Annotated in this window: 55 protein-coding genes and 1 tRNA gene (1 of these 56 running past the window's edge); 19 read left to right on the top strand and 37 right to left on the bottom strand. The window is 48.8% G+C overall.

The genetic code is table 11. The features are described 5' to 3' along the window. The 13 genes from A7K91_RS08155 to A7K91_RS08215 form a co-directional block, all read right to left on the bottom strand. Nucleotides 1–1091, bottom strand: partial view of a two-component system activity regulator YycH gene (locus A7K91_RS08155; protein ID WP_068681519.1) — the 5' portion only. It extends 616 nt beyond the left edge of the window; the window shows 1091 of its 1707 coding nt (coding positions 1–1091); it begins with the start codon at nt 1089–1091; its stop codon lies off the left edge, out of view. Beyond that, the gene (gene walK, locus A7K91_RS08160) at nt 1088–2935 is read right to left on the bottom strand and encodes a cell wall metabolism sensor histidine kinase WalK (RefSeq protein ID WP_068681521.1); all 1848 of its coding nucleotides are present in this window, start codon (nt 2933–2935) and stop codon (nt 1088–1090) included. The genes A7K91_RS08155 and walK overlap by 4 nt, the downstream gene beginning before the upstream one ends. Beyond that, nucleotides 2932–3687 (bottom strand): response regulator YycF, encoded by a 756-nt coding sequence (gene yycF, locus A7K91_RS08165; RefSeq protein WP_068681523.1) that lies wholly within the window; start codon nt 3685–3687, stop codon nt 2932–2934. Before yycF ends, walK begins: the two co-directional genes overlap by 4 nt. A 650-nt stretch (nt 3688–4337) precedes the next feature. Next, complete coding sequence (locus tag A7K91_RS08170) at nt 4338–5921, bottom strand: M23 family metallopeptidase (RefSeq protein WP_068681525.1); 1584 nt, start codon at nt 5919–5921, stop codon at nt 4338–4340. 161 nt (nt 5922–6082) lie between these two features. Beyond that, nucleotides 6083–6745, bottom strand: a complete 663-nt coding sequence (locus tag A7K91_RS08175) for a hypothetical protein (RefSeq protein WP_068681527.1) — start codon at nt 6743–6745, stop codon at nt 6083–6085. A 61-nt stretch (nt 6746–6806) separates the two neighbouring features. Beyond that, complete coding sequence (locus A7K91_RS08180) at nt 6807–7139, bottom strand: RNA polymerase sigma factor (protein WP_068681529.1); 333 nt, start codon at nt 7137–7139, stop codon at nt 6807–6809. A gap of 344 nt (nt 7140–7483) precedes the next feature. Beyond that, nucleotides 7484–8770, bottom strand: a complete 1287-nt coding sequence (locus A7K91_RS08185) for an adenylosuccinate synthase (protein ID WP_068681531.1) — start codon at nt 8768–8770, stop codon at nt 7484–7486. A gap of 177 nt (nt 8771–8947) precedes the next feature. After that, on the bottom strand, nt 8948–10309 hold the full coding sequence (gene dnaB / locus A7K91_RS08190) for a replicative DNA helicase (protein WP_068681533.1): 1362 nt from the start codon (nt 10307–10309) through the stop codon (nt 8948–8950). A gap of 19 nt (nt 10310–10328) precedes the next feature. Beyond that, on the bottom strand, nt 10329–10772 hold the full coding sequence (gene rplI, locus A7K91_RS08195; RefSeq protein ID WP_068681535.1) for a 50S ribosomal protein L9: 444 nt from the start codon (nt 10770–10772) through the stop codon (nt 10329–10331). Continuing rightward, a complete protein-coding gene (locus A7K91_RS08200; protein ID WP_068681537.1) occupies nt 10769–12730 on the bottom strand; it encodes a DHH family phosphoesterase in 1962 nt (653 codons plus the stop codon). The genes rplI and A7K91_RS08200 overlap by 4 nt, the downstream gene beginning before the upstream one ends. Nucleotides 12731–12748: 18 nt before the next feature. Next, nucleotides 12749–13663 carry a DUF2232 domain-containing protein gene (locus A7K91_RS08205; RefSeq protein WP_082967304.1) on the bottom strand — a complete coding sequence of 305 codons (915 nt, stop codon included), beginning with the start codon at nt 13661–13663 and terminating at the stop codon, nt 12749–12751. A 169-nt stretch (nt 13664–13832) separates the two neighbouring features. Continuing rightward, complete coding sequence (locus A7K91_RS08210) at nt 13833–14243, bottom strand: CBS domain-containing protein (protein ID WP_068681541.1); 411 nt, start codon at nt 14241–14243, stop codon at nt 13833–13835. 21 nt (nt 14244–14264) lie between these two features. Continuing rightward, a complete protein-coding gene (locus A7K91_RS08215; protein WP_068681543.1) occupies nt 14265–15308 on the bottom strand; it encodes an LCP family protein in 1044 nt (347 codons plus the stop codon). 205 nt (nt 15309–15513) lie between these two features. Here A7K91_RS08215 and A7K91_RS08220 point away from each other — a divergent pair, with 205 nt between their 5' ends. From A7K91_RS08220 to A7K91_RS08235, 4 genes are all read left to right on the top strand, one after another. Beyond that, nucleotides 15514–15867, top strand: coding sequence for a DUF4870 domain-containing protein (locus A7K91_RS08220; RefSeq protein WP_068681545.1), 354 nt, complete (start codon nt 15514–15516; stop codon nt 15865–15867). A 140-nt stretch (nt 15868–16007) separates the two neighbouring features. Beyond that, nucleotides 16008–16319: a hypothetical protein gene (locus A7K91_RS08225; RefSeq protein ID WP_068681547.1), complete on the top strand. Its 312-nt coding sequence runs from the start codon at nt 16008–16010 to the stop codon at nt 16317–16319. Between the two features lie 75 nt (nt 16320–16394). After that, nucleotides 16395–17057: a potassium channel family protein gene (locus A7K91_RS08230; protein WP_068681549.1), complete on the top strand. Its 663-nt coding sequence runs from the start codon at nt 16395–16397 to the stop codon at nt 17055–17057. Continuing rightward, complete coding sequence (locus A7K91_RS08235) at nt 17044–18435, top strand: TrkH family potassium uptake protein (protein ID WP_082967305.1); 1392 nt, start codon at nt 17044–17046, stop codon at nt 18433–18435. Before A7K91_RS08230 ends, A7K91_RS08235 begins: the two co-directional genes overlap by 14 nt. A gap of 685 nt (nt 18436–19120) precedes the next feature. On the opposite strand, the gene A7K91_RS08240 is transcribed toward A7K91_RS08235, so the two are convergent. The 4 genes from A7K91_RS08240 to rpsF all read right to left on the bottom strand — a co-directional run bounded on the left by A7K91_RS08240 (nt 19121) and on the right by rpsF (nt 21820). Beyond that, nucleotides 19121–20377: an MFS transporter gene (locus A7K91_RS08240; protein WP_425415650.1), complete on the bottom strand. Its 1257-nt coding sequence runs from the start codon at nt 20375–20377 to the stop codon at nt 19121–19123. Between the two features lie 266 nt (nt 20378–20643). Further along, on the bottom strand, nt 20644–20928 hold the full coding sequence (gene rpsR, locus A7K91_RS08245) for a 30S ribosomal protein S18 (protein WP_068681551.1): 285 nt from the start codon (nt 20926–20928) through the stop codon (nt 20644–20646). A gap of 27 nt (nt 20929–20955) precedes the next feature. After that, the gene (gene ssb / locus A7K91_RS08250) at nt 20956–21495 is read right to left on the bottom strand and encodes a single-stranded DNA-binding protein (RefSeq protein WP_068681553.1); all 540 of its coding nucleotides are present in this window, start codon (nt 21493–21495) and stop codon (nt 20956–20958) included. 40 nt (nt 21496–21535) lie between these two features. Further along, complete coding sequence (gene rpsF / locus A7K91_RS08255) at nt 21536–21820, bottom strand: 30S ribosomal protein S6 (RefSeq protein WP_068681554.1); 285 nt, start codon at nt 21818–21820, stop codon at nt 21536–21538. 250 nt (nt 21821–22070) lie between these two features. Between rpsF and A7K91_RS08260 the strand changes: the two genes are divergently transcribed. The 3 genes from A7K91_RS08260 to A7K91_RS08270 all read left to right on the top strand — a co-directional run bounded on the left by A7K91_RS08260 (nt 22071) and on the right by A7K91_RS08270 (nt 24665). Beyond that, nucleotides 22071–22253: a YjzC family protein gene (locus A7K91_RS08260; RefSeq protein ID WP_068681556.1), complete on the top strand. Its 183-nt coding sequence runs from the start codon at nt 22071–22073 to the stop codon at nt 22251–22253. A gap of 396 nt (nt 22254–22649) precedes the next feature. Then, entirely contained in the window at nt 22650–24200 is a 1551-nt protein-coding gene (locus A7K91_RS08265; protein ID WP_068681558.1) for a hypothetical protein, read from the top strand. A gap of 84 nt (nt 24201–24284) precedes the next feature. Continuing rightward, entirely contained in the window at nt 24285–24665 is a 381-nt protein-coding gene (locus A7K91_RS08270) for a RidA family protein (protein ID WP_068681560.1), read from the top strand. 63 nt (nt 24666–24728) lie between these two features. On the opposite strand, the gene A7K91_RS08275 is transcribed toward A7K91_RS08270, so the two are convergent. The 4 genes from A7K91_RS08275 to A7K91_RS08290 all read right to left on the bottom strand — a co-directional run bounded on the left by A7K91_RS08275 (nt 24729) and on the right by A7K91_RS08290 (nt 26532). Continuing rightward, the gene (locus tag A7K91_RS08275) at nt 24729–25478 is read right to left on the bottom strand and encodes a zinc ribbon domain-containing protein (protein WP_068681562.1); all 750 of its coding nucleotides are present in this window, start codon (nt 25476–25478) and stop codon (nt 24729–24731) included. Then, the gene (locus tag A7K91_RS08280; protein WP_068681564.1) at nt 25469–25819 is read right to left on the bottom strand and encodes a hypothetical protein; all 351 of its coding nucleotides are present in this window, start codon (nt 25817–25819) and stop codon (nt 25469–25471) included. The genes A7K91_RS08275 and A7K91_RS08280 overlap by 10 nt, the downstream gene beginning before the upstream one ends. After that, nucleotides 25791–26336 carry an RNA polymerase sigma factor gene (locus A7K91_RS08285; RefSeq protein WP_082967306.1) on the bottom strand — a complete coding sequence of 182 codons (546 nt, stop codon included), beginning with the start codon at nt 26334–26336 and terminating at the stop codon, nt 25791–25793. The genes A7K91_RS08280 and A7K91_RS08285 overlap by 29 nt, the downstream gene beginning before the upstream one ends. A gap of 108 nt (nt 26337–26444) precedes the next feature. Further along, nucleotides 26445–26532, bottom strand: a tRNA-Ser gene (locus A7K91_RS08290). Between the two features lie 229 nt (nt 26533–26761). Here A7K91_RS08290 and A7K91_RS08295 point away from each other — a divergent pair. The 3 genes from A7K91_RS08295 to A7K91_RS08305 all read left to right on the top strand — a co-directional run bounded on the left by A7K91_RS08295 (nt 26762) and on the right by A7K91_RS08305 (nt 30102). Beyond that, on the top strand, nt 26762–28147 hold the full coding sequence (locus A7K91_RS08295) for an ABC transporter substrate-binding protein (protein ID WP_068681566.1): 1386 nt from the start codon (nt 26762–26764) through the stop codon (nt 28145–28147). 101 nt (nt 28148–28248) lie between these two features. Beyond that, a complete protein-coding gene (locus A7K91_RS08300) occupies nt 28249–28623 on the top strand; it encodes a BlaI/MecI/CopY family transcriptional regulator (protein WP_068681568.1) in 375 nt (124 codons plus the stop codon). Between the two features lie 9 nt (nt 28624–28632). Beyond that, complete coding sequence (locus A7K91_RS08305) at nt 28633–30102, top strand: M56 family metallopeptidase (RefSeq protein WP_068681570.1); 1470 nt, start codon at nt 28633–28635, stop codon at nt 30100–30102. A 184-nt stretch (nt 30103–30286) separates the two neighbouring features. On the opposite strand, the gene A7K91_RS08310 is transcribed toward A7K91_RS08305, so the two are convergent. From A7K91_RS08310 to A7K91_RS08320, 3 genes are read right to left on the bottom strand one after another with little or no spacing between them, the layout of a single operon-like run. Next, on the bottom strand, nt 30287–30499 hold the full coding sequence (locus A7K91_RS08310; protein WP_068681571.1) for a DUF951 domain-containing protein: 213 nt from the start codon (nt 30497–30499) through the stop codon (nt 30287–30289). Between the two features lie 3 nt (nt 30500–30502). Then, nucleotides 30503–31339 carry a mechanosensitive ion channel family protein gene (locus A7K91_RS08315; RefSeq protein WP_068681573.1) on the bottom strand — a complete coding sequence of 279 codons (837 nt, stop codon included), beginning with the start codon at nt 31337–31339 and terminating at the stop codon, nt 30503–30505. Nucleotides 31340–31379: 40 nt separating this feature from the next. Next, nucleotides 31380–31619 (bottom strand): putative Se/S carrier protein, encoded by a 240-nt coding sequence (locus A7K91_RS08320; RefSeq protein WP_068681575.1) that lies wholly within the window; start codon nt 31617–31619, stop codon nt 31380–31382. Between the two features lie 84 nt (nt 31620–31703). Between A7K91_RS08320 and yyaC the strand changes: the two genes are divergently transcribed. After that, nucleotides 31704–32312, top strand: a complete 609-nt coding sequence (gene yyaC / locus A7K91_RS08325; protein WP_068681577.1) for a spore protease YyaC — start codon at nt 31704–31706, stop codon at nt 32310–32312. Between the two features lie 39 nt (nt 32313–32351). Here yyaC and A7K91_RS08330 read toward each other — a convergent pair whose 3' ends face one another. From A7K91_RS08330 to rpmH, 12 genes are all read right to left on the bottom strand, one after another. Then, a complete protein-coding gene (locus A7K91_RS08330) occupies nt 32352–32834 on the bottom strand; it encodes a DUF4446 family protein (RefSeq protein WP_068681579.1) in 483 nt (160 codons plus the stop codon). Between the two features lie 93 nt (nt 32835–32927). Then, nucleotides 32928–34094 carry an aminotransferase class V-fold PLP-dependent enzyme gene (locus tag A7K91_RS08335; RefSeq protein WP_068681632.1) on the bottom strand — a complete coding sequence of 389 codons (1167 nt, stop codon included), beginning with the start codon at nt 34092–34094 and terminating at the stop codon, nt 32928–32930. A gap of 132 nt (nt 34095–34226) precedes the next feature. Then, nucleotides 34227–35078, bottom strand: a complete 852-nt coding sequence (locus A7K91_RS08340; protein WP_068681581.1) for a ParB/RepB/Spo0J family partition protein — start codon at nt 35076–35078, stop codon at nt 34227–34229. Next, nucleotides 35059–35832, bottom strand: a complete 774-nt coding sequence (locus A7K91_RS08345; protein WP_068681583.1) for a ParA family protein — start codon at nt 35830–35832, stop codon at nt 35059–35061. Before A7K91_RS08345 ends, A7K91_RS08340 begins: the two co-directional genes overlap by 20 nt. Before the next feature lie 130 nt (nt 35833–35962). After that, a complete protein-coding gene (noc, locus tag A7K91_RS08350) occupies nt 35963–36781 on the bottom strand; it encodes a nucleoid occlusion protein (protein ID WP_068681585.1) in 819 nt (272 codons plus the stop codon). A 583-nt stretch (nt 36782–37364) separates the two neighbouring features. Further along, nucleotides 37365–38093: a 16S rRNA (guanine(527)-N(7))-methyltransferase RsmG gene (gene rsmG / locus A7K91_RS08355; RefSeq protein ID WP_068681587.1), complete on the bottom strand. Its 729-nt coding sequence runs from the start codon at nt 38091–38093 to the stop codon at nt 37365–37367. Then, the gene (gene mnmG / locus A7K91_RS08360) at nt 38090–39982 is read right to left on the bottom strand and encodes a tRNA uridine-5-carboxymethylaminomethyl(34) synthesis enzyme MnmG (RefSeq protein WP_068681589.1); all 1893 of its coding nucleotides are present in this window, start codon (nt 39980–39982) and stop codon (nt 38090–38092) included. The genes rsmG and mnmG overlap by 4 nt, the downstream gene beginning before the upstream one ends. Before the next feature lie 12 nt (nt 39983–39994). After that, entirely contained in the window at nt 39995–41374 is a 1380-nt protein-coding gene (gene mnmE, locus A7K91_RS08365) for a tRNA uridine-5-carboxymethylaminomethyl(34) synthesis GTPase MnmE (protein WP_068681591.1), read from the bottom strand. A gap of 89 nt (nt 41375–41463) precedes the next feature. Continuing rightward, nucleotides 41464–42084, bottom strand: coding sequence for an RNA-binding cell elongation regulator Jag/EloR (jag, locus tag A7K91_RS08370; RefSeq protein ID WP_068681593.1), 621 nt, complete (start codon nt 42082–42084; stop codon nt 41464–41466). Beyond that, entirely contained in the window at nt 42081–42815 is a 735-nt protein-coding gene (locus A7K91_RS08375) for a YidC/Oxa1 family membrane protein insertase (RefSeq protein ID WP_068681634.1), read from the bottom strand. The genes jag and A7K91_RS08375 overlap by 4 nt, the downstream gene beginning before the upstream one ends. Nucleotides 42816–43022: 207 nt before the next feature. Then, nucleotides 43023–43361 (bottom strand): ribonuclease P protein component, encoded by a 339-nt coding sequence (gene rnpA / locus A7K91_RS08385; RefSeq protein ID WP_068681597.1) that lies wholly within the window; start codon nt 43359–43361, stop codon nt 43023–43025. A gap of 94 nt (nt 43362–43455) precedes the next feature. Then, a complete protein-coding gene (gene rpmH / locus A7K91_RS08390) occupies nt 43456–43590 on the bottom strand; it encodes a 50S ribosomal protein L34 (protein ID WP_068681599.1) in 135 nt (44 codons plus the stop codon). 577 nt (nt 43591–44167) lie between these two features. On the opposite strand from rpmH, the gene dnaA reads away from it, so the two are divergent. The 6 genes from dnaA to gyrB all read left to right on the top strand — a co-directional run bounded on the left by dnaA (nt 44168) and on the right by gyrB (nt 50474). Further along, nucleotides 44168–45520, top strand: coding sequence for a chromosomal replication initiator protein DnaA (gene dnaA, locus A7K91_RS08395; RefSeq protein ID WP_068681601.1), 1353 nt, complete (start codon nt 44168–44170; stop codon nt 45518–45520). 194 nt (nt 45521–45714) lie between these two features. Continuing rightward, nucleotides 45715–46857, top strand: a complete 1143-nt coding sequence (dnaN, locus tag A7K91_RS08400; protein WP_068681603.1) for a DNA polymerase III subunit beta — start codon at nt 45715–45717, stop codon at nt 46855–46857. A gap of 34 nt (nt 46858–46891) precedes the next feature. Continuing rightward, nucleotides 46892–47107, top strand: coding sequence for a S4 domain-containing protein YaaA (gene yaaA, locus A7K91_RS08405; protein WP_068681605.1), 216 nt, complete (start codon nt 46892–46894; stop codon nt 47105–47107). Between the two features lie 28 nt (nt 47108–47135). Next, nucleotides 47136–48245 (top strand): DNA replication/repair protein RecF, encoded by a 1110-nt coding sequence (gene recF, locus A7K91_RS08410; RefSeq protein ID WP_068681608.1) that lies wholly within the window; start codon nt 47136–47138, stop codon nt 48243–48245. Nucleotides 48246–48274: 29 nt separating this feature from the next. Next, nucleotides 48275–48526: an extracellular matrix regulator RemB gene (gene remB, locus A7K91_RS08415; RefSeq protein ID WP_068681609.1), complete on the top strand. Its 252-nt coding sequence runs from the start codon at nt 48275–48277 to the stop codon at nt 48524–48526. Between the two features lie 37 nt (nt 48527–48563). Continuing rightward, nucleotides 48564–50474 (top strand): DNA topoisomerase (ATP-hydrolyzing) subunit B, encoded by a 1911-nt coding sequence (gene gyrB / locus A7K91_RS08420; protein ID WP_068681611.1) that lies wholly within the window; start codon nt 48564–48566, stop codon nt 50472–50474. Nucleotides 50475–50595: 121 nt separating this feature from the next. On the opposite strand, the gene A7K91_RS08425 is transcribed toward gyrB, so the two are convergent. Continuing rightward, nucleotides 50596–51357, bottom strand: a complete 762-nt coding sequence (locus A7K91_RS08425) for a YheC/YheD family protein (protein WP_068681613.1) — start codon at nt 51355–51357, stop codon at nt 50596–50598. A gap of 266 nt (nt 51358–51623) precedes the next feature. Between A7K91_RS08425 and gyrA the strand changes: the two genes are divergently transcribed. After that, nucleotides 51624–54104: a DNA gyrase subunit A gene (gene gyrA, locus A7K91_RS08430; protein ID WP_068681615.1), complete on the top strand. Its 2481-nt coding sequence runs from the start codon at nt 51624–51626 to the stop codon at nt 54102–54104. A gap of 39 nt (nt 54105–54143) precedes the next feature. After that, the gene (locus A7K91_RS08435) at nt 54144–55217 is read left to right on the top strand and encodes an HD-GYP domain-containing protein (RefSeq protein WP_068681617.1); all 1074 of its coding nucleotides are present in this window, start codon (nt 54144–54146) and stop codon (nt 55215–55217) included. The last annotated feature ends 467 nt before the right edge of the window (nt 55218–55684 follow it).

Raw genomic sequence — 55684 nt, forward strand, 5'->3', positions numbered from 1 at the left:
CACTTAGGCTTCAGCGTCAGCAGAGAGCGGCTATACTCCGTCACCACGCCTTGCTGCAGCGTCAATCTCATATAGCCGTAACGGAACGGCGAATAGTCAATAATGGGATATTCCTCTACATATTTGCGGAAGCTGACGTATTTTTTCTCCTCCGCCGGCGTGGCGCTCATCAGCCGATGACTGCCGTCCCAGCCGCCGTGCTGGTTGATAAAATCAACCGACGCATATACATTTTCGCTAAACTGGAAGTCGCGGCTTTGTCCTGCGGCAGAGTTGGTATAGCTGATCCACATGCCATTTTGCTCCACCTTGAGGCCGCGTTTGCCATCCGTAAAAATCTCCGACCCGCTGCGATCCACAATCGCTTTGGTCGTGCTGGAATCAAAAAACAAGCTCCGCTGCATCTGCTCCGGCGAATACATCTCGTAGGGATACACCATCTCCGCCGCTTGAATTGGCTCGTCCGGTATATACAAGCCGTCGTCCGTCATCCGGTAAGGCGGCAAATGCTCGCCAAAGCCGACATAATCCTGCACGTCCCGAACGGTCAAGTCGGCGCGGACCGCTTCATATACGTTTTCGCCATCGCTGCTGAAGAAAAACGCGCGAACCTCCTCGGAATCGCTAAGCTTGAGAATCCAGATTTTCTGAATCCGCTCGTTCAGGAACAGCAGGTCGCCCTCCAGCTTCAGCATCTTCTGCAAAAGATCGACCGGCACGCCATTGCCGAAGCGCAGCTCGATGCCCATTTCGTTCTTGCGTATTTCCTCCCAGTCCATCAGCATCGCCACGCTGCGCTGCAGTCCCTTGAACTCACGCCCCGCGATCCGCTGCTTCAGAATCATGTCGTAGAACTGGGTGCCCGGCCGAAGCACCGTATGCCGGTTTTCGCCCATATGGAGCACCAGCTCCTCCGGAAAAATAACGCCCTCCACGCTGGACGACACGCCCAGCGGCTCCGCATTGACATAATCCTGCTCGCTTCGCACCGTCGCTCCAAGACCGGGCATACTATAGGCGAGCAGATAGCTTTGCAGAAGACTAAGCGCAACCAGCGCGATCAACACGGCCGTTTTGGCTCTTTCCATCATTCCGGCTCGCCTCCTTCCTGCAACAGAGGCAGACTAAACGTTACCATGGTGCCTTCATTCAGCTCCGAATATAGCGCAATCGTACCGCCATGCGCTTTTACAATTTCCCGGGCAATGGACAAGCCAAGCCCCGTGCCTCCCATATTGCGGGAGCGCGCCTTATCAACCCGATAGAAGCGGTCGAAAATACGGCTCAGGTCCTTTTTCGGAATACCGATGCCGGTATCCTTTACGCTAATTTCGAGCAAGCTGCCATCGCTTGATCTTCTCGCAATAAGCTCGATGGAGCCGCCGTCCAGCGTATATTTGATCGCATTAGACATCAGGTTGTCCAAAACCTGGTCGATCTGGTCGCGGTCCAGCCAAGCCGTATGCAGCTTGCGCTCCACACGAACCGATGCCTGAATGGATTTTTGCCGAAGCTGGAAGGAAAAGCGGTCCGCCACCTCGTCCAGCATATCGTGGATTTTGGTCGCGCGCCGCCGAAGCGGAGCCTGGTTGGAGTCCAGCCGCGAGAGATGCAGCAGATCCGTTACAAGACGGATCATCCGTTCCGTCTCATTGCTGATTACGCCAACAAACCGCTCCGATAGCTCGCGCTCCTCCAGCGCGCCGTCGCCCAGCGCTTCCGCATAGCTTTTGATCGTGGTCAGCGGCGTGCGCAGCTCGTGGGATACGTTCGCCACGAACTGGCGGCGGGACTGCTCCAGCTTTTCCTGCTCCGTCGCATCCTGCAGGAGCGCAATCGTGCCGGTAATGCCCTTATCCCGGCGGTGAATCGGCGTAAACGTCACCTTAAGCAGTGTTTCCTCGCTATCTCCATCCGTTTCGCCCGGGCTTTCTCTCGTAATAAGAAGCGTCTGGCCCTTGCCCTGCCGAAGCTCCGACAGCTTCTCGGGCCCCAGCATCAGCAGCTCCGACAGCTGCGCTCCCTGAAAGGTTTCCGCATCCATCAGTTGAAGGGCCCGACGATTCCAGACAATAATAGTGCCGTGCTCATCTGCCGCCAAAACGCCGTCGCTCATATTGGAGAGAACTGATGTCAGCTTCTCGTTTTCCTCCTCGTTGGCGGACAATGCGTCCTTCAAGCGGGAGGTCATATCGTTAAACGCCATGCTGAGCCTGCCGATTTCATCGTCGCCCAGAACAGGAGCTTTCAGGTTAAAATTCCCTTCCGCCATCGCTTCCGCTTGCCGCGTCAGCCCCTTGATGGGGCTTGTAATGGTGTGCGCCAGCAAAATACCCAGCATGCCCGTCAATCCAAGCGCAATCAGCGTCCCGGAGAAAAAAATCTGGTTGACCCGATTAACCGTTTCATAAAGCTGCGTCATCGACGCCTCCACGTAAACCGCGCCAACAACCTTGTCATTGTACATCACCGGAATGGCAATCATTTTTTTGCGGGAATTATCGTCGTCAATAAACTCTTCTTCGTTGTCGGGGATGTTTTGCAGCGCCCGGCTGACCGCAAGCTTGTTATTTTTTTGCCCGATGCGGGACTGATGCGATTGCAGGGAGGTCGCTACGATTTTCCCGTTGGCATCCAGCACCTGCACCTCCGCCCCGCTGATGCTGAACAAGCTCCGCACTACAAGATTGAGGTCCTCCGTCGTATTTTCAGAGGAATCGCTGTCCGTTTCCAAATTAGGCAGCAGACTGGGAGCGGCGAACTTGGACAAAATATCCGCCTGCTCCTTCAGATTGTTCGTAAAGCTGGTAATAAGCGAGTTTTTGACGGTGCTGATAAAATAAACCCCGATCAATTGCATCGCAACCAGAATCAGCAGCAAATAAATGATGACGAGCTTGACTTGGATGGTGCGGAAAAATTTCCGGCCTTTCATCCGTATCCGAAGCCTCCCGTTTTAGGATTGCGCATCATATACCCTAGCCCGCGCCTGGTCATAATGTATTCCGGACGGCTGGGATCATCCTCGATTTTTTCGCGGAGACGCCGAATGGTCACGTCAACCGTCCGCACATCGCCGAAATATTCAAAGCCCCATACCGCCTGAAGCAGATGCTCGCGCGTCATCACCTTGCCGCTATTGCGGGCCATATAATGCACGAGCTCAAATTCCCTATGCGTCAAATCAAGCTGCTCGCCGTTTTTGTAAACGACATACATGTCCGTGTCGATAAAAAGATTAAAGATCCGCAGCCCTTGCTGCTCGGCGGCTGCTTCCTGCGCCGCTTCGCCAGATGCGGCCTGGCTGAGCGTCTCCGCCGATTTGGTCTGACGGCGCAAATGCGCCTTGACCCGCGCCAGCAGCTCGCGCGTGCTAAACGGCTTAGTCACATAATCATCCGCGCCAAGCTCCAGTCCCAGCACCTTATCAATTTCCGTATCCTTGGCCGTCAGCATAATGATCGGCATTTGCAGCTTGGTCCGCACCTCGCGGCATACATCCATGCCATCCTTGACGGGCAGCATCAAGTCCAGCAGGATAAGATCCGGCTGCTCCTGGAAGGCCAATCGGACCGCCTCTCCTCCATCAAAAGCACAAATGACCTGGTGGCCTTCCTTTTCCAGGTTGAATTTCAGTATATCTGCAATCGGCTGCTCGTCGTCGACCACCAAAATTTTTCCGTGCATCGCTACACCGCCTGTCGCTTTCCTAATTTATTCACTCAAAACCGGATTTCATCCCGCTTGTCCGGTCTTCATCGTATTGCTTCTATTCTAACACAGGACTACTCCCCCTTCACAATGAAAGTTCCCTTATTTATGAGAGGAAGTTCAAAAAGCGCGCTTTCCATTACGCAGCATGCCTAGCGGCATGAGCGGCGTCGAATATAGGATTAACCCGAATCAAGCTTTCGCTTACGAAGTATGTTTCCTCCAGAAACATTTGAGTTGCTCACTTAGCTCCCACTAAGCTCCGCTACTCACCTTCTAGCTTCATCCTATCTTCTTGGTACTGAAAACCCCGCTTTTTGAACCTTTATTGAAGTGGAAGTTCAAAAAGCACGCTTCCCATTACACAACATGCCTAGCGGCATGAGCGGCGTCGAATATAGGATTCACCCGAATCAAGCTTTCGCTTACGAAGTATGTTTCCTCCAGAAACATTTGAGTTGCTCACTTAGCTCCCACTAAGCTCCGCTACTCACCTTCTAGCTTCATCCTATCTTCTTGGTACTGAAAACCCCGCTTTTTGAACCTTTATTGAAGTGGAAGTTCAAAAAAAAGCACCATCCGGGTTTCAAAATCCGGATGATGCTTTACTTATATAATAGATATGATTACAAATACTTAAGCGGGTTTTGGATAACCCCGTTTTTGTGAATTTCCAAGTGCAGATGGACGCCAGTAGAATTGCCGGTGCTGCCCATTATGCCAATGTAATCTCCTTTTTCCACCTTGTCTCCACTGCTAACCTTGTAGGAGCTGAGATGGCCGTAAACGGTTTTGTAACCATTTTTATGATCGATAATGATAGTATTGCCAAGTCCTTCTTTTCTGCCGACGAATTCAACCACGCCATTGTCGGCTGCCATAATGTTTTTGTTGCCGGTAAAGTCGACGCCGTTATGATTGCGGCCCCAACGCGGTCCGAACTTGCTGGTTACGCGGTAGTTTTTCACCGGAACCATAAAGCGGCCTGTGCCTTCTCCAAGCACAACCATTGTTCCTTTTTCAATAACCGTTGCCGTTGGCTCAGTCAGCACAACCTTTTCAAGCAACGTTTCGGATATTAAATACCCGTTTTCTTTTACAATTTCATACGTCAGACGCTGCGAACCTTCCGTGCCTTCTTTAATCGTTTTGCTTTCTCCGACCCTCATCTGGTCGTTCTTTACATATTCAACAGGGGCTGCTATCTTCTCCAGGTCAACATGCTGCTCCGTTGTACGAACCGTCAGCTCAGGCTGCAGGACAGTCAAATCAAGCTCGTCGCCAACCGTAATCCGGTCGCCTTCAATCCAAGGGTTATTGTCGTAAATCACTTGCGGCGAGATGTCGAATTTCAGAGCGATACGTCCGATAACATCCCCGGCTTGTACAACATATTTCGTTGGTTTGGTGCTTCCGTCAACAATTTTCTTGTAAACATCTTCCGCTTCCTGAATATCGTCAGGGTTTGTATTGAGCGGCTGCACGGCAACCTGCTCGACAAATTCTACATTCGTTACCTTAACGCCGGGTTCATTAGGATCTGCCGCCGCTTCGTCCGCTGCCTCATCCGCCTTGCCGTCAAAAGATAATGTCGATACGTTCTTTTGGCTTTTGCTCGCTGCTGCCAGCTCAGGCGCATATTTGCTCTGAACTCTGGCAAGAATAGCATCCGCCGTTTCCTGATCCTTCACAACTCCGATAACCTTGCCATCCACCTTAACCTCTACGCCAATTGCATACGAGTTGAAGTTGTTCTCAACCTTGGCCAACGTTGCTTCCGTTTCTGGAACAAACTTGAAGCCTTTGTCAAGCTCATATGTAATTTCGCCTGTCTCCAGCACCATATTGATGCCAGGGTTTGCGTCCTGAAGCGCTTTTGTTTTGGCTGCGACCATAGCCTCAACTTCTTTCGCCTCTGCAACCGTTCCAATCTCATTGCCGTCTATATATACGTGATAGTAAGGGAACGTATTTCGTTCGATATATTTGTTATACTGATCGTTTCCGATAAAGCCGGACGTTGTCAGAAGGATGATCACGCCACCAATGATAATGGTCGATTTTCTCTTCCAAAGTGGTGCGGGCTGGATCACTTCTTCCGCTTGCTTATCGGTATTACCTGTCAAGTCTTGCGAGCGCATGCGCCGAAAGTACTGGGTCGATTGCTCCCATACCTTCTTGATGCGACTCATATCCCTTAAACCGGCCATGATTGTCTCCTTTTCGCACTTTGCTGAGAGTTTTGCATGTCCAACGCTGCGCTTTATGCCGTACAAAACGGCAAAAAGGCGAATTCTCCCGTCGGATCACTCGCCTAATACTTTAACATAAGCCTTACAAATGGGGCAACCTTTCCGGTCACACCCTAATATTAATATTTTTTCAGAATCTCCATCATGCTATCGTATTCTTCGGCGTCAAGATGCTGCGCAAGCAGCTGTTGGATTTGAATTAACTCACCTTCTGTAAGCCCTTCCTCCATCAAAAAAGAGATGCTTTGAAGCGCTTCCTGCGGCAATTTCAGCATGAGCAAGCTGAAAATGTGATCCTTGTCGGCCTGGCTCATCTCAGCCTTGACGTCCAGCATTTCATCGGTTGTAACCGCCGTTTCCTCGCCCTCTATAGGTAGGCCTTCTGGACTATGATCAATGTCACTGCCCGCTTTGACCGGAGCTTCCTGCTCTATTTCTCCTAATACTTCGGCTGCATTAGGCATTTTTGTAGGCTCGGGGTCTTGCGCATCGCTTTCTTTTTCCCCTTCCTGCTGATTTTTCCCGTTCGCAAATCCCGTGCTCTCTTCCGCATCCGGTTTACTGCCTTCAGCGCCGCTCTCAGCCATCAAAGGTTCGCTGCCCCACAGCTTGCCCCAAACGCCTGATACCGCCATTGGAGGAACCTCCAGCGGCAGCTCGTATTGCTTCAATAGGCCCTCTACATAACTGGTTACGATATAGCCGGTTGTCCATATGCAGAGGAAGCTCAGAATCAGACCTCCCGCAACCAGCTTGGCCAGCCATACGATTCCTTTCAGCATCTCTCTCAACTCCTGTCTCTCGTTCCTACCATTATGGTCAAAAACAAGCCTTCCCATTCCTCTATTTCCCTAGCGCAGCGCATTTTGAGGATTTGCTGGACAGCCATCGACAGGATTTTTTACTCGCCGCTTCGCCACGAACAGCTGATTGGGCAATTCTGTTTCTCCATGCCAGCTTGCGACGATGATTTTTGTGCAGCTTAACTGCGATAGAAATTAGAAATGACTTGGGATTACGGGATGCGTCCATTTTTAGTCGAAGCTCCACGGCTTTAAGAAAGGTTTCCTGGTACAAATCGTCTGCATCTTCTTTTTTTCCCGTCAGCTTGCTGCAAAATCGGTAAATAGATGTACCGTGCAGCGTTACGACCTGAATCAACTCATCGATACCCAAGTTTCTTCTCCTTCCTGGATGGCCATTCATTTCCTTATTGTAACAAGGGAGGGATTTGGTTCATTTTGCATCCATGCCGTACAAAAAAAGAAAGACGACCAATTTGGCCGCCTTCTTCATTTGGAGCCCGCCTATGCGGATCAAGCTAATTTTATAACAACATTAACCATATATGGGAGGCTGAGGCGTGACCGTAAAGGAAATACTTCCTCTAAAATGATATCCTATCTTAGCCAGAGACAGACTGTATTAATGTCATGGTTCAGCCTCGCCTTACTGGAGGTTATTCAAAATCTACACAAAAAAAGCGCTGCGGGCAATCCGCAACGCCTTGGGCTTCGCTATTAAACATAAATCGGAACAACGGGATTTGTCTGCTCGCGGTTGCGTCCAACGGAGAATATCGCGATAGGAATACCTGTCAGCTCGGAAACGCGGTTCAAGTAGTTCAATGTGTTCTGAGGCAGGTCCTCCAGCTTTTTCGCGCCGGAAATGTCCTCGCTCCAGCCTGGATGCTCCTCGTATACCGCCTCGCACTCCGACAGCATCTTGAGGCTTGCCGGATAATGAGTGATGATTTCGCCGCGGTATTTGTAGCCTGTGCAAATTTTGACCGTTTCCAGACCTGTCAGTACGTCCAGCGAGTTGAGCGACAAGCCGGTAATGCCGCTGACGCGGCGGGCATGGCGGACAACAACCGTGTCGAACCAGCCGACGCGGCGCGGACGGCCGGTTACGGTGCCGTATTCATGGCCTTTGTCGCGAATGGTTTGGCCAATCTCGTTGTCCTGCTCCGTCGGGAACGGACCATCGCCAACACGCGTTGTATACGCTTTGGCAACGCCGATGACCTGCTGGATTTTGGACGGGCCAACCCCGGAGCCGATACAAACGCCGCCTGCGGACGGATTGGAGGATGTAACGAACGGATAAGTGCCTTGGTCAATATCCAGCATGACGCCTTGCGCGCCCTCGAACAATACCTTTTTGCCTTCGTCGATGGCGTCGTTCAGCACAACGGAGGTATCCGTTACGTAAGGACGAAGCACCTCGGCGTAGCCCAGGTAATCCTTGATGATCTGCTCCGTATCCAGCGGCTCTCCGCCGTATACTTGAACGATCATATTATTTTTTTCCACCATAATTTGGCTAACGCGCTGCTGGAACTCCTCGGCGTCCATCAGGTCGCTGATACGAATGCCGTTGCGGGCTGCTTTATCCATATAGCAAGGGCCAATCCCCTTGCGGGTTGTGCCAATTTTGTTGTCGCCTTTGCGATCCTCTTCCAAAGCGTCCAGCACCAGATGATAAGGCATAATGACATGGGCGCGGTCGCTGATTTTCAGATTGTCGCTCGAAAAGCCGTTGTCATGAATATATTGAATTTCGCTGATCAGGGCTTCCGGATTGATAACCATTCCGTTGCCGATTACGCAAGTTTTATTGTGATTAAAAATGCCTGAAGGAATCATCGTCAGTTTGTACTTTTTGTTGTCGATGAGGATGGTGTGTCCGGCGTTGTTTCCCCCTTGGTAACGGGCTACAACGTCAGCTCCTTCTGCCAGAAAGTCCGTAATCTTGCCCTTTCCTTCGTCTCCCCACTGTGTACCGACAACAACAACCGTAGACATAAACATACCCCCGTCCGATGCTTTCAAACATCGAAAATTACCGTCCTGCGAATGGTCCCGGCATTCTTTAGCGCGGCACACGGCAGAAGACAGCAATATTAGTGTAGCAGTCCCGCCATCAGAAGTCAAACAAAAAAACGAACAATTGCCATGGACCCATGACAATTGTTCGGATATTTACGAGGCCTGTGACGGATCGTGATGCGTTCTGTCGAGGCTGACGAATTTATTGTAGTTTTTCAGGAACACAAGCTCAACCGTACCGACCGGCCCGTTCCGCTGCTTGGCGATAATAATTTCGATAATATTCTTTTTTTCCGATTCCTTGTCATAGTAGTCGTCGCGATACAGAAACGATACAATGTCGGCATCCTGCTCGATGGAGCCGGATTCCCGAAGATCGGACATCATGGGACGTTTGTCCTGCCGCTGCTCAACGCCCCGGCTGAGCTGCGACAGCGCGATAACCGGCACTTCCAGCTCCCGTGCGATTTGCTTCAGCGTACGGGAAATTTCGGATACCTCCTGCTGACGGTTTTCGCCGGCTTTGCCGCGGCCCTGGATCAGCTGGAGATAGTCGATCAGAATCATGCCAAGTCCGCGTTCCTTCTTCAGGCGCCGGCATTTGGCGCGGATATCCGCTACGGTAATGCCAGGCGTATCGTCAATGTAAATCTGAGCCTCCGACAAGGCGCCAATCGCCATCGTCAGCTTCTCCCAATCGTCGCCCTCCAGCGTGCCCGTCCGCATTCGGGTGGCGTCTACGTTCGCCTCTGCGCAAATCATCCGCTGTACAAGCTGCGCGGCTGACATCTCCAGACTGAAAATGGCGACCGTTTCCCGAGCGCGTACACCGACGTTTTGCGCAATGTTCAGCGCAAACGCGGTTTTGCCCACGGAAGGACGGGCTGCCACGATAATCAAGTCGCTTCGCTGGAAACCCGCCGTCATTTTGTCCAGATCGACAAAGCCGGACGGAATGCCCGTAGTGCCGCCTTTATTGGAATATAGAAATTCAACCTTTTCGAATACCTCCATCAGCACGTCCCGAATGGAAATAAAGCCGCTGCTGGAACGGCGGTTGGAAATCTCCAATATTTTCTTTTCGGCATCGCTGAGCAATGCGCTGACATCCTCGGAATTGGCATAGCCGTCCGAGACAATATTGGTGGCGGTTCGAATCAACCGGCGCAGCATGGACTTTTCTTCCACGATTTGCGCGTAATAGTCCACGTTAGCCGCCGTCGGCACCGCATTCGCCAGCTTGGCCAAATAACCGACCCCGCCGATTTCCTCCAGCAGTCCGGCATCCTGCAAATGCGCGGTTAGCGTCACCAGATCGACAGGCTGGTTGTCCTCGCCGAGCTCAATCATCGCTTCATAGATGCGCTGATGAGCCGTTGTATAAAAATCCTCGCTGCGGACCCGCTCCATCGCCGTAATCAAAGCCTCCGGCTGTAGCAAAATCGCACCGATTACCGCTTGCTCGGCCTCCGTATTTTGCGGGGGAATCCGGCCCGACATCACTTCCATATCCATCCCGCAACCCACTCCCTTTTTATTCTTCGGTTGTTTGTACGTTTAGCTTGGCCTTCACGTCCGGATGCAGCTTAACGGGTACCTGGGTAACGCCCAGCGTGCGGATCGGCTCCTCCAGCTCGATTTTGCGTTTGTCGATCTTGATGCCTTGCGCAGCCAGAGCCTCCGCGATTTGCTTGCTGGTAATGGCTCCGAACAAACGCCCGCCTTCGCCGGCTTTCGCTTTTACGACTACCTTCATTTCCTCCAGCTTTTTACCGAGCTCCTGGGCGTCTGCCTTCTCCTGCTGCTTCCGCTTCGCTTCGGAGGCGTTCTGCACCTCAAGCGTCTTCAGATTGCCATCCGAAGCCGGCTTTGCCAATCCTTTTGGCAGCAGGAAATTGCGTACATAGCCTTCCGAAACTTCCTTGACTTCGCCTTTTTTCCCTTGTCCCTTTACATCCTGCAAAAAGATAACCTTCATTCAAATAACCCCTCTTCCGATTCAATTTGTTGTAGAACATCCTTAAGCTTGGCTGCAGCGTCCTCTACCCGGCCTTCAAGCTGGGCTGCCGCATTAGTCAAATGCCCGCCTCCGCCCATACGCTCCATGACAACCTGCACATTCATTCCGCCAAGCGAGCGGGCGCTAATGCCGATCAAGCCGTCAGGCCGTTCGCTAATGACGAAGGAAGCCAATATATCCGTCATATTAAGCAGCGTATCCGCCGATTGCGCAATAAGCACCTGCGGATTTCTCCGTCCATGCTCGGCAACGGCGATGGCAACATGATCATACAAAACCTCTGCATGCTTGATAATCTCCGCCTTGCTGACGTAACCTTCCAAATCCTCCTGAAGCATACGCTGAATCATCATCGTATCCGCTCCGTTACGGCGCAGGAAGGATGCCGCCTCGAAGGTTCTGGCGCCCGTCCGCATGGAAAAGCTTTTGGTATCCACCGTAATGCCTGCCAGCAGCGATGTCGCCTCGCGGATATCCAGGCTGATGCGTTCATGTATATATTGCAAAAGCTCGGTCACCAGCTCGCATGTGGAGGAAGCATACGGCTCCATGTAAACAAGGATGGCGTTGCTGAGAAATTCTTCCCCCCGCCTGTGATGGTCAATAACCACAATCCGGTCGGTCAACGTCAGCAGCCGGGGCTCCTTAACCATGGACGCCTTGTGCGTATCCACAACGACAGCCAGTGATTGAGGAGTTGTAAGCGCGAGCGCTTGCTCCGGCGTGATAAAGCGCTTCGACAAGCGTTCGTCTTCCCGCAGCAGCTCCATCATGCGGTCTATGGAGGGATTGACGCTCTCCAATACGATATAAGCTTCTTTATTGAACAGCTGCGCCGCCTTCAATACGCCAATCGCAGCGCCAATCGCGTCCATGTCCGGCATTTTGTGCCCCATGATGATGATATTATGGCTTTCGCGCATCATATCGCGCAGCGCATGCGCCACCACTCTGGCCCGGACGCGGGTCCGCTTCTCGACCGCATTGGTTTTGCCGCCATAGAAGGTCTGCCGTCCGCCAACCTTAACCGCCGCTTGATCTCCGCCGCGCCCAAGGGCGATATCCAGACTCATATGCGCCCATTGCCCAACCTCCATAATGGATTCCGCCCCTGCCGCAAAGCCGATGCTAAGCGTAACGGGTATTTTCTGATCGCCCGTCATTTCCCGCACCTCGTCCAGTACGACAAAACGGGAATGCTCCAGCTGGCGCAGCGTTTTTAGGTCGGTGATAAGCAAAAAACGATCGGAGGTCAAACGTTTCAAATAAATATGATACTTCTGAGCCCACTCCGTAATTTCCGACGTTACCTTCGATAGAAGCGAGCTGCGCTGGTGATCATCCAGCCCTTGCGTAACCTCCTCCAGGTTGTCGATCATAACCACGCCAAGCGATAGCTTTTCATCCTCGTATTTGCGTCCCAGCTGCCAAAGCTCCGTGACATTTTTGACATAGAGAATGCCTTCCTTGGGACGGAAGATCAATTGATACATGTGATTGCCTATCGTGGCCTCCACGATGCCCTCGCGTTCCTTGGCATGCTGCAGCGTCGGAAACAGCTCTGTCAGCGGCATGCCGATAGCCGATTCCTTCTCCGCCAGAGCCGCGATAAAGGGGTTGTGCCATTCCACAACCCGATCCTCATTGTAAAGAATGATGCCGAATGGAAGCTCGCTGATGACATCATTTCCGCCTTTTTTCACCCGATAAGATAAGGTGCCGAGATACGCCTTTAAATCCTTGCGGAACGCCCGCTCCGCCAGATAGCCGTAAAGGCCGACGCCAATGGTCAACGCCAGTCCCGCAGCGCCGGCAATCCAATGAAACCAGGCCAGCACTGCCGATAAGATCAGCATGACGGCCATCGCGGCGATATTATGCATTCCGTGCCATCTTGCAATTAGAAACTTTGGCATTTCATTTTCGCTCCCGTGCTATTGTTGTTTAGTAAACGACTTCCTGATCGGAAAAGCGGTGTCGAATACGCCAATTAAGCTAAGCGGCGGTATCAGCAGCACAGGAATAGCGATAAGTATGGGAACTGCCTTGTTCCACCCGCGATGATGCGCAATAAAGAAGAAAAAGCCTATGGCCTGGATTGCAAAAACATAACTCAGCAGCGGCACCAGATTCATCAGGGCGATGGCCATAAAGGATTCGCTGGTTGATGACATGAACAAATTGATCACGTAAGCGATCAAATAATAAATGACAAGCACGCGCGGCAGCTTCCAGTCCTTGGCTTCGGGAAACGCCGGCGCATCTACGCCGTCACGAGCGACAAACTTCCGGGCCACATAGTGAGACAGCACCGAATAGGTAAAAGCCATCACAATAAAGGTTAGCGGAATCCAGTTAATGACCGTTTGTATAAGCAGCTCCGTCTGTTCGGTTCCCCATCCGGCCGCTGCCAGGCTTTGCGCCATCGGCCCATCCAGTACTCCGCGAATTGTCATTTTCATCTCTTCCAGAAGCGACAGGTCAAGGAAAACCTCGAAGGCCAGCAGCTCCAGCATCAGCTGCGCCAGAATAACCAGGCTCGTTAAACGAATCACCTTGCCCGCAGACGTCCCTTTGCGGTACAAATGCCCCATTATGATGCCGGGCACCAAAAAGAAAAAGCCGATGATCAGAATGGAAGGACCAACTACCACAGATGCCAAAATCCAGGCCGGGAGCAGATGGAGTACAAACGCCCGCTTGGACAATGTCGCATACAGGTAGGCATAAGGCACCATCATAAACAAAAGCGCAATCAAGTTCAGTACAGGAACCGCAAACATAATCAGCATCAAAAACGCCGCGCCGCTCCAAAGCACCGGTTTCAAGCCCGTTTTCAATCCTTTCACCTCTTACCTATTTCATACTTGTTCATACCTGTTAAGACATTTACCACTCATTATATCACAAAAGCCATCTCCCGCACTCATCAACGGCATACGCAAAAAGGCCCGCAAGCAGCGTTTTTAATGCCAAACGCGCATTTGCGGACCTTAAAACAGTTGACGCTTTAGTTCCCTAAAGTTTTTGAGACATGCCCTTCTGGCAATAATCAATGATTTCGCTGCGTCTAACCAAGCCGATAAAATGATTCCGGTCATCCACCACGGGAACAAAATTTTGTACCTTAGCCAAAGAAATCAAATCGTCCATATTGGCGTCAATATTAACGGCACGGTTATTCAGCCTGAGCGGGACCTCAACCAGCTTCACCCTGCTGGTGGACTCAAAGGTAAGCTCCGGCCTGCTCTTCATAAACCAGAGCAAATCGCCCTCCGTCACCGTCCCGTAATAACCGCCTTCACTGTTCAGAATCGGCACCGCCGAATAACGATGATGCTCCATCCGCTCCAGCGCCTGCCTTAGCGTAGCGTCCTCCGACAAATACGCCACCTCTGCCTTCGGCAGAAGAAAAAATGCAATATTCATGAGCTTGCTTCACCCCGTTCTCTACCCTGCGCTGGATAGCGACTGAACCTCCTTCTTGATCCCCTCCGCCTTTTCCTCTTGATCCGGCAGAATCAGGCTCGATGATGGAGTGTCGCCGTCCAGCCAATTTTTAATCATCGTACGAACCTCGGCTAAATCCTCTTCATCCAAAAAATAATACCAGGTTCCGCCGCTCTTCAGCCGTCTTCCCTCTCCTTGCAGAGTGTGGCTGTGCATGGTCGTGCGCTGTTTCTGGACAAGCAGCGATTGCGCCAGATCAACTAGCTGGTTCGGACGCATATCGGTGCTGAAATTATTGCCCATAATATCGAGAAGGTCCGGAATTTTTGACCATGACTTCATAGCGGTTGCTTTCTCTATCATAGCATGAAGGAACTGCTGCTGTCGCTCCGTCCGGTTCATATCGCTGTCCTCGCGGTAGCGAACGAAATTGAGCGCATCAAGCCCGTTATAGGAAGGCTGCCCCGCTTTTACAATGAAGTAATCATGGTTGGGGTCCTTATTGATGATGTCCTTTTCGATAGGGAGCGATATGCCTCCCAAAGCATCCACCGCGTCGCGGAAGCCTTCAAAATTGATGGTGGCATAATGATTAACCGGCGCGTCCAGCAGCTTTTCCACCGTATCCATCGACATTCCCGCTCCGCCAAAAGCATACGCATGGTTGATCTTGTCCTCCCGGTCGCGGCCCACAATATCTACATAGGAATCACGCGGGACGGATACCAGCAGAATATTGCCATCGCTTGGACGCACAACCGCGTAAATCAGCGTATCGGATCTGCCAATCTCATGCTCTCTCTGGTCGACGCCCAGCAACAATACCGAGAATGGCTCCTGCTTGGTTTTGTCAACGTTCACCGGCTTAGGCTCGCGGCCTTCCACAGGCTTATACGTGTTCTCAAGCTTCTTCTCTACGGAGTCTTGCACGAACCAGTCAAACCCGGCCATCGCGATGGCTTCCCGGTTAATATAGGCAACGGCCAACAAAAGAATAAGTGCTGCTCCGATCGTATAAAAAATTTTCTTTTTTCGCGTTTTCATATAATCGCTCCACTTCATTGCAAATTAGTGCACATTTCTTCATTATCATTCTAGACGAAGCTTACAGCCAACTGGTTACAAAGCGATGACAAAAAACTGCTGGCAAATGTGGAATATTGTCGTTAAAAAAGAAGGTCTACAGCTCTATCCTATCGAATACAATCATAGCAACGATACTTTTTGGTAGAAAGGATGTATGAATAATATGCAACCGGTTCAAGTCAATCCCGATCCGTCATCAACCAATCTGGACCCCAAGGTGGCCGGACTGCTCTGCTATGCGCTTGGCTTTATAACCGGCATTATTTTTCTCGTGCTCGAGAAACAAAGTCGTTTCGTCAAATTCCATGCGCTCCAGTCCACTGCGGTGTTCGGCGTTTTGGTTGTGGTCAATCTCATTTTGGGCGTCATTCCCATCATTGGTGCGATTACATCCTTCATCCTTACGCCAGTGACCTTTATTATGTGGATAGCGCTTATGCTGCTCGCCCTGCAAGGGAAAATGTTCAAAATCCCTTTTATCGGAGATTGGGCAGAAAAAGAAAGCGTCAAGTTTTAAGACTGGGCGTTAATGTCCTATAACGCTTTTACCAAATGGCATCCTTATGGCTATATTGCCGCAAAGGATGCCATTTTCATGCATGCAAAAGGAATGAAACAGGCTCCAATCGGGGATTATGGGAAAAAGGAGTGACAACCATGACCCGATTATCAGCCAAAATCGCAATCAGCATTCTTGTGTTCGCCGTGATGATGGCAGGCGGAGCTTACCTCCATAACCGCAGCCTTCAACGAAACGAGCTGCCCTTCATTATGAACCCCGGCCCTGGCTATGCTCCCAAAGTTTCGGGCTTCTCCGGCGCCAGCCATGCCAACCAGGCGAGCCTTATCTATATGCCTTTTTTCCAGCCCCGGCAATATGTGCGCATCCTGCCCTCGAACCCTTTTCCGAACAAAAAGGAGCCGGATTTCGTACAAGGTTCCTCCACGATTAATTCCTTTGACAAATGAACCGTTGTCTCCTATTATGGATTCCAGTTGCTGCTATCTGTATTGCTAACAAGTTGTAGGATGTGGTCCATTATTATGAGAAAACAGTTTATGGTTATTGGCTTGGGAAGATTCGGTACAAGTCTGACGCGCACCTTGATCGCCAACGGGCATGAAGTGCTTGCCGTAGACAAAAATGAACAGCCTGTTCAGGAAATCGCCAATATCGCTACGGCGGCTCTTCAGGCGGATTGCACCGACGAAGCCGTGCTGCGGGAGCTGGGGGCGAGCAATTTCTCCCATGCCATCGTTGCAATCGGCGATGATTTGCAAGCCAGTATTTTGACGACCCTGCTTCTGAAGGAGTTTAAGGTGCCCAAGGTTACCGCCAAGGCGCGCAACGAAATGCACGGGAGCGTGTTGAGCAAAATCGGCGCCGATCAAATTATTTATCCCGAGCGGGACATGGGCATTCGTCTGGGCAACCAGCTTAGCTCCGACAATCTGATCGATTATATCGAGCTGTCGCCGGATTACAATTTGGCGGAGATCAAAGCTCCCGCCGCCATGAACGGCCGTTCCCTCAAGGAGCTTAACATCCGGGCCAAATACGGCTGTACCATCATGGCGATCAAAAAAGGCGATCAAATCAACGTGTCGCCCAAGGCGGAGGATGCAATCTATACCGGCGATGTGCTGCTTCTAATCGGCAGCAATGATGAGATTCGGCATCTGGAGAACGATTATGAACGTGCTTAGAGGCACTGTAAAAAAGGATATGTCTCCAATTGAGGCAGCCGTCAATTATTTAAAACACAAGATCAGTCCGCCGCAGCTTATAATCGGCGTTTTTCTAGTCCTTATTTTTTTTGGCACTATTCTGCTCAGCATGCCTTTTTCATCAAGCACCGGCCATTCGGTGGGGTTATTAAACGCCTTGTTTACAGCCGTATCCGCCGTTTGCGTGAACGGGCTCATCGTTATCGATACGGGCACCGCATTTTCGGTGATAGGCCAAGTTGTCATTATGCTTCTGATTCAAGTCGGGGGCATCGGCTTTATGACCGTCGGCGTCATGGTAGCTATTCTTTTGGGCAAAAAAATTGGCTTGCGCGAGCGGCTGATCATTCAGCATACGACGCAGTCCACCTCCTCCCAGGGGTTAGTAAAGCTATCCATGTACATGGTTCTCATTGTATTTATATTGGAATCCATCGCCACCCTTATTCTGACGTTCCGCTGGCAGGATGAGATGGGGCTGGGACAAGCGGCTTATTATGCCCTGTTCCATTCCGTGTCCGCCTTTAACAACGCCGGCTTCGCCTTATGGAGCGACGGACTCGCCCAGCATGTAGGAGATCCCGTCGTCAACATGACTATTCTTATTTTGTTTATTGTAGGCGGCCTGGGATATATCGTAATCGTGGATATTTTCCGCAAGCGCTCCTGGCGCAAGCTGTCCACCCATTCCAAAATCGTCCTTGTATCGTCCGCGCTTCTTACCGTTGCCGGCTTTCTGCTGCTGTTTCTGCTGGAGAGCTGGAACAGCGTCACCTTTGGGCCGCTGGGCTTCTGGGAGCGAGTCCAGGCCGCGTTATTCCAAAGCTTGACGCCGCGCAGCGCAGGCTTTAATACCATTGATATTGGCAGTATGCTTGCCGTATCCCAATTTCTTCTTATTATTTATATGTTTATCGGAGCGGCTTCCGGGGGAACCGGGGGCGGGATCAAAATCAATACGCTTTTTGTGCTGCTGCTGGCTACCATCAATACGTTTCGGGGCGGTGGCCAGATTCATGCCTTCAAGCGCAGAATTTCTCAGGAAACGGTGAACCGGGCGCTTGCGGTTGTTATCAGCTCGCTTACTTGCGTGCTGCTGGTAACGCTGGTGCTCACAATAACCGAGGATATGCTGGAGGATCATTTTTTGGAGGTGCTGTTTGAGGCTACGTCGGCTTTTAGCACCACAGGCATGTCGATGGGTCTGACACAGGACCTGTCTCCTGCCGGAAAAATCATTGTCGCCATCACCATGTTTGTGGGACGACTTGGTCCGCTCACGCTGGCTTTTGCCCTTTCTCAGAAAAAAACAACCTCCAAAATCGGCTACCCCGAAGACAATGTGCTTATCGGTTAGCAAAATAAAAGGGCTGGGCGGGAAAACGCGAGGTTTTCCGTCCAGCCTTTTATGCGCCTGCATTTGCAGTTACTTAAAGGGCACATTGCCATCCTGTTGACCTGCATTGTCATCTGCCAAGTACATAAGCGCATCGCCATCCTGTTGGCCTGCATTGTCATCTGCCAGGTACATAAGCGCTTCGCCATCCTATAGCCTGCATTGTCATCTGCCAGGTACATAGGCGCATCGCCATCCTGTTAACCTGCATTGTCATCTGCCAGGTACATAAGCGCTTCGCCACCCTATAACCTGCTTTGACATCTGCACTATAACAGACATGGATGTCCCTTACAGAGGAAAAAATCAGCTTTTTCCCATTATAACGGACGAAAAGGACCGTTACAGCCTGAAAAAGAGCTCAGATGGCATGGTTTTGGGCTGTAACGGACATGAATGTCCAATATATTCATCAAAAGCTATGAAAATCACGGCTAGCGGACATTTTTGTCTGTTAGTTTATGGCTGATAGTTCACGCCCATTAGTTCATATCTCCCCGTTCACTCCCGCTAGTTCATGGCTCCGCTAGCTTATGCTTTTATCCGTCAAGTGAGCAGCAGGTTGATGCACCAACCTGCGCTGCCTCCCTTAGCCGTGAGTGCCCGATTGTGCAATAACCTGCGCGTATAACCGCAGCGCTAGGCACTAAATGATTTCTTTTCTCCTTCGCAGGTAGATATACAGCACAACGCCGGCAACGGAGCTTAAAGCCGCGCACAGCCCAATAACACCATATCCCGCTTGCAGTCCCGCCAGAAGTCCCTCATGCGAATCTCCGCCCGAGAGGCCTTTGACAAGCTCAATAACGCCGCCGATCAAATAATTGCCGATGACGCTGCCCACCCCCATGAGCGTGACAATGATCGTAATCGCCGTGTCGCTGCTATTGGGGTATCGTTTGGCGATAAAAGCCATTACGGTAGGATAAATCATCGCAATCCCGACTCCGGCTGCCGCAAACAAAAAGGCCAGCTCCTCGCCCCCCAGAATAGCGGCAAAGGTACATAAAGCAGACAACCCGGAAAAAATAATGAGCGACAAAACAAAACCGATCCTGTCCGTCAGCGGCCCAAGCAGCAGCCTTGCCAGCGCAAAACAGAGAAAAAAGGCAGACAGCATGCCCGAGGCCATAATCGTGTCCCACCTGTACGCTTTCTCCAGAAAGTTGACAAGCCAGCCGCCAACTGCCAGCTCCGAAACTACGCCAAAGGACAAAATAAGCACCATTAGCCATAACACACGGTCCTTCAGCAGCGTTTTCATCGGAACGCGATCCTCATGCTTAACCTCGTCGCCCGGAAACTTGCTGACCAGCGCAAAGCCAATCGGGATTAGCGACAGCATGAGCACAGCCATATACATTCCGCGCCAATCCAGCGTATAGCCGTTTATCGTCAGCTTCATCAGTCCCGTCGCGATGAGCGGCGCAACCGTTGAGCTGAGTCCATAAAACCCATGGGTCAGGTTCATCATCATGCCTGTATTTTTTACGAAGATACGCGCTCCCAGCACAGCTAATCCAATCTCCAGCATACCGTTTCCGATGTACATCAGAAAGTAAGACGACGAAAACAAAGCATATTGCTGCGAGACAAAAATAAATACGCCGGATAATGCCATCAGTCCAAAAGAAACGACAGTAACGGCTTTAATCCCCCATATCCGGGTCAAATATCCCGTAAACGAACAAGCGATCAGATACCCTAACGCATTCAACGACAGCAAGGTGCCAAGCTGCGATTCATTCAGCATGAAGTCAAATTGAATTCGCGGAATCGCCGGACCTTTAATATTTTCCGAAAATCCAAATATGATAAAGCCTATAAAAATGGTAGCAAGCTGCAACGCATATATTTTGTTGAAGCCGCTTTTTTGTTTTGCGATCTTTCCAGGTTCGCCCACTTTGTTTTGCTCCTTCAGCTTTGTTGGTCAACTAGCTTTCTTCTACACTGATTATAAGGGAAAGATAAATGGGGGGAAATAAGTACGGAGATGAAAATAATTATAGATAAAAGATCAGGCCATATAATAAACAAAAGACCCGCAAGAAAGGCACTTCAGGAGTGCTCCTCTTGCGGGTCTTTGCTTCGCCGGAATGAAACAGGCTGTCTCGCCTAAGAAGGGAGACAGCCTGTTATCAGACATCAGCTCTTTACTGCTTATTCAACCTATTCAGTTGTGTAAGGCAGCAAAGCGATCTGACGGGAACGTTTAATGGCAATTGTCAGCAAGCGTTGGTATTTCGCGCTTGTGCCAGTTACACGACGTGGCAAGATTTTGCCGCGCTCGCTAATAAACTTCTTGAGCAGATCCGTGTCTTTATAATCAATGTGAGTAATTTTGTTTACAGTGAAGAAACAAACTTTACGGCGTTTGTTGCGTCCGCCTTTACGTCCGCTGAACTTACGCTCTGGACGCTCGTCGCCGCCGTTCTCTCTTGGTTTGAAAGCCATGGTGTACATCCTCCTTGTCGTTGATATTTAAAATGGCAGATCATCTTCGGAAATGTCAATCGGGCGACCGTCATCCTTAAAAGGATCATTATTGCTATCGTTCCGTGATGAATTGCCGGATCGGTTTCCACCGCCGTAGGATGAGCCGGACGAGCTGCCTCCGCCGCCGTAGCCGCCTGAGTTGCCGCCCCCGCCGCTGCTGTATCCTCCACCGCCGCCATTATCCTCGCGAGGCGCTCCGCCTTCCCGATTGGACTCCAGGAACCGGACATTGTCTGCTATAACTTCCGTTACATAGACGCGCTTGCCCTCATTGTTCTCGTAGTTCCGCACTTGAATTCGGCCCTCAACCGCCGTAAGGCGGCCTTTGCGCAAGTAATTGGCACAGGTTTCAGCCAGCTGACGCCAGGTTACAACTGGAATAAAATCCGCTTCCCGCTCTCCTTGACCCGACGAGAACGGCCGATCTACAGCCAGCGTAAATTGCGTAACCGCAACGCCCGCGGGTGTATACCGAAGCTCGGGATCTCTCGTCAATCTGCCGATCAGAATTACACGGTTCAACATGCTTTCGCCCTCCCCATTGGACAATCCTGCGTAAACGCGACTAAGCTACGTCTCTGACGATCAACGAACGGATAACTTCATCCGAAATCTTCATCAAACGGTCAAGTTCATTAACAACTTCAGTTGTTGCGTTGAAATGAACCAAAACGAAATAACCGTCACGAAGCTTGTTGATCTCATACGCAAGACGACGTTTGCCGATCACATCAGATTTAATGACCTCGCCGCCGTTGGAGATGATGCCATTGAACTTATCAACGAGAGCTTGAACGTTTTCTTGCTCTACGTCTGGACGAATGATGTACATCACTTCATATTTGCGCATTGTGTTTCACCTCCTTTTGGACTAACGGCCCCATAAAATGGAGCAAGGAACGAGCTAGGCTCGCATCCTTTTACTATATCAAAATGTACTGCCTATGGCAAGTGCCTTTCTAGCTGCTGCATCCGCAGCGGTTACGTCTGAATCCGTTAAAGCCATATCCGTAAACTGCTATTCATACCGCAGCCTCCCCCGGTTCAAACTAATGCAGGCAGGACACAGAAAAAAATAATGGACAGCCGGAGGTAACAGTATGGGTGAATGGACCTTATTTTCGCCAGGCGATAAAGCGCCCAATGACGGTACGTATATTGAAGACGGCGTCAATTCCTTCCACATGGGAATTCAAAACCCGCAAAAGGTGGAATTGCGCAAGGGCCAGCGTTTCCCCGAAACAAGCAATCACGAGCGCAAATGGAAGCGGATGGGACATTAAAAAATTTTTTTGCACTGCATAAGTTTCAGCAAGATGGCCATCCTAAGGACTGACGGTGGAAGAGAGGTGTGGTTCCGTTGGACCAGTTGGTGCAAGGAAAGCATTTGTATTTCATCCGGTGCATGTAAAAGCGAAGATGTCTTTTGAGAACAACGATGTTCTTTAAAGACAGCATTTGCAAGGAGTTGAAATGAGGCTGAGGCGTTAGCCTGTTGTTCTTCAATTCGATGTCCGGCAGCACGTGAGAAGGATTACGTTTGAACATCAATTTACACCGTCGAGGAAGAGGGCTCCTAAAAAGGGCCCTCTTTTCTTATTGGATTTACATTGTCGTTATTCTGTATTACAGTGAATGGATGGCCTTATCTTCAATTACTTTTTATAGGAGAAAAATATATGACTTTGCAAAACATTCGTACCTTTTGCCATCGTTCAATCTGGATGATTCTGATGATTGTAGTTGTATTAATTGCGTTAGCTGCCAATACAAAATTTCTGCAAAATATTTATCAATATGTGGGACTGCCCTTAACGATTATTTGCGGACTGCTTGCGGCAGGCGGCATCTGGGCAATTACATACTGCGTAAAACACGATAAATGGATGGTTCCGCTGCTGAAATCGTGGGGGCGGTGGCTCGCGGCAAGGCCGCTGTTCGTAACCATTGCGGTTGTTTCGTTTTCCATACTTGTTCGCGGCTTGTGGCTATACACCTTTCAGATTAACCAATTTGAATCCGACTTTGAAGCTTATTTCGAACGAGCCGTCAGCTATGCCGCAGGGATTTATTCCGTTGATGATTATTCGGCGTTATTTCCCCATGTATTCGGCTTTTCCTATGTGCTTGGCGCTGTTATGAAACTAGCTGGCACCACTATGCTAGTCTCGCAATTATTTAATGTAGTGCTATACATCCTGTCGATTGTGCTTCTCTGGGTTCTGTTTCCTGCGGCGCGTTATCCAGGCCGTTATCTGTTTTGCCTGTTCGTCATCAGCCTGTGGCCTTCATTCATTTATTTCAACACGTTCGCCAACACGGAATATATGTTTATTTTCTGCTTTTTGCTTTTTCTGCTTGTGCTTAAAGCAGCCTTTAAAGGCGCCTTTACGGCCCCGCTTCCCAAAATGGCTGCTTTGACCGCTCTGCTCCTCCTTATTGCTGCCTTCAGCAATTTTGTGCGGCCGATCGGAAGCATTCTCGTCATTATTTTTATCCTGGCTGTGTTGCTGTCTCCCGGTCCATGGCGATTGATTCAACGCGGCGTTTTGCTTCTGACAGGGCTGGTCATTTACGTTGGACTATCCTCGCTACTGAATGGCTTTGTCAGTGATCATATCCAGCTGCAAGCGGCCAAAATGCCTATTGGCTTTAATGTGTTCGTGGGAACCAACCCTGATATGCAAGGAGAAGACCTCGGATTGTGGAACGCCGGTGACAGCCAGGCGCTAGGGCTGGTCTACAATGAGCTTGGCGATGCGCAAGCCGCTCACGATGTCATGCTGGATCGGAGCTGGGAACGTCTGCGGCATTGGTTTGGAAGCGGACAAGGCGTCTTCTTCCTTGCCAACAAGATTAAAACAGCATGGGGCACGGACGGCTGGGCGCTTCAGCTGATCGACGCTCATATGGCCTCCTATTCCAAGGATGCAGGCGCACACCAGCTTTACAACAAGCTTCATTTCAAGCTGTTAGGGCTAGGCGATCTTCTCTATACCATATTTCTTACCGCAGCAGCATGTGTGCTTTTCGTCAAGCTCAAGCGCTGCGGCTTCAAGCCTGGCGGAATGGTTCCGCTGGCAGCCGCCTTGTTCCTGATCGGCACCTTCCTGATGCTGCTGCTTGTGGAGTCCGCTCCACGTTATCACGTTCCGGGTTTTATTGCGCTTTTGCTGGCTATTGCGGGCCCGCCGGACGAAACAAAAACCAGCAAGCCGCAACAAGCGTAACTCTCAACTTGGTCTTTAAAAACACATAGATTGCGGTTATGATGAAATCCGTATGTTCTAATTTAAAGCCGAGGTGAAATCAACATGAGAAAGCAAGTTTTTACGGGATCGCCTTGGGAACCGGTTGTTGGATATTGCCGGGCTATTCGGGTCGGCAATATCATCGAGGTCGCAGGTACAACAGCAATGAAAGACGGAGAGGTCGTTGGCGTTGACTCGCCGTATGAGCAAACCCGCTTCGTTCTGCAGACGATTGAACAAGCCTTAAAGGAGCTGGGAGCGGAGCTTTCCAACGTTACGCGAACGCGCATGTTCGTAACGGATATTTCCCGCTGGGAGGAAGTCGGCAAAGCGCATGGCGAGTTTTTCGGGAGCATCCAGCCCGTTGCCACTATGGTAGAGGTCAAGGCGCTTATTAACCCGCTGCTGCTCGTTGAAATCGAGGTCCAGGCCGTTCTGGATTAGCAGTAATAAAGCCCCGCTTGCGTTTCGGCGGGGCTTTATCAAGTACCGGATGAACTGGAGGAGTTAATTCTTCCAGTTCATATTTATTTTACCTGAGCTTTTTTCTCCATAAAGCTTGATAACCACCCTGCTTTTATCCGGGTATTGAGACAAGTCCCATATAAACTCATCGGTCAGCTCATTTAAGGAAACTCGCTTAACCTCCTCGCCGTCTACCGTAATGCCAAGCTCAGCCGTTCCCTTCGTAATAGAGGCCTCCATCCTGAACGTTTGTGGCTTCCCGTCCTTGATCGTAATTGCACGCGCCTTCTCGCCATCAAAGTAACGAAATGAAAGCTTCCATACGCCTGGTCTCATCGTTTGTGTTTGAAACAGCGATACGTTTTTGGAGGTGAACATTTCCGGCTGCTCCATGCCAACGGCAACCCCAGCGCCGATCATTGTAGCAACGGTGATGCCTACACATGCCAGCGCCACGACCAGAGGCGCTTTTCCTGTCTTTTTACCTGTTGTTAATGGTAAATGTGCAGAGTTCTGATAATCGCGCATATCCGCGCCGCAATTGGAACAAAACGGTTTGCTGGCCTCTGTTTTTTGACCACATGTCGGACACATTGCTTTATGCTGTTTTCGGGCAATCAGGAGGTATAAAAGGAAGCCAATCAGGTTGGGCACCAATACAACAATAGCCGTCCACATCCCCGCTTCCAGCCCTCTCGCTCTGGCATCCCTATAGGTCCATACCCCGAGGCCGGTCATCGTCCCAATAACAGCCAAAAAAGCAACGCCGATCAATATAAACATTAATAGCATGTTTCTCCATCCTCCTTCCCTTTTTGCAACACTCTGGCTACGATAGTCAATAGAACAGCGCTGGCCATCAGTATGGAGCCGCCGACTATGGAGAGCTGTGCCAGCAAGCTGCCTGGCAGCATTAGCTGCACGGCTATGATTAAACCGGCAGATTGCAAACCTCCCGCAACAGCCGGTATCCAATAAGGAAGACGCCATGCTGGCTTTCTATCCCGGATTTTGGAAATCAATTCTGCCTGAAGGGCCTGCGGCGGCTCCTCCTCGATCCATAGCGATTCCTGAAGCAGCTCCTCCCATTGCTGATCCTGGGAATCAGCGCCCGAATACATTTTTTTCGTCATGTCCAATTCCCTCCAATTCCTTCTTTAATTGCTGCCTCGCTTGATGAAGTCTGCTTTTTACCGTACCTTGCGGAATGCCGAGCAATCGGGCGATTTCCACAGTGGACAACTGGCCCATATATTGCAGCAGTACCGGCACTCGCAAATTGTCGGGCAAATGCTCCACCAGCATGCGGATATCTGCCTGGAGCTGCTTTTTTTCCATTTCATTTTCTGTTGTTCCGGCAGTAGCAACCGAGCTGATATCCCCGTCCATATCCTGAATCGGCGCGATTCGTTGTCTTCGGGCATATTTCCTCGTTTCATCCCGCCAGATGCGTGCGGCAATCGCCATCAAAAAACCTGCGGGATTATGATCCATATCCATCTGCCGGGGCATAACAAGCACCCGCAAAAAGGTTTGCTGGTACAAGTCATCGGCATCGCTTTGCTTCAAAGCCAGCTTGCGGCAGAAGGCATAAATCCGGCTTCCGTAAAGCCGCACCAGCCTCTCTGCTTCCTGCCCCTCCATCGGCATATTTCCACCCCCTCAATTAGCTATCTGCACAACTGGCTAAACGGTTCGCCAAAACACAAAAAAACCTCCTACATGTCGATGTAGAAGGTTTCTGTCATTTCTAGAGTACGGAGAGGGTGGGATTCGAACCCACGCACGCTTTGACACGCCTAGCTGATTTCGAGTCAGCCCCCTTGGGCCTCTTGGGTACCTCTCCGCAATAATAGCGGCACAAGAAAGATTGTACCATAGCAGGGATGAGCTTTGCAAGCGAATTGTACTAATCCGGGACTCATTTTGAGAATGGCATAAGACCATGTTTTTCGACGCTTGACAAACCACTACATGATGTAGTAGTTTATATTCACTACGCGACGTAGTAATAAAATGTGTGACGTTATGGACGCATAACGTACCGGAACTGCTTAAGGAAAGGTTGAAGGTTTATGATCTTAAAGAGATGGAATCCGCTGACGGCAGTTTTTAGCGTTCTTTTATCAACGTCGATGCTGTTAACAGCATGCTCCAGCGGGAGTAGCGGCCCCAATGGGGCTAATGAACCTCCGAACCAAGATAAGGAAGTAACCATTAAAGTGATGTTTGGTTATGACGAGGATGAATTTTACCGGGATTACGGCACCGCCTTTATTAGCAAATTCCCTAACATCACTATCGAGGTATTAAATACACAATTGTTTGATCCATCGGGAGAAAACGATAGCAATTTTATAGCTTCCTTTCTGGAGAAGGAAAAACCCGATGTCCTTTGGCTTTCCTTGGATGATTATGAAAGGCTGTCGGATGAGAAAAAGCTGGTTGACCTTGACGTATTTGTTCAGCAGGATAAGTTCGACCTGGAAGGCATCCATCCTGCAATACTTAAGCTGCTCCGTGACCGGTCGGGCGGCAAGCTAAACGGGCTTGCTCCGATGTTTAACAGCGAGGTGCTGCTCTATAACAAGGATTTGTTCCAAAAACACGGGATACAGCCTCCTACCGATTCCATGAGCTGGGATGAAGTATTGATGCTGGCCAGACAGTTCCAGTCTCAAAAGGATGGCGACAGTCAGGTCTACGGCTTTGGCTTGCCTTTATTTAATACGTACAGCGGCTTGGCCTACACTGTTGGAACAACGAATGGCCTTGCTCTGTTAAGTCCTGACGGCAGGCGGGTAACGTTAAATACGGAAGGCTGGAAAAATGCTTTTCAAAGCGTTGCAGATGCTGTTAAGGCTAAAGCAATTGGTTTGTCTGAGCAGCCGGAAATGCAAACCTTTGATAATTTTTACCGTGAAGATCCCTTTATCTCCGGAAAAATTGCGATGAAAATGGGCAACTCCTTTGATCCCGAAAGCCTCAAGCAAGCAAAGGAGGAAATGGATGATGGCGAAATGCCGAACTGGGGCATGGTAACTGCACCCGTCGACCCCGCTAACCGTGGACAAAGCCAATCCTTCAGCATTAATGAAATATTGGCTATCAGCCATGATTCGCCAAACATTAAAGCTGCCTGGGAGTTTGTTAAATTCGTCAACAGTGAGGAATTTGCCCGAATCCGATCAAGGTTGTCTCTTCCAGGCACCCTGTTAAGCCGAACCGCCTTTATTCCCGATATTGACGGAATGAGCATGGATCCATTTTATAAGCTGGAGCCTTCCTCCCGCTCCAAAGGTTTGGATATAGGCAGGTTCAACAGCTTGTTTGCTTCTGTTATGGACGATGAATTTCAGCAGGTGCTGGACGGAAAAAAATCAATTGAGGAAGCATTGGCTGCAATGGAAAGACAGGCTCAAGAAAAGCTTATAAAAGAGGAGCAGGAAGATACCCTCTAAAGCTTGACAGCATATTGCCGACTGTAGTACGTTTTCCCCACTACGGTATGTAGTGATCACAAACCTAATGAATCAGGAAAACGTATAGAGAGGTGTTCGAAATGAACCACGTTCAGAAATTATCCGACACGGAATTGGAGTTAATGGAAGAGATCTGGTCCTGCACGCCGCCGGTTACTTCAACCGAGCTGTTAAACGTCTTTATGCAAAAAGGACGCGAATGGAAGGCGCAGACGATCTCTACCTTTTTGTCGCGATTGGTAGACAAGGGCGCATTGACATTTACCAGGAATGGACGTACCAACCAATATGCTCCCCGTCTGTCCCGGGAGGAATACAAGCTGCTGGAAACTCAGCAGGTGCTGGACGGCTTGTACCAAGGCTCTGTCAAAAATATGATTTCTGCAATGTACGATGGTAACAAGCTGTCCGACCAAGACATGGTCGAACTCAAAAAATGGCTTTCGGAAAAGTAGGTGACGCACATGAATGTTATGCTTGAGCTTTTATTTACGTTGACTATAGCCGGAAGCGTTGCCTCTGCTGCCATTCTTTTGCTTCGTCTTGTACCTGCAGAACGCTTCCCTGCCTTTTGGCGTTACAAATTAGGCAAAATGGCCATTGTCTTTTATCTGCTTCCTGTTACTATTGCGCTGCCGCGGATAAGCGTTATATCCACACTTTCCGAAGGTTCTGCATTGCTAAGAGATAAAGCCGGTTTACAAATGCCTAATCCATTATCTCTGTCCAATCTTTTGTCGATTACAGCCAAGCCGATACTGACTGTGCCCAAAAATGCGGTTATCGTTCTGTTGGCGCTGTGGGCCGCAGGAGCACTCCTATTCGCTGCATGGCAGCTTTATGGTTATATTCGGTTTACCGTTGTGTTGAGGCGCAGCCAAAGCGCGGTTGCGGCCAATAGCGAAGCAGCGGAGCGGTTAGCTGCCGTTAAGGCTGATTTGGGCATAACAAGCAAGGTTGCTCTTGCTTCCAGCCCCTTGCTGCAAAGTCCTATGCTGGTCGGCTTCTTCAACCCAACTATCTATCTCCCCGCCGCTTCCATAGACGGCCTGGATTGGGACATGGTCATTCGGCATGAGCTGATTCATTTAAAAAGGAAAGATATATGGGTGAAGGCTGCCAGTCTTGGCATAAGCGCCCTGCATTGGTTTAACCCTCTGGTTCACCTGCTTCGTCAAGACCTTGCGACTTGGAGCGAGCTGTCATGCGACGAAGCGGTAGTCAAGAAGATGTCGCGTTCGGAGCGGTTGCGTTATGGTCAAACCATTCTGAACGTATCGGCCGGCAACCAGCTTCTTGCAAGAAGACTTCCAGTGCAATTTGGCGCTTCTTTATCCGGTGAGGGAAAAAAATTAAAAAGGCGGTTAAACGCTATGTTACATGTTAAGAAACACAGTAAAAAAACGATGATCCTGCTTTTATCAACTGTAATGATGGTTGCAGCGGTTAGCATAATTGCAGCCATTTGGGCTTCATCGGTTACTCCAGCGGTTGCAGATCCTGGTACTGGCGATCCCATAAAGCTGACCGGACTTGGAGAGAAAGACGATAATGAATCCAACAGGGACTCCAGCGCCAATCTTAAGCATAATACGGATATCACAAGTGTTAATGATGCCAATGCTAATGCTATTAAAGACACAACTACTAGTCCTGATACGAATACGAATGCAACTAACCATCAAGGGCCCGTATCTGAGCCAAATACCATTTTGCCAGAACCATCCTCTTCCCCTTCAGCCGCAGAGCCAATTATCAATGAAATAGCGCCCTCCGATGATACAATGCTGGTTGCGGAAGGTAGCAATAGTACCATTGCCGCCGAATCACCGCAACCGATAATAGTGCCGGCGCCTCTTCCTTCAGAGTCGGGCAAAATAAGCGAGAATAAGCTTAACGTCATGGAAGACAGCATACGCCCTTCCGTCGAATAGGTATCGTTAATGTCTGAAAAACCGTGCCTAATTTTCTATCCAATAACAAAATAACAAAAGCGCAAGGTCAGGAGCAGCATTGAAGAGTTTTCCTCTTCCCCTGAGCTTGCGCTTTTTTCTGTAGCCGTTACAGGCTGTTCATTCTTATTCATTCTTATTCATTCTTATTCATTCTTATTCGTTCTTATTCGCCCTCAGCGCTCTGCGGCTTGGAACGCAGAACCTTTTTCATGTTTTTTTCGAATTTGGCGCGAGGTATCAATACGCTATGCTGACATCCCACGCATTTGATCCGTATATCCATCCCCATCCGAATAACTTCCATCTCGTTTGTACCGCAAGGATGCTGCTTTTTCATCTGAACAATATCGCCGAGCTGAAATTCTTTACGTTCCATGCCTCATCCCTCCTGTATTTCATTTTTAATAGAGCTGGACACGCTTTTACTCAGAAGCATTTCTTGTATTTCTTTATAGAGCAGCCGGGACACCGCACTTTGCGAATTAGGCCTGCATTCGGCAATGACGCGAATCACCATATCGGCGGCCGTTATACTCTGCACGCCCAATACTTTGGGCGGTTGAATGATATTTTCATGATGCAGGCTGTTCACTGTTACTTGAATCCACTCCATCGCGGAATTGACATCCGTCGCAAACGGTACAGCAACATCCACAACCGCAAGCGAATTATGAATACTAAAGTTCGTAACGTCCTGAATCATGCTGTTGGGTAAAATATGTACCTCTCCCGTCCAGCTCACAATCCGGGTTGTCCGCAAACCGATGACCTCTACCGTGCCTTTAAACTTGCCCGTCTGAATAACATCCCCCACTGCAAACTGGTCTTCCAGAATGATAAAAAAGCCCGTTAAAATATCCTTCACCAGGCTTTGCGCGCCAAAGCCGATAGCAAGGCCAACAACGCCTGCACCCGCAAGCAGCGGCCCCAAATTGACGCCAAACTCGGACAGCAGCAGCATAAAAGTGATGAAATATATGATATACGTCGTGACGTTTTTTAACAGCTTGCCTACCGTCGTCATTCGGCGGGCCTGGCTCAATGTACGTTTGCCCACATTATCCAGCACAATGCGATTAATCGTCTTGTGCAGCAGCCAGATAACAAGCCTGCCAATAACCAGAATGGCAGCAATCCGGATAGCTGATAAACCGATCAATTCCCACTCCCAATTTTTATTCAGCCATTCCACAAACGAGTTATACATTTTACCCATACGGTCATTACCAGCTCCCGATCAAATGGTTGTAACCGCCTTATTCGATTAACTTATAAACGCCTACCGCAACCTCTTGGAAAATGCCCCGGATTTCCACCTTTTCCGAAACAATCACTTGCTTTACCTGCTCCAAGTCTCCCTCTTCAAAATGGATGGACAAGGCGCATCCGGCTGTAATTTCTTTAGGAGTTGGGCATATATCTATTTCGATTTCTACATATTCCAACAGCATCTCGGCTCGAAGGGCCTGCTGCGTTGAATCAAACGCGATAAGCATAAGTCCTCCTCTATGGCTATCAAGACGTATAAAACGGAAGTCTCATCCATATACTAGTAACATATTTGATATTGGAGGGATTCTATGAAGCTTCCATTTGGCAAAGAGACGCCTTTTAAAGTTCCTTATACAACGACCAACGCCGCCGGCATGCTTACCCATCGTCTGATCGGCCACCTGGAGGAGCTTGCCTCCGATCGCCCTGTCGTCATTGTTTGCATAGGAACCGATCGTTCAACCGGCGACGCATTGGGCCCGCTTATTGGTTCGGCTCTGCTGAAATTTAAAAGCCCTCATTTTCACCTTTACGGCACGCTGGAGGAGCCTGTACATGCCATGAATCTGGAGGAAACGTTAACGACGATCAACCATAGCTTTAAACATCCTTTTGTCATCGGCATTGACGCTTGTCTCGGACAGGTTTCCAGCGTAGGCTGCATTCAGGTCGGCGAAGGGCCGGTTAAGCCCGGCGCAGGCGTCAACAAGGAACTTCCTCCGGTTGGCGATATTCATATTACCGGAATCGTGAATGTCGGCGGCTTTATGGAGTATTTTGTGCTGCAAAACACTCGGCTTCATCTCGTAATGCGTATGTCTGAAATTATTGCCTCCAGCCTTTTTTCTGCTGTGGCCTCCCACATCCGGTCTACATCGTTAATGAGAGCCCAATCCGCTGCGGCTGAAAGCAATTAATTCTGATTTTTGCTAGCTTGGCAGCACTTCACAGCTTTGCTACTTTGCTTCCTGAATCGCTTTGCGCTCTTCTGGCGTAAGCGGATAACTGGATTCGCCGTCTGTAACCGGCTTCGCGTAAACATACGTGCTGTCGCGGCCATGGAGTCCCGAGAATACAACTCCATCCTGCTTGGGACTCAATAACGCAATCGAAAAGCTGAGATCGCTGCCATGGTCCGAAAAAGCATTGTATCGGACAACGCCAACCATGCTTTTCATTGCCGGAAGCTTGGCTTCCACTTCGGCCAATCTTTGATGAAGCTGATTGCTGTATAAGCGATTATCCTCAATCTGTTTTCTCAGTTCAATCACCACATCCTCCATGTTGGTGATGCCTGTCTCCCCCATTGTCGCCATGTAGCTTTTGCGAAGCTTTTTTACCTTGGAGCTTAAGACGCCTATCCAGATCATTAACAACAATATCACAGCTGCCACCAGTATGATCGCAATGCCTGCCGGTTCCAATAACCAGTCCCCCATGCCTTGTTTCCATCTCCCACTCTATTTATGACTCAGCCTCAGCTTAGGGTGAGGCTAACCACACTTTTTAATGTTTGCTTCGCGATGCGCTTCTTACAGCTTGTATTGCTCAACAATTTCCTTCACGGCCTCCGTCAGTGCATCAACTTCCTGCTCCGTCGTATATAGCCCGACGCTTGCCCTTACCGCCCCGGTTTTTGCAGTGCCTGCGCTGCTATGCGCAAGCGGCGTACAATGGAAGCCTGATCTTACCGCAATTCCGTAATGCTGATCCAGAATAAAAGACATCTCCGACGGATCAATGGCATCCACGTAGAAAGCCACAATCCCTGTTCTAGGCTCGCCAATTGCAGGACCCAGTACATTAACGCCATTTATGCCGCTCAACCCTTCTAACAGGCGCTGAGACAGCCTCCATTCATTAGTATGGATCTTCTGAACAGTCTCATTCAGAATATGTCTGACGCCTGCCTGAAGACCGGCAAGCCCTGGTGTATTTTGCGTCCCGGCTTCATATCTATCCGGTCTTACCTGTGGCTGCCATGGCGTTTCCGACTGGCTTCCCGTGCCGCCATGCAGAAGCGGCTCCAGATCAAGCTCGGGATGGATATAAAGTCCTCCGGTGCCTTGCGGCCCCAGCAGCCCTTTGTGACCCGGAAACGCCAGCATATCAATACCCATGGCTTCCACGTCAATGGGCAGGATACCTGCGCTCTGTGCCGCATCCACAAGCAGCTTTATGCCTTTTTTTCGTGCTAATTCGCCAATCTCTGCAACAGGCAAAATATTGCCAAGAAGATTTGAGCTATGCGTAACTATAATTAACGAAGTGTTACTTCTAATGGCATCTGCGATTTGACTTACCTGGATGTCACCCTCTGCATTGCTTTCTATATAACTCACCTGGACGCCATGTTTCAACTCCAGATCATATAGCGGTCTTCTTACTGAATTATGTTCAATCGAGGTTGCTATTACATGATCTCCCGGCTTTACCCAACCTTTAATGGCCATATTCAGCGCCATCGTCGTATTGCAGGTGAAAGCAATGTCATTTGGATTCTTTATATGAAAAAGTTTAGATAGCCACTTGCGTGTATCAAACATAATTCGGCTTGCTCTAACAGCCATTGCATGGCTTCCGCGTCCCGGATTAGCGGCGTCATTTAAGGCCGCTTGAAGCATTGCCTCCGTTACTTGCGGCGGTTTCGGCCACGATGTTGCCGCATGATCCAAATAAATCAATCTTTGTTCTTCCATGGTCATGATCACATCCCCCTCTTCAACAACAATGGCATATCTTAGTTTAATCCTTCAAATGAAAGATTACAACTTCGATATGCCATTTATCGTTTATATTTCTTTATCCAATTGTTGCTTTTGACCGCTATATTACGCCAGCTTTTGCAGCAGCTCCAGCAGACGCTCCAAATCTTGTTTATTGTAATATTGCAGCTCAATTTTCCCTTTATCCTTTTGCTGCTTTATCTTTACGGTTGTTTTGAATTGCTCTCTCAACGATTCTTCTAAATGCTCGATATAGGGATCTCTCTTCTTCTGCTTGGCAGGCTTTTGATCCTTTTTCCCTCTAGAATCCAAGGATTGAATCGCATCCTCAAGCTCACGAACGCTCCATTCCGAGCTAACCGTTTCTTCAGCCAATTCCTTTTGAACAGAAACTTCTTTAATCCCTGCCAACGCACGTGCATGTCCCATTGAAATTGTTCCACGTGAAACATATTGCTTGATTTCCTCAGGCAGCGACAGCAGCCTTACAAAGTTGGCAATATGAGAACGGGATTTGCCGACCTTTAAACTAAGCTCTTCCTGCGTCAAGTTAAACTTATCCATCAATGCTTGATAAGCTACAGCCACCTCAAGTGCGTTAAGGTCTTCACGCTGCAGATTTTCAATAAGAGCAATTTCCATCACCTGCTGATCGGTAAAGCTTCTGACTACTGCAGGAATTGTTGTATTACCGCAATATTGCGATGCACGGAAACGACGTTCCCCTGCAATAATTTCGTAGCCTTTAAGAACAGTTCGCACGATGATAGGCTGGATAACGCCATGTTGCTTAATGGATTCCGCCAATTCTTTTATGGAATCCTCATCAAAATTTTTCCGAGGCTGATAAGGGTTAGGACGTAATTGAGCTAGCGATACTTCAATAACTTTATCGTCATCCTGTACGGATAAGGACGGTATTAGCGCGTCAAGACCTCTACCTAGCCGCTTGCTCATACATAATCACTTCCTTTGCAAGTTCAAGATAAACCTCTGCACCCTTTGATCTTGGGTCATACGTTATAATAGCTTGACCATGGGAGGGCGCTTCGCTCAACCTTACATTTCTCGGAATAATCGTTTGATACACCTTCTGTTGGAAGTATTTCTTCACTTCTTCAATCACTTGGATGCCCAGGTTCGTACGTGCATCAAGCATGGTTAGCAATACCCCTTCAATTTGAAGTGTGGTATTTAAATGTTTCTGAACCAATCTCACCGTATTAAGGAGCTGGCTCAGTCCCTCCAACGCATAATATTCGCATTGAATCGGGATAAGGACTGAATCTGCTGCCGTCAAAGAGTTTATTGTCAAAATCCCAAGGGATGGCGGACAATCAATAAGGACATAATCAAATTGATTTTTCACCATTTGAAGCGATTTCTTCAAACGGAGCTCTCTGGATATCGTTGGAACTAATTCGATTTCTGCGCCTGCCAACTGAATGGTTGCCGGAATAACGAATAAACCTGGAACACTGGTTTCTACCATTGCTTCTTGTGGATGAACTTCATTAATTAAAACATCATAAATACAGTTGGACACATCGGCTTTATTAATACCGAGGCCACTTGTTGTATTGCCCTGCGGATCGATATCAACCAGCAATACCTTTTTTCCCAGTGATGCAAGACAAGCTGCTAAATTGACTGACGTTGTCGTTTTGCCGACACCGCCCTTCTGGTTGGCAATCGCAATAATCTTGGACAATTCTCATTCACCTCATGTGTGAAACTTTTGATATAAATGGCATCGCCGCCTTCAGTGAAGGCGGCCCATAAGTCGATATTAATCATAGCATGTCATGCTATGGATTGTAACTAAAATTAGACGATATTCATTATCGCTTCGGTATTTTTATCGTAATTTCGTAATGATCGTCATGATCCTTTTCATCTGTCTTTATTTTCAGACCTGATCCGGACACCATTTCAATGGATTGACGAATTGTATTAAGAGCAAGCCGAACATCTTTTGTAAATGATATCCGTTTGCTTTTTTTGCTTTTTGCAGCTTCTTTAAGAAATGCAATTCTTGCTTCAGCTTGTTTAACGTTAAGATCCTTCGAAACAATCTCCTCCAGCACCTTAAGCTGAAGCTCCTCTGAATCTAGCGACAACAATGCCCGAGCATGTCTCTCCGTGATTTTTCGTTCCATTAAGTGCTGCTTGATTACCTCTGGCAGCATAAGCAGCCTTAGCTTATTCGCAATTGTTGATTGACTTTTACCCAGGCGCTGGGCCAAGCTTTCCTGAGTAAGCTGATGAAGTTCAATCAGTTTTTGGTAGGCAACCGCCTCTTCAATAGCTGTTAGCCCTTCCCGCTGAAGGTTTTCAATTAATGCAATGGAGGCTGTTTGCGAATCATTAAATTCACGAATAATGGCTGGTATCGTATCATACCCCAGCTTCGTGACCGCTCTCCAACGACGCTCGCCAGCAATGATTTCATATCGATTATTGCGCACCCGGACAACGATTGGCTGAATAACCCCATGTGTTTTAATCGTTTGACACAACTCATCAATACGCTCGTCATCAAAAATCGTACGAGGCTGAAAAGGACTTGTATCAATTTCGCCAATCGGTATTTGCCGTACCTCATCTTGACTGGTACGTTGCTCGGACAACCCAAACAAACGGGAAATTTGTTCTTTCATCTTGATTACAACCACCCGATTTTTTGATAAATCTAGCATTTGTTTGCTACTTGTATGATGTAAATGAAGTAAACAAGCAGGCATGTTGCTACATGAGACATCCAGCAATAAGACAAGTTCCCGATTGCCAGTTTCAACAATAAACCCACCGGCTATATCGCTTCATTTTGCAACAGCAGATGCTGACATCACAATGCCAGTCAAACATTGTTTTACAAAAGGATACAAAACAATGATGTCTTTGTTGCAAACTAACCCAAGCTAATATAGCTCCAAACGCATGGATGAGGGTATTCATTGCTGATTCTCTGCAGAAGCAGGCTCAAATCTAGACTTTCCGGTTATTCTGTGTGAAGTAAGCATCTCGCAGCCACGGCCATTCAGGATACAAAACCGTGTTTAGATGCAGGTTTAGCAGCTAAAAACAAACTATCATTTTTAGAAGGCACAAAACCAATTCAATATGTTATGTGGTAAAAATTCGACGAATATGGAATGAAATCCTGCTTGACATTATGTATCTATTATAAAATGTTTTGAGCTATTGTTCCACGTGAAACAATAGCTCAAAAATGTGTTTATTTTATATAATTGGTTGTTTTAATGGCAGCCCGGCCTTGCGAGGGAATTTCGATGGGGTATCGCCTGTTTTTTCGACAATAATAATACTTCTTTCTGATTGCTCATGAGGCAGCATAAGCTTGTGCTCCGCCTTTAATTTCCCCTTCAGCAGTTTGAAGCTTGGAGTTGCCTCCGCAATTTCATCACCGGATTGCGAACCTTTCATCGCTGCAAAAAAACCGCCTTTACGTGTAAATGGCAAACAAAACTCATTTAAAACGTTCAAGCGTGCGACGGCTCTAGCCGTAACCACATCATATTGATCACGATGAGCCGGAAGCCTGGCTATATCCTCCGCGCGGCCATGGACACAATCCACATCATTAAGTCCAAGCTCATCTTTCAACGCATTTAAAAATTGAATTCGTTTGTTTAATGAATCTACGATCACAACCTTTAAATGCGGGAAACAAATTTTTAGCGGGATGCTTGGAAATCCTGCACCTGATCCAATGTCAGCCAGGCTTCTCTGCTCCTTCATGGGAAGAAAAAAAGAAAGAGTCAGCGAATCATAAAAATGTTTTTCATATACAGCAGCCTGTTCGGTTATGCCGGTCAAATTCATTTTTTCATTCCATTCCACTAACATGGAATAATAGAGATGAAATTGCTGAAGCTGATGAGAAGAGAGGTCAATCCCTCTCTCCTTTAGCAGCTCTGTAAACCAGCCAATTGTGTTTGTTTCATTCATTGTGAACCTCTCGCAGCCGTAACCCGATTATAATGCTCCAGGTATACGAGCAGGATGGAAATGTCTGCGGGAGTAACCCCAGCAATTCGCGAAGCCTGCCCGATAGAAAGCGGGCGAATCACATCCAGCTTTTGCTTCGCCTCGGAAGCCAGACCACGGACATCGCTATAATCAATATCAGACGGGATACGCTTTTTCTCCATTTTGTTAAGACGCTCTACTTGCAGAAGCTGCTTTTCAATATATCCCGCATATTTTACGGTAATCTCCACTTGCTCCTTCATTTCTTCACTCAATTCATAAGGAGAAGGCAACACCGATTCCAAATGCTGATAAGTCACTTCTGGACGACGCAAAAGAGACAGCGCATCTCCACCTTGCACCATTGGCGCCGAACCTGCCATTTCCAGCATGGCATTCATTTCTTCGGGCTTTACTTTAGTGGAACGCAAACGTTCCGTTTCCAGCTCAACCAGCTCTTTTTTCATCATAAACTGCTTGTAGCGCTCTTCCGTAATCAATCCGATTTCGTAACCCAGTGGCGTAAGACGCAAATCTGCATTATCATGACGAAGCAGTAAACGATATTCCGCGCGGGAGGTCAATAAACGATAAGGATCATTGGTTCCTTTGGTAACCAGGTCATCAATCATGACGCCAATATAGCCCTGTGATCGGCCAATAATAACAGCCTCTTTGTTCTGTACTTTACGTGCGGCATTAATACCGGCAATGATACCTTGACCTGCCGCTTCCTCGTAACCGGAGGTTCCGTTGATTTGTCCAGCTGTGAATAACCCATCGATGACCTTGGTCTCCAAAGAAGGCCACAGCTGCGTGGGGATAACCGCATCATATTCAATCGCATATCCCGTACGCATCATCTCAACTTTTTCCAAACCTGGAATTGTGCGCAAAATACCCAACTGTACATCCTCTGGCATGCTTGTTGACAAGCCTTGTACATAATACTCCGAAGTATGTCTTCCCTCCGGCTCCAGAAAAATTTGATGCTTTGGCTTATCGGCAAAACGAACGATTTTATCCTCAATGGATGGGCAATAACGAGGTCCTGTTCCTTCAATAGCGCCAGAAAACATTGGAGCGCGATGCAGATTATCGTTAATAATTTTATGCGTATCCTCAGACGTATACGTTAACCAGCATGGTATTTGCTCAATATCGGAGGTTTTGGTTTCATGGGAGAAAAATTTCGGTTTTTCATCGCCTGGCTGAATCTCCGTTTTGGAAAAATCAATGCTGTCTTTATGCACGCGCGGAGGCGTGCCTGTTTTGAAACGAATCAGCTCCAGTCCATGTTCCTTCAGACTGGCCGAAAGCTTGATAGACGGCTGCTGATTATTAGGGCCGCTCTCATACATCAGCTCGCCCATAATGATTTTGCCCCGCAGATAGGTGCCTGTTGTTACAACTACCGCCTTGGCGCGATATTCTGCGCCTGATTTGGTAACAATACCAACGCATTTGCCATCCTCAACGATTAGTTCCTCAGCCATCCCCTGACGCAAGGTCAAATGAGGCGTCTCTTCGATTGTTTTCTTCATTAAATGCTGATATTCAAATTTATCCGCTTGAGCGCGCAAGGCATGAACAGCCGGTCCTTTGCCTGTGTTGAGCATTCTCATTTGGATAAACGTTCGATCTATATTTCGGCCCATCTCGCCGCCCAAAGCGTCTATTTCACGCACAACATGACCTTTGGCCGGACCGCCGATGGACGGATTGCATGGCATAAACGCTACCATATCCAAATTAATGGTCAGCAGCAATGTTTCACAGCCCATACGGGCGGATGCAAGAGCTGACTCGCAGCCCGCATGGCCTGCTCCAATGACGATAACCTCGTATTCTCCAGCCAAATATCTCATTACCTAACCCCCCTACTTTCCAAGACAAAATTGCGAAAAAATTTGATCAATCAACGAATCCCCTGCCTCATCGCCCAATATTTCGCCAAGCGATTCCCAAGCCAAACGCGCGTCGATTTGAATAACATCGATCGGTATGCCGCTGTAGGTTGCTTCAATGGCATCCTCCAACGACGATTTTGCACGATTTAACAGTGAAATATGTCGAACATTGCTGACATAAGTCAGATCAGCCGCTTCCAGTCCGCCTTCAAAAAATAGATCGCTAATGGATTTCTCCAATTGGTCAAGTCCGCTTTCCTGCAGCACCGACATATGCACAATAGGAGCCGTTGGCATAATTCCCGCAACCTCATCAAGCTCCAGCCGGCCCGGCAAATCGTTTTTGTTCACAATCACTATGACCTGACGGCCTTCCAATTGCTGCAGCAGCTCCCTGTCATCCGCGTGAAGGGGCTCATTATGGTTCAATAGAAGCAGAATCAAATCAGCGCCTTGAAGCGCATCGCGTGACCGCTCCACGCCAATCCTCTCCACCACATCGCTTGTTTCACGAATACCTGCCGTATCCAGCAAGCGCAAAGGGATGCCATTAATCGTAACAAACTGCTCAATTACATCCCTTGTTGTGCCAGGTATATCCGTTACAATCGCCTTTTCCTCCTGCGTGAGCACATTCATTAATGACGATTTTCCCACATTCGGGCGCCCTACAATAGCGGTCATTATACCTTCACGCAAAATTTTGCCTTCGCTCGCTGTTTTCAGCAGCTTATCCAGCTCAGCGATCGCCAGGAGACATTGCTCCCGGATATAAGCGCTGGTCATTTCCTCCACATCATGCTCCGGGTAATCGATATTAACTTCAATATGCGCAAGCAGCTCGATCACCGTTCCGCGAAGCGCCTTGATCTTCCTGGATAATAAACCTTCAGCCTGCTTTCGTGCAACCGTAAATGCGCGATCCGATTTGGAGCGAATAAGATCAATAACCGCCTCAGCCTGCATCAGATCAATTCGTCCATTCAAAAAAGCGCGTTTGGTGAACTCCCCAGGCTCCGCAATCCGAATTCCATCCTGCTGCAAAACAAGATCCAGCACCTTGCGTACTGCGATTACGCCGCCGTGCGCATTGATTTCGACAACGTCCTCGCCCGTGAAGGAGCGCGGGCCGCGCATCAGCGTAACCAGCACTTCCTCCACTTTTTCTCCGCTTACGGGATCGGTAATGTGGCCATAATGCACCGTATGCGATTCTGCGTCCTTTAGACTGATTTTGGATGCAAAAATATGATCGGCTCCGATTATCGCGTCGGGGCCGCTTATCCGAATTATCGCAATTCCGCCTTCCCCAACTGCTGTAGAGATGGCTGCAATTGTATCATGAATCATGTCCTATCACCTCTAAATCGAAAAACAGCAATGACCTCAAACCAAGCCATTGCTGTCAACTATAATTTTATCTTAGGTACGCTCAACTTCTACTTCAGTGCGATAACAACTCGACGGCTAGGCTCATCGCCTTTGCTGAAGGTTCTTACCTTGGGATGGTTCTGAAGCTGAGAATGGATAACCTTGCGTTCATGAGGCGACATCGGCTCCAGAACAACTTCCTTCCTTGTCCGGATTACGCGTCCGGCCAAGCGATCAGAAAGCTCCTCAAGCGTCTTCCGGCGCCGCTCCCGAAAATCCTCTGCATCAAGAACGATACGAACATGGCTGTCCGAGTAACGATTGGCAACAATATTAGTCAAATATTGCAAGGCATCAAGCGTGCCGCCGCGGCGTCCAATCAGCATTCCCAGCTCTCCGCCGCCCGAAACGGCCAGCAAGACGCCTTCTTTGGTTTGCTTACGCTCAATACTGGTTTCTAGTCCCATCGCTGCCGCCACTTCTTTGAGGAATGCGGTTGCTTCTTCGATGGGATCCGGAATAAGCTCTAGCTCGACCTTGGCTTCCTTGACGCCAAAAAGACCAAACAGGCCTTTGGAAGGCTGCTCCAGCACGACTTTATTAACACGATCTTCCGTTACTTGCCATTGTGCCAAGCCGTTACGCACAGCTTCTTCTATCGTTTTGCCTGATGCGACGATTTTCTTCATTTTGCAAGGACCTCCTTCTTACCCTTGTCAGATGAACGTACATACAGGAAATAATTTTGTACAATTGTATACGTGTTGCTGAACACCCAGTACAGCGGCAATGCAGCAGGGAACGACGTAGACATCACGAAAATCAACACAGGGAAGATCGCCATGATCATGCCCATGCCGGGCATTTGCTGCGTTTGCTGCTTCTGCATCATTTTGGACTGGACAAAAGTAGTAATCGCCGCAAGAATCGGCAGGAAGTACCATGGGCTTGGCTCACCGAGAACAAAACCAAAGATGGAGTCTGTCCGGATATCCTTGTTCCAGTAGATCGCATTGTAAAGTGCGATAAATACAGGCATCTGCACCAATATCGGCAAGCAGCCGGCCATTGGATTAACCTGATGAGTTTGGAACAGCTTCATTGTTTCCTCTTGCTGTTTTTGAGGGTTGTCCTTATATTTCTTCTTGATTTCCGCCATTTGCGGCTGCAGCGCCTGCATTGCCTTGGAGCTGCGGTATTGCTTCAGGGTCAGGGGCAGAATAAGCGTGCGCACGATAATCGTCAACAATAAAATCGCAAGCACATAGGAACCGCCAAACCAGCCAGCAAACGAATCAAGCGTAGTGGCGAAATAGTATACTACATATTTCTCCCAGAAGTTCCCTTTCAATAAATCTTCCGTCTCCATGGTGTGATCAGCTGGCGCACAGCCTGCAAGCAGGCCGACTAGCAAGATCATTCCAACTACCAGGAGCCACTTTTTCGTTGAATTCCGAAACAAAATCCAATCTCCTCTCTGAGAGCCTTAACATAGTCTACTCCACCATTGACTATACCACAATTAAAAACACAAATAAACAAGCAGGCTCGGCGTACCTGCATGAGAATATACAAAAAGTCCTTCCTCCATTAAAAATCAACCCTTATATAGAAAGAGGACTTTTAACTATTTAAGCAATCCCGCTCTCTTTAATACATGCTGTATGCTTTTTTCCATTTCCCGCAATGTCATGGCCGTTGCCGGTTTTCGAACAATGAGGATCAGATCGGTTTGCGGTATAATCCGATCCTCCATATGACGAACAATTTCCTTCACCATACGTCTCATTCGGTTGCGAACAACCGCATTGCCGATTTTTTTGCTGGCGGATACGCCAAGCCGGAATGGATCGGCATTCCTCTGTCTGGACCAATACACAACAAATTGTCCATTGGCGAACGACTTGCCGCCCCGGTATATCCGGCTGAAATCTGCACGGTTTCGCAAACGCAATTTTCTACGCACAGCTGACTCCACCATTCGTTCTTAAAGTACAACCTTTTAAGGCGTGTCGCCCTAAATGAAAATAAAAAAAAGACCACCGGAAGTGGTCTCATGCTTACGCGCTCAGAACTTTTCTACCCTTTTGACGACGAGCCGCCAAAACTTTGCGACCGTTCTTCGAGCTCATCCGTTTGCGGAAGCCATGCACTTTCGCACGTTTGCTGACATTTGGTTTAAATGTAGGTCTCATTAAGCTGCACCTCCTATTAACGCATTCTTGCATAAACGGCAACAGGCCGTATGGTTCGCAAAAATCACTTTTATTATTAAACCACGCCAGCACTGAAAAGTCAATCTCTCCATTATTCGTAAAATTGGAATGACCTCATGAATGCCCAAGGAGTTAATTCAAGCTGTGGATAACAGACTTTTAAGGCTTCATTCGCCAAAAATTAATAACATGTGGACAATTTTTTCGTGTCTGGAGCGAACTTTGTCGAATTCTTAACATGATATAAACAATATCTAGTATTGTCGATAAGATTTATACACAAGCTGTTGAGAATGTGGATAATATGCTTAAATTCGTTGAAATATAAGGCGTCATTTGCTATGATGGATATGTTTTCGTTGTGGATGGACTACTTCTTTCCACAATCTTATTAACAGGTTGTGGATAACATTGTGAACAAACTCATCCCCTGTTTATGAATCTTACCATAAAATCCGTCATAATGTGGACGGCTTCGTCTGAACGCCGCCCTATTCGACATATTTTCCGCGCGTACCGCGCCCTCAAGCAAGTGACGATTAAGGAGTGACAGTCTGTGGACAGCCATACCTACGATTTATGGCAACAAGTATTGTCAATCATCCAAACGAAGCTCAGCAAACCAAGCTTTGACACCTGGTTCAAGGCGACCAAAGCTTCTTTTCGCGATGATTCCCTACTTGAAATAACAGCGCCGACAACTTTTGCCGCAGAATGGCTGGAAGGACGATATACTAATCTGATCAGAAAAACGCTTCAGGAATTTCTGGGAAGACAGGTCGACGTAAAATTTTCAATTGAAGAACCAAAATCGGTGGAGCAAAACCTTATACCGCCGCCAAAGCCGGTTCAAGCTCCCATAATGAGCGACGAGCCCCATATCCATATGCTTAACCCAAAATATACATTTGATACGTTTGTCGTTGGCGTCAATAACCGCTTTGCCCATGCGGCCTCTCTCGCCGTGGCGGAAGCCCCGGCCAAAACGTACAACCCGCTGTTTCTTTACGGCGGAGTCGGCCTCGGCAAAACGCATCTGATGCACGCCATCGGACATTTTATAATGGAGCATAATCCCGATACCAAGGTGCTTTACATCTCGTCCGAAAAGTTTACGAATGAGTTCATCAACGCCATTCGCGACAGTCAGGGCGAAAGCTTCCGCACCAGATACCGCAACATCGACGTTTTGCTCATTGACGACATCCAGTTTCTCGCCGGCAAGGAGCAGACGCAGGAGGAGTTTTTCCACACCTTCAACGCCCTGCATGAGGCGCGCAAGCAAATTGTTATCTCCAGCGACCGCCCGCCAAAAGAAATCCCGACCCTTGAGGACCGGCTGCGCTCGCGGTTTGAATGGGGACTGATTACGGATATCCAGGCGCCGGATCTGGAAACGCGCATCGCGATTCTGCGCAAAAAGGCGCGCTCCGAAAATTTAGATATTCCAAACGAAGCCATGAACTATATCGCCAGCCAGATCGACACCAACATCCGCGAGCTGGAGGGCGCGCTCATAAGGGTTGTCGCCTACTCTTCCTTAATGAATGCCGACATTACCTCGCATTTGGCGGCGGAGGCGCTTAAGGATATCATTCCATCCAGCCGTCCGCGAATGATCACGATTAACGACATTCAGACCAAAGTTGGTGAATTTTACGGTCTGCGCCTGGAAGAATTCAAAGCGAGAAAAAGGACAAAGGCTGTTGCATATCCGCGCCAGATAGCCATGTATCTGTCTCGCGAGCTGACGGATTATTCCTTGCCCAAAATCGGGGAAGCGTTTGGCGGCCGCGATCATACTACTGTTATTCATGCCCATGAAAAAATTACTCAGCAATTAAAGCTGGATCAGGATCTCGGGAAGATTATCCAAAATTTGATTGAAAAAATTAAAAATCATATGTGAACAACGAAGCAAGCCTATACACACACTATGCACATGTGGATAGGCTTGCTTCATCCCTGTTCCATGGGGTTATCCACATATTCAGGCCCCCTACTGCTACTACTACTAAAATTCTTTAAAAAAATACCGTCTTAATAGCAGTAAACGAACATTAAAAACCGCAAAATCCGAATTCCAAAGAAACGGGTGAAAAGATGAAATTAACCATCTCCAAAAACGAATTAAACGATGCGATTCAACAAGTCGCCAAAGCTGTATCGCCACGGCCTGCCATTCCAATACTTGGAGGCATCAAAATAGATGTAAATCATCAATACGTAACGTTAACCGCCAGCGATACTGATATATCTATTCAAAGCTTTGTTTCCGTAGAACAAGGAGACAAAATTATTGCTCAAATCGACAAACCCGGAAGCGTTGTGCTTCCCGCCAAGTTTTTTGTGGAAATTGTCAAAAAGCTGCCGTCGGATCAAGTCGCCATTGAAGTAACAGGCCAATTCCAAACGGTTATTTCCTCCGGCTCATCGGAAATTCAAATGGTGGGGCTGGATCCCGAAGAATACCCTGTTCTGCCCTCCGTGGATCAAAATCAAATGATTCAAATTCCAGGCGACTTGATTAAGTCCATGATTCGCCAAACGGTGCTTGCAGCTTCAACAAGCGAGCAAACCCCTATTCTTACCGGTGTTTTGTGGAATCTTAACGAAGGCGAACTGAAGTTTACCGCTACGGACCGCCATCGTCTTGCAAGCCGTACGACAAAGGTTGATCTGGACAGCTCCTATCATTTCAGCAATATTGTTATTTCGGCCAAAACACTGGTTGAGCTGTCCCGGTTGATTCCGGATCAAAATACGATGGTTGACGTAGTTGTCGCCGATAACCAGGTTTTGTTCAAAGTGGACAACATTCTGTTTTACACGCGCATACTGGACGGAACCTATCCCGATACATCCAAAATCATTCCCAGCTCCTATGAAACCGAGCTTGTGCTGAACACTAAAAATTTGATGGACGCAATCGACCGCGCTTATTTGATGTCCCGCGAGGAAAAAACAAACATTGTTCGTCTGACGACGCTGGAAAGCGGAGGCATTGAAATTTCCTCCAGCTCTACGGAGCTTGGGCGGGTAACGGAGCAGCTGGATGCTTCGCAGATGTCGGGCCAGCCGCTACGAATTGCGTTTAACTCCAAATATATGCTGGACGTACTGAAAGTAATCGACAGCGAGCAGCTGTTTATTGGTTTTACAGGAGCTATGCGCCCCATCATTATCCGGCCAATGGACCATGATTTCAGCATGTATGTCATTCTGCCATATCGGACAACCGGCTAAGGGAAACCGCCATTTGGAAGGGAGGCAAAAAATAATGAAGGAAATCGGCATTGATACGGAATATATTGCGTTAGGACAATTTTTGAAGCTTTCAGATTGCATATCCACAGGTGGACAAGCGAAATTTTTTCTGCAGGAGGCAGTTGTCCACATTAACGGCGAGCCTGACAACCGTCGCGGCCGCAAGCTGTATCCCGGGGACAAGGTGGAAGTGGAAGGCTGCGGCGCTTTTATCGTAACGGCAAAATAAAGCGTGAAGCGGGCCGGGAGGGCGTAACGTGTTTTTGAAAAGCATTGCTTTGCAAAATTATCGCAACTATGAAAGCCTGGAGCTGGAAACGAGCAACGGAGTAAACGTATTTCTGGGGCCTAATGCACAAGGAAAAACAAATCTCCTGGAAGCTATATTTGTATTGGCTCTATCGAAGTCGCATCGCACCTCCAAGGACAAGGAGCTAATCGGCTGGCAGGGAGACGCAGCCCGAATCAGCGCAGCAGCGGATAAGCGCTACGGAACGGTTACGCTGGATCTGGCTTTTTCCTCTCAAGGAAAAAAGGCCAGAATCAACGGGCTGGAGCAGCGTAAGCTGAGCGATTTTATAGGTTCAATTAACGTCGTCATGTTTGCACCCGAGGATTTGGAAATTGTGAAAGGAACGCCGGGCGTACGCCGCAGATTTCTGGATATGGAAATCGGGCAGGTACAGCCCGGCTATCTGTATACGCTCCAGCAATACGGAAAAGTGCTGCAGCAGCGCAACAACTACCTGAAATCCGGCAGCGGCGGCAAAATGAACGAAACGATGATGGATATATGGAATATGCAGCTGGTAGAACATGGTGTTAAAATTATGAAAAAAAGGAAAGACTTTATACAGAAGCTGCAAGGTTTTGCGGAACAAATTCATGCCGGCATTACGGGAGGCTCGGAGAAGCTTTCTATCGCCTACCGGCCTTCCTTCGAATGCGACCTCGAACAAGATGAAACTGTTTTATTTGAGCAATTTATGTTAAAGTTAACACAGGTGAAAGATCAGGAGATTCGGAGAGGAGTCACGCTTGCGGGACCGCATCGGGACGATCTTGCTTTTTTCATTAACGGCAAGGAGGCCCATATCTTCGGTTCGCAAGGACAGCAGCGGACAACGGCATTGTCGCTTAAGCTGGCGGAGATCGAGCTGATTCGGGAAGAAATCGGCGAATATCCGTTATTGCTGCTGGATGACGTATTGTCGGAGCTCGACCAGAACCGGCAAACCCAATTGATAGAAACCTTTCAAAGCAAGGTGCAAACCTTTATTACAACGACCGGCCTGGAGAGCGTCAACATGAGCAAGCTCCACGATGCCGGCATCTATTATGTGCGCGAAGGCAGAGTGACTAGGTAGCAAACACGCCCTAGAAGAGGTGAGACGGCATGTATATTCATCTTGGCGGCGAAAAGATCATTCGCACGTCGGAGCTCGTTGCCATTTTCGATATTTCAATCGAGCAGTCTTCCAAGCTTTCCAAGCAATTTGTTGCGGGAGCCCGCAAACGCAAGGATGTAGAGACGATTGGCGAGGAAGAGCCCAAGTCCATCGTCGTCACCAAAAAACGGATTTATTATTCGCCGATTTCGTCCTCAACGCTTAAGAAGAGGGCGCATCAGTTTGTAGCGAATGGATAGGAACAGGAAGAGCAGTTGAGAGGAGCAGTGAACTTGCATGTCTTTGGAACAGCATACGTATGACGAGAGTCAGATTCAGGTTCTGGAAGGATTGGAGGCCGTTCGCAAACGTCCGGGGATGTATATCGGATCCACCAGCGGAAAGGGTCTTCACCATCTGGTATGGGAAGTTGTCGATAACAGTATTGACGAGGCGCTCGCCGGCTACTGCAACAAAATCGATGTGATCGTTCACGAAAATAATAGTATCACCGTTATCGACAACGGCCGGGGCATTCCGGTGGGGATGAATACCAAGCTCCAGAAGTCGACGCTTGAAGTCGTTATGACCGTTCTCCATGCGGGCGGCAAGTTTGGCGGCGAAGGCTACAAGGTTTCCGGCGGTCTTCACGGGGTCGGCGTATCCGTAGTCAACGCGTTGTCGGAGCATGTCGTTGTTCAGGTTAGCCGCGAGGGCAAGGTGCATCAGCAGGAATATCGCCGCGGCATCCCGCAATACGATGTCCGGGTTGTTGGCGAAAGCGAAACAACGGGTACCAAAACAACGTTCCTTCCCGACCCGGAAGTGTTTACGGACACAACCGTTTTTGAATACGATACGCTTCAAAACCGCATTCGCGAGCTGGCGTTTCTGAACAAGGGCATTGAGCTTACGTTAACTGATGAACGGACGGGCGTATCCAATTCCTTTAAATACGACGGCGGCATTATCGAGTTCGTCAAATATTTGAATCGCAACCGCGAGGTTATCCACGAGGAGCCGATTTATGTTGAAGGCTCCAAGGATCATATCCAGGTGGAGGTGTCGCTCCAATACAATGACGGATATACCGAAAATATTTATTCCTTCGCGAACAATATCAACACGCATGAAGGTGGCACGCATGAATCCGGGTTCAAAAGCGCGCTTACCCGCATCATTAACGACTATGCCCGTAAAAACAATCTGATCAAGGACAACGACTCCAATTTCTCCGGCGATGATGTGCGCGAAGGCTTGACCGCCATCATTTCCGTTAAAATTCCGGAGCCGCAATTTGAAGGTCAGACAAAAACCAAGCTGGGCAACAGCGAGGTTCGCGGCATCGTTGAATCGTTTTTTGCGGAAAAGCTGCAGGAGTTTCTGGAAGAGAACCCCGCGGTTTCCCGCAAAGTTGTGGAAAAGGGTCTTCAAGCGGCCCGCGCCCGCGAGGCGGCTCGCAAGGCGCGCGAGCTGACGCGGCGCAAAAGCGCGCTTGAGGTAGGCTCGCTTCCCGGCAAGCTGGCGGACTGCTCCTCCAAGGATGCCTCCATCAGCGAGCTGTACATTGTCGAAGGAGATTCTGCGGGCGGCTCTGCCAAACAAGGACGCGATCGTCATTTCCAGGCGATTTTGCCTCTGAGGGGTAAAATTCTGAACGTGGAAAAAGCCCGCCTTGACCGTATTTTGGGCAATGCGGAGATTCGCTCCATCATTACGGCGCTTGGCACGGGCATCAGCGATGATTTTGACCTTGCAAAAGCCAGGTACCACAAAATCATTATTATGACGGACGCCGACGTTGACGGAGCGCATATTCGGACGCTGCTGCTCACCTTCTTCTACCGTTACATGCGTGAAATTATTGAAGCCGGCTATATCTATATCGCGCAGCCGCCGCTTTTCAAAATTGAACGCAATAAAAACGTGCGTTATGCGTTGACGGAGGAAGAACGCGACGTCATTCTTGCAGAATTCGGCGAAGGCGTTAAGGTCAACATCCAGCGTTACAAAGGTTTGGGCGAGATGGATGCCGTACAGCTTTGGGAAACAACGATGGATCCCGAAAGCAGGTCCATGCTTCAAGTTTCCATTGAGGACGCGATAGAGGCCGATCTCATTTTTGATACGCTAATGGGCGACAATGTTGATCCGCGCCGCGATTTTATCCAGAAATACGCGCGTTACGTTACGAATCTCGATATTTAATCCATGGTAGGAGCAGCAGCCTTGATGCAAGGCGGACTGCTCCTTTCGATCTATTTGGTCCCCAATTTTGCGTCGAGGCTATCGTTTCTTGCTGGCGGGGTGCAAGGCAAGCCTGCTCCTCTTATTTGCTTTTTCGTTTGATGCCGCCATAAGCTCTGGCGTAGGAAACAACTTTACGATGCATGCTTTTGTCGGACAGCTTGTTAAAAATATAGGGATGCGGCTTCGTATTCACTTCAAGCACCCATGGCTTCAGCCTCGTATCGATCGCAACGTCGACGCCCAGCTCCTTCAGGCCGGGATAGGCGGTAGACAGCTGTTTTCCGATTGCTACACCCAGCGTTCTCAGCTTCCCGAGATATCCGTTCATTTCGCTCCCGGAGAGATGACCGGCCATCAATTGCTGGAAGGACATCATCGTGCCGCCGTTATGGTAATTGGTCACGATTTTATCGGGATGGGAAAGCCGGCCGATTATGCCCGTTGTTTCCCAAGAGCCGCGCGGATTGCGTTGGACCATTACCCTCAGATCAAAGCGGCGCTTCCGATGCTTGAGCAGATGGATGCCTTGCTGCACCAAATAGTTTCGAGTTCCCGTTATTCGCTGCAGCCCTCTGTACAGCTCGTCGAACGATGAAGCGTGTTGCTCGCTAGTACCGGTTTGGTAGCGATAAGAGGAATCTTTTGCGGCCTCTACGCGAATAACGCCTTTGCCAAATGTGCCGGACATCGGTTTGACGTAAACCATCCCGTACTCCTGGAGCAGACTATGCAAGCTGTCACGATTGAAAACCTTGGTTAGCGGTATGGATGGAACAAGCTTGGGTGATTTCATGAGCACTTTGGTTTTGGCCCACTTGCTTCTTACCCGTCTAATAGACAATTTACAGACACCTCGTTTTCCATATGGAGATTTATTAAGCTGTACAAACAGGCGGGGCAAGACAGAGTTTGGAATGAATGGTATAATAAAAGGGCAGTCTGTTTACTTTATGTCGTCCCTGGACGGATGGGGAGGGCAAGTTTGCCTATTTTCAAAATAACTATTGTTTACTTCTGGAAGCCGTGTTTAGAGACTTCGGCTTTGTGAAAGAAATAGAGGTAACGGACTACAAGTTTGTGGGATAGATAAGGTCAAGGAGGTTAAGCATGGCGGAAGAACAACGAATGTCAGTGACAAACCGTGATATCGGCACGGAGATGCGCGATTCCTTTATGGCTTATTCGATGAGCATCATCGTAAGCCGCGCTTTGCCCGATGTAAGGGACGGGCTGAAGCCGGTTCACCGCCGTATCTTGTACGCGATGTCCGAGCTTGGGATGTCGCCGGACAAGCCGCATAAAAAGTCGGCGAGAATCGTCGGCGAAGTCATCGGCAAGTACCATCCGCACGGCGACTCTGCCGTCTATGAATCCATGGTACGGATGGCGCAAGACTTCTCCATGCGCTATATGCTGGTAGATGGCCACGGCAACTTTGGCTCTATCGATGGCGATATGGCGGCGGCAATGCGGTACACGGAGGCCAGGTTGTCGAAGATGGCGATGGAGCTTCTTCGCGACATCAACAAGGAAACGATCGATTTTAAGCCGAACTATGACGGCGAGGAGCAGGAGCCAGTTGTGCTTCCTTCCCGCTTTCCCAATTTGCTTGTTAATGGCGTAACCGGCATTGCGGTAGGCATGGCCACAAATATTCCTCCTCACAATCTGGTAGAGGTTATTGACGGATTGCAAGCTATGATTGTTAATCCCGATATTACGCCGCTGGAGCTGATGGAGTTTGTTAAAGGGCCGGATTTCCCGACCGCCGGATTTGTTATGGGGCTGCAAGGTATACGGCAGGCCTATTTGACAGGCCGCGGCTCTGTCACTATGCGTGCGCGCGCAACAATTGAAGAAAATAACGGAAAAGCCCGCATCTTGATTCATGAGCTTCCATATCAGGTCATCAAGGCGAGATTGGTTGAAAAAATAGCGGAATTGGTCCGCGAGAAAAAGCTGGACGGCATTACCGACCTGCGCGATGAGTCCGATCGCAACGGCATGCGGGTTGTCATCGAGCTGCGCCGCGACGTCAATCCAAGCGTTGTGCTTAACAATTTGTACAAGCATACGCAATTGCAGTCCAATTTTGGCATCAATATGCTGGCACTCGTAAATGGCGAGCCTAAAACGTTGAACCTGCGGGAAATGCTTTATCATTACCTGCAGCATCAAATCGAGGTTATCCGCAGACGGACAGAATATGATTTGAAGAAGGCTGAAGCCAGAGCTCATATTCTGGAAGGCTTGCGCATCGCGCTGGATAATCTGGACGAGGTTATCGCCCTTATTCGCGGCTCCCGTACGACTGAGGAAGCGCGCGAGGGCTTGATTACCCGGTTTTCGCTCAGCCTTGAGCAGGCGCAGGCGATTCTGGATATGCGTTTGCAGCGCCTTACCGGTCTGGAACGCGACAAGATCGAAGCGGAGTATAACGAGCTTCAGGTCAAAATTGCGGAATACAAAGCCATTTTGGGAGACGAAAAGCTTGTGCTTGATATTATCAGTACGGAGCTGAATGAAATCAAGGAGCGCTTCGGAGACGAGCGCCGTACGGAAATTACGGCAAGCGACGATGAGATATTGGATGAGGATTTGATTCCGCGCGAGGACGTTATCATCTCCATTACTCATTCCGGCTATATCAAGCGTCTTCCGGTTACGACCTATCGAAGCCAGAAGCGGGGCGGACGCGGCGTAGTGGGCATGGATACCAAAGAGCATGATTTTGTGGAGCATCTTTTTGTATCCAATACGCATCACTTCCTGCTGTTCTTCACCAATAAAGGCAAGGTGTACAAGCTGAAGGCTTACGAAATTCCGGATTTAAGCCGGACCGCGCGAGGTACGCCAATCATTAATCTGATTCAGATTGAGCAAGGCGAAACGATTAATGCGGTTATTCCCGTACAGGCCTTCGACTCTGATCATTACCTGTTCTTCGCTACACGCCAAGGCGTTGTGAAGAAGACGCCGCTTGATGATTACGTCAATATCCGCAAGGTTGGTCTTATTGCCATTTCCTTGCGCGAGGATGATGATCTGATCGGCGTTAAGCTGACGGACGGCAATCAGGAAATCATTATGGGAACCAGTCAAGGCATGTCGATTCGGTTCTCGGAGAATGATGTTCGTTCCATGGGACGGTCCGCAACAGGCGTGAAGGGCATCGGACTGGACGATGATGATGTTGTTATCGATATGGACGTCGTTCAGAAGGATAAAAACATACTGATCGTAACCTCCAAAGGTTACGGCAAGCGTACGCCGGAAGCCGAATACCGGATTCAGAACCGCGGCGGCAAAGGCATCAAAACGTTGAACGTCACCGATAAAAACGGACCAATCGTTGCGCTCAAGGTGGTTGAGAATGACGAGGATCTGATGATTATGACGGCGCTTGGCACATTGATCCGCACCAGCATGGACGGCATTTCTTCCATGGGCCGCAACACGCAAGGCGTCAGACTTATTCATACCCGCGAAGACGATACCGTTGCAACGGTTACTCGGGTAGCGCGCAGCGAGGAAAACGAAAACCTGGACGAAGCGCAAGAAGACGGGGAAAACGATTCCCAGCAATAAGCACCAAAATGAATACGGGAATTAAGGGAGAGGACATCCGTGGGAACGGTAATTGTTGAGCAGCTTAAGCCAGGAGATAAACTGGAAGAAGATGTCCTTACCTCGTCTGGCAACGTTTTGCTTCAGAAGGGCAAGGTGATCTCGTCCAGGGAATTGGAAATCTTGCAAGCCTTCCTTATATCGAACGTTAAGGTTGAAAATAGCGCGGCCGATCCCAAAGCGGCGGAGGAAACTGTTGAGGAGCCTGCACCTGCAGCCAAAGGGCAGGCTCCGGCAACGCCTTTGCAGCAGGAATATGAAAAGATGGTTGAAGTGCTGCGGACTATTTTTAATTCGCAGGTTACGGGACAAGGCATGCCTATTATGGATATAAGAGTGCAATTGGAAAAGCTGCTTCAGCACATAGAAAGCTATAAGGTGCTGAGCTTTGTTCCAAGGCCATTCCCGGAAAGAGACTATCTGCTTCATAATAGCGTCGAGTCTGCAATGACCTCCTATTTGATTGCGCAGTGGGTCGGTTTTCCGCAGAAAGAATGGATGCAGGTTGCCCTTGCTGGTCTGCTCAAGGATATTGGGAATGTGCGCATTGACAAGGGTATTCTGTATAAGCCAAATGGTCTTACTCAGGATGAAGCCGAGGAAATGAAACGCCATACCGTTCTTGGTTATCAGCTTCTCAAAAATGTAGCCGCGCTTAACGAAGGCGCTAAGCTGGCTGCGCTTCAGCATCACGAAAAAATTGACGGAAGCGGCTATCCGCTAGGGATTGATTCCACTAAAATTCATCCCTATGCCAAAATCGTCGGAATCGCGGATATCTTCCATGCAATGACGCTGAACAAGTCCTACCGTAAAGCTGCATCTCCTTATTTGGTGCTGGAGCAGTTGATGTCGGAATCGTTCGGCAAGCTGGATGCAGGATATGTGAGGACCTTTGTGGAGAAGGTAACTCAGATTAGCAACGGTACTTTTGTTCGGCTGAGCGATGACCGCGTTGGCGAAATTGTATTTTGCGAACGGTCTTATCCGACGCGTCCTTGGGTTTCCGTAGATGGGACAATCGTTAATTTGACGGTGGAGCGCAATCTTCATATTAAAGAAGTCGTTAAGTAAACGTTTGATAAAAGCCTGTGTCCGAAGCTCCATCTGGAGACTTTGGATCATCAGGCTTTTTTGTTTTGTTGGGGTAGACAGTGCATTGGTTACCTGCATTGGAATGCTTCATAAATGATTGGGGTCCCCCCTCGCGCAATTAGTGCTTTCTTGAAGGAAACAAAGCCATAAACGATAATGCTTTTAAAAGATAATGCTTTTATTAGAAGAAGTTATATGAAGTTCTGAAATAATCCTGGTTAAAAATCGATGAAAAACCTTGATTTAGAGCCTTTCTTAGGAGATATTTCTTAGGTGATAAGGACTCATTATTTTGGGGAGATTTTGAAGGTAGAAAATAATTATAAATAAATTTTAAAAAATACTTGCAATACTCTAGGCGCCTATGTTATATTATTTAAGTCGCCGCTGAGACATGCGGTGTACACGGAACAAAACGAAACAAAAGCTTGTTCTTTGAAAACTGA

The sequence above is a fragment of the Paenibacillus oryzae genome, assembly GCF_001675045.1.
GTDB classification, from domain to species: domain Bacteria; phylum Bacillota; class Bacilli; order Paenibacillales; family Paenibacillaceae; genus Pristimantibacillus; species Pristimantibacillus oryzae.

Coding starts and splice junctions, on each gene's coding strand:
- walK (WP_068681521.1), bottom strand. CDS start 2,935: ATGAAAGGCCGGAAATTTTTCCGCACCATCCAAGTCAAGCTCGTCATC.
- yycF (WP_068681523.1), bottom strand. CDS start 3,687: ATGCACGGAAAAATTTTGGTGGTCGACGACGAGCAGCCGATTGCAGAT.
- A7K91_RS08170 (WP_068681525.1), bottom strand. CDS start 5,921: ATGGCCGGTTTAAGGGATATGAGTCGCATCAAGAAGGTATGGGAGCAA.
- A7K91_RS08175 (WP_068681527.1), bottom strand. CDS start 6,745: ATGCTGAAAGGAATCGTATGGCTGGCCAAGCTGGTTGCGGGAGGTCTG.
- A7K91_RS08185 (WP_068681531.1), bottom strand. CDS start 8,770: ATGTCTACGGTTGTTGTTGTCGGTACACAGTGGGGAGACGAAGGAAAG.
- dnaB (WP_068681533.1), bottom strand. CDS start 10,309: ATGGATATGGAAGTGATGTCGGGCCGGATTCCCCCGCAAAATACGGAG.
- rplI (WP_068681535.1), bottom strand. CDS start 10,772: ATGAAGGTTATCTTTTTGCAGGATGTAAAGGGACAAGGGAAAAAAGGC.
- A7K91_RS08200 (WP_068681537.1), bottom strand. CDS start 12,730: ATGCCAAAGTTTCTAATTGCAAGATGGCACGGAATGCATAATATCGCC.
- A7K91_RS08210 (WP_068681541.1), bottom strand. CDS start 14,243: ATGAATATTGCATTTTTTCTTCTGCCGAAGGCAGAGGTGGCGTATTTG.
- A7K91_RS08215 (WP_068681543.1), bottom strand. CDS start 15,308: ATGAAAACGCGAAAAAAGAAAATTTTTTATACGATCGGAGCAGCACTT.
- A7K91_RS08220 (WP_068681545.1), top strand. CDS start 15,514: ATGCAACCGGTTCAAGTCAATCCCGATCCGTCATCAACCAATCTGGAC.
- A7K91_RS08225 (WP_068681547.1), top strand. CDS start 16,008: ATGACCCGATTATCAGCCAAAATCGCAATCAGCATTCTTGTGTTCGCC.
- A7K91_RS08230 (WP_068681549.1), top strand. CDS start 16,395: ATGAGAAAACAGTTTATGGTTATTGGCTTGGGAAGATTCGGTACAAGT.
- A7K91_RS08235 (WP_082967305.1), top strand. CDS start 17,044: ATGAACGTGCTTAGAGGCACTGTAAAAAAGGATATGTCTCCAATTGAG.
- rpsR (WP_068681551.1), bottom strand. CDS start 20,928: ATGGCTTTCAAACCAAGAGAGAACGGCGGCGACGAGCGTCCAGAGCGT.
- ssb (WP_068681553.1), bottom strand. CDS start 21,495: ATGTTGAACCGTGTAATTCTGATCGGCAGATTGACGAGAGATCCCGAG.
- rpsF (WP_068681554.1), bottom strand. CDS start 21,820: ATGCGCAAATATGAAGTGATGTACATCATTCGTCCAGACGTAGAGCAA.
- A7K91_RS08260 (WP_068681556.1), top strand. CDS start 22,071: ATGGGTGAATGGACCTTATTTTCGCCAGGCGATAAAGCGCCCAATGAC.
- A7K91_RS08265 (WP_068681558.1), top strand. CDS start 22,650: ATGACTTTGCAAAACATTCGTACCTTTTGCCATCGTTCAATCTGGATG.
- A7K91_RS08270 (WP_068681560.1), top strand. CDS start 24,285: ATGAGAAAGCAAGTTTTTACGGGATCGCCTTGGGAACCGGTTGTTGGA.
- A7K91_RS08275 (WP_068681562.1), bottom strand. CDS start 25,478: ATGCTATTAATGTTTATATTGATCGGCGTTGCTTTTTTGGCTGTTATT.
- A7K91_RS08280 (WP_068681564.1), bottom strand. CDS start 25,819: ATGACGAAAAAAATGTATTCGGGCGCTGATTCCCAGGATCAGCAATGG.
- A7K91_RS08285 (WP_082967306.1), bottom strand. CDS start 26,336: ATGCCGATGGAGGGGCAGGAAGCAGAGAGGCTGGTGCGGCTTTACGGA.
- A7K91_RS08295 (WP_068681566.1), top strand. CDS start 26,762: ATGATCTTAAAGAGATGGAATCCGCTGACGGCAGTTTTTAGCGTTCTT.
- A7K91_RS08300 (WP_068681568.1), top strand. CDS start 28,249: ATGAACCACGTTCAGAAATTATCCGACACGGAATTGGAGTTAATGGAA.
- A7K91_RS08305 (WP_068681570.1), top strand. CDS start 28,633: ATGAATGTTATGCTTGAGCTTTTATTTACGTTGACTATAGCCGGAAGC.
- A7K91_RS08310 (WP_068681571.1), bottom strand. CDS start 30,499: ATGGAACGTAAAGAATTTCAGCTCGGCGATATTGTTCAGATGAAAAAG.
- A7K91_RS08315 (WP_068681573.1), bottom strand. CDS start 31,339: ATGGGTAAAATGTATAACTCGTTTGTGGAATGGCTGAATAAAAATTGG.
- A7K91_RS08320 (WP_068681575.1), bottom strand. CDS start 31,619: ATGCTTATCGCGTTTGATTCAACGCAGCAGGCCCTTCGAGCCGAGATG.
- yyaC (WP_068681577.1), top strand. CDS start 31,704: ATGAAGCTTCCATTTGGCAAAGAGACGCCTTTTAAAGTTCCTTATACA.
- A7K91_RS08330 (WP_068681579.1), bottom strand. CDS start 32,834: ATGGGGGACTGGTTATTGGAACCGGCAGGCATTGCGATCATACTGGTG.
- A7K91_RS08335 (WP_068681632.1), bottom strand. CDS start 34,094: ATGGAAGAACAAAGATTGATTTATTTGGATCATGCGGCAACATCGTGG.
- A7K91_RS08340 (WP_068681581.1), bottom strand. CDS start 35,078: ATGAGCAAGCGGCTAGGTAGAGGTCTTGACGCGCTAATACCGTCCTTA.
- noc (WP_068681585.1), bottom strand. CDS start 36,781: ATGAAAGAACAAATTTCCCGTTTGTTTGGGTTGTCCGAGCAACGTACC.
- rsmG (WP_068681587.1), bottom strand. CDS start 38,093: ATGAATGAAACAAACACAATTGGCTGGTTTACAGAGCTGCTAAAGGAG.
- mnmG (WP_068681589.1), bottom strand. CDS start 39,982: ATGAGATATTTGGCTGGAGAATACGAGGTTATCGTCATTGGAGCAGGC.
- mnmE (WP_068681591.1), bottom strand. CDS start 41,374: ATGATTCATGATACAATTGCAGCCATCTCTACAGCAGTTGGGGAAGGC.
- jag (WP_068681593.1), bottom strand. CDS start 42,084: ATGAAGAAAATCGTCGCATCAGGCAAAACGATAGAAGAAGCTGTGCGT.
- A7K91_RS08375 (WP_068681634.1), bottom strand. CDS start 42,815: ATGATCTTGCTAGTCGGCCTGCTTGCAGGCTGTGCGCCAGCTGATCAC.
- rpmH (WP_068681599.1), bottom strand. CDS start 43,590: ATGAGACCTACATTTAAACCAAATGTCAGCAAACGTGCGAAAGTGCAT.
- dnaN (WP_068681603.1), top strand. CDS start 45,715: ATGAAATTAACCATCTCCAAAAACGAATTAAACGATGCGATTCAACAA.
- yaaA (WP_068681605.1), top strand. CDS start 46,892: ATGAAGGAAATCGGCATTGATACGGAATATATTGCGTTAGGACAATTT.
- remB (WP_068681609.1), top strand. CDS start 48,275: ATGTATATTCATCTTGGCGGCGAAAAGATCATTCGCACGTCGGAGCTC.
- gyrB (WP_068681611.1), top strand. CDS start 48,564: ATGTCTTTGGAACAGCATACGTATGACGAGAGTCAGATTCAGGTTCTG.
- gyrA (WP_068681615.1), top strand. CDS start 51,624: ATGGCGGAAGAACAACGAATGTCAGTGACAAACCGTGATATCGGCACG.